Here is a 57671-nt window from a genome sequence, read left to right as displayed (position 1 = left end):
AATTCACCTGTTTTGGAAGCGCGCAACGACCACTTATGCATGGTCTCCGGAGTTTCAAAACCAGCCATTCCGCGCTCAACAATAACTCCCCGTACTTTCCCGGCCTCATCTCGCGCCCAAACGACGGCAATATCACAGATAGGCGAATTTGTAATCCACATCTTTGCTCCATTTAATAAAAAACCAGCTCCTTTTGCCGTCAATTTCGTTTCCATTCCACCCGGATCAGAACCATGATTAGGCTCAGTAAGCCCAAAAGAACCGACCAACTCCCCCGATGCCAACCGCGGTAAATATTTACGACGTTGCTCCTCACTACCAAAGGTATAAATCGGAAACATCACCAAAGAGGATTGCACCGATGCTGCCGAACGAATTGCCGAGTCGCCGGCTTCCAATTCCTGCATAATTAAGCCATAGGAAATCTGATCCAACCCTGCACCACCATATTCGACAGGAATATAAGGTCCCAACGCTCCAATTGCCCCCAATTTAGGCATCAAACCCGCAATAGCACGGTGCTCCTGCGCCGCATCTTCAATGAAAGGCTTTATCTCTGTTTTCACAAAATCACGGACAGACTGCCGTATCAGTTTATGTTCTTCGGACAATAAATCGTCCACCTGGTAATAATCGGTATTAATCTGTTTGATCATGATATAGTCTACATTAGCTTATCTAAGATAACGATTATTTTTCACTGAACAATATTCAGAACAAACTTGTCAACAAAAAATTTATTTCATATATTTAAACTATTCCACGAATAAAATAAACCATTATGATAAAATCAGCGCTTAAAACACTTGGAATATCTTCCCAGAATTTAGGATCATCAACTGGACAGCAATGGTTTTCCGAAGGTAAAGAATTCGAATCCTTTTCACCTGTCGATGGAAAACTCATCGCAAACATAAAAAGTAGCAATCGTAAAGACTATGAAGCAGTCATTAAGCAGGCCGGAGATGCATTTTTACACTGGCGCCTACTGCCTGCTCCAAAAAGAGGAGACATCGTTCGCCAGTTGGGAGACAAGCTACGTGAGCTTAAACCTACTCTCGGAAAATTAGTTTCCTATGAAATGGGAAAATCTTACCAAGAAGGCATGGGTGAAGTCCAAGAGATGATCGATATCTGTGACTTCGCCTTGGGCCTATCCCGTCAATTGTATGGTAATACCATCCATTCGGAACGTCCTGGGCACCGCATGTACGATCAATATCATCCTTTGGGTGTCGTCGGTATTATTACAGCATTTAACTTTCCAGTGGCGGTATGGGCATGGAACGCCGCCCTCGCCTTGGTCTGCGGCAACACTGTCGTCTGGAAACCCAGCGAAAAAACACCGTTATGTGCCATAGCTTGCCAAAAATTACTTGCAGAAATCTTACACAACAACGGGCTGCCCGAGGGAATATCCAACCTCATTATGGGCGACAGGGAAGTTGGCGAGTGGCTTTCGGCAGACAACCGCATCGCCTTGATTTCTGCAACAGGATCTACCCGAATGGGAAAAGAAGTCGCCGTTACCGTAGCACAACGCCTTGGTAAAACACTTTTGGAGCTCGGTGGAAACAATGCGATCATCGTTACTCCAGACGCCGACTTAAAAATGACCATTATCGGTGCTGTATTTGGTGCCGTAGGTACAGCCGGACAACGCTGTACAAGTACCCGAAGACTTATTATCCATGAGGACATTTATGACAACGTCAAAAAACAACTGACAAAAGCTTATGGTCAATTAAAAATTGGTGACCCTTTGGACACGAAAAATCATGTGGGACCATTGATCGACAAAGCCGCCGTAAAATCATACTTAAACGCACTGGACAAAATTAAAACACAAGGGGGAAAAATGCTGATCAAGGGAAAGGTCCTTGAAGGCAAAGGGTATGAAAGTGGCTGTTATGTGCAGCCTGTCATTGCCGAAGTTGAAAATCATTATGAAATCGTACAGCATGAGACCTTTGCCCCTATTCTTTACTTAATCAAATACAAAGGGGATATCAGTGCGGCCATAGCACTTCAAAACAGCGTCGCCCAGGGATTGTCTTCTGCCGTTATGACCAACAACCTACGGGAAGCCGAGCTATTTCTCAGTGCTGCTGGCTCTGATTGTGGTATTGCCAACGTCAATATCGGCACATCGGGCGCCGAAATCGGAGGTGCTTTTGGAGGCGAAAAGGAGACTGGCGGAGGCCGGGAGTCTGGATCAGATGCCTGGAAAGCTTATATGCGCCGCCAGACAAATACCATCAATTATACAACTGACCTTCCCTTGGCACAAGGTATCAAATTTGATTTATAAACCATTTACACACAAAACTATGAGCAGCGTACATGAAAGATTAAGCAAACATATATTAGCCGATGGATTCCCTTTGGTTATGGATATGGAGAAATCCCATGGTTCTTATGTCGTGGATGAAAATGGGAATGAGTACCTCGATATGTTCAGTATGTTTGCCTCCATGGCCGTGGGTTACAATCATCCACATTTGGTCAAACAACGTGACTTCCTGGGTAAAATGGCCGTCAATAAGCCAGCCATGTCAGATATTTACCCCAAAGAGTTTGCTGATTTTGTCGACACTTTTGATCGCGTAGCCATACCGAAAGAACTCCCCTATGCCTTTTTCATCTCGGGGGGAACACTCGCCGTGGAAAATGCATTAAAAGCTGCCTTCGACTGGAAGACAAGGCTTAATTTCGCACAGGGAATACAAAAGGAAGCCAGCCAGGTCATTCACTTTAAACAGGCTTTTCATGGTAGATCGGGCTATACCCTGTCATTAACGAATACACAAGACCCCAGAAAATACCTTTATTTTCCAAAGTTCAACTGGCCACGCATTACCAATCCTAAATTGAGCTATCCCTTAACAAGCGAACATATCGATCAGACGATTGCTTTGGAGGAAAAAGCTGTCTCGGAAATACGTCAGGCGATCACGGCTAACCCCAACGATATTGCCTGCATTATTATTGAACCGATACAGGGTGAAGGTGGCGACAACCATTTTCGAAAGGAATTTTTCGTACAGCTTCGTCAAATATGTGATGCAAATCAGATCCTCTTAATTTTTGATGAAGTACAGACGGGATTGGGTATTACGGGAAAAATGTGGGCTTACCAACATTACAACGTCATTCCCGATATCATTGCCTTCGGCAAAAAAGCACAAGTCTGCGGTATACTGGCGAGCAAGGAAAAATTTGATCAGGTGGAACATCATGTCTTTCAAGAATCCAGTCGTATCAATTCGACATTTGGTGGCGATTTTATGGATATGCTCCGCTTTAAATTAATTCTTGAAGTCATAGAGCAAGAAAACCTGATTCAAAATGCGGCAGAAAAAGGGCGCTATCTACAAGATAAGCTCCAGGAACTGCTATCGAAAAAACCGCAGCTGTCCAATTTACGGGGTGAGGGTTTATTCGTTGCAGTGGATTTCGAATCGGAAGCTGCACGGAATGAATTTATCAAGAAAGCCTACGCCAATAAACTGATTATGTTAGGCTGTGGAGAGAAAAGTATCCGTTTTAGACCGCACCTCAATGTGAGCTATGAGGATATCGATAAAACGATAGCAATTATAGAAAAAAGTATTTCCTAAAAAGATATGCAATGCTAAAAGCTCTAAAATAGCCCATCGCATTGCATATTTTTTATAAACTATCTATCTTTACAGACATTGGGACGGTCGATATCGACCAGCTCGGAAATTCCATATTCATCAAACAAGTCTAAGAGTGCATCTGTGCCCTCTTCCAGTTTGTAATCCATCTCTTCTTTATACACGGGAATCATTGCATAAAAATTGATCAGATTACCATCTTTGGTCTTTAACTCCAAAAATTCCTCATCAAAACTTAACATAGGCGGAAGCAGCAACATACAACCGAAACCTGTATTTGCAATATCTTCGGCTTCCATGCCATTGGGAATGGTATGCCCATAGCCCAGCCAGGTTTTGTACTCATGTGGAAACCGCGCTAATCTTTTCAAAAAGTATACCGGCCAATAATTATTGTCATCCTGAAATTCCTCTTCTCCAATCTTCCAATCAGCGGGCAGCACAACCATTAGCTCTGCGCGCTCATAAGACTCTTTGTTTTCCACTTCATCTGGAACACGCATAGCCAGGTCACTCATGCCCGAAGTAACCAAGATATGATATGGATAGTTTGCACTTGGTTTAATCCAATGCACATCGATATGAACCAATTCGGAGATAATCTCATGGAATACCATATCGGGTTCGGCAATATATTTGGTCAAATGCTCCTCGATTTCATCCAGATAAACACATTGTACCTCCGGAAATAAGTTTTTAGGATCCTTATCATCAGATTGATCTTCATAACGGTAGACCGTAGAACCTCCGGCAGTAATTTCTGTATCTTTTTTATCAGGCGAAGATTCCTCCGCTCCGCTACTCATAATCTTTTTGACTTTATCCCAAAATGACATATTATCTTATAAATGGTGAAAATTTAAGCTATTCTTTTCTTATCAATTTATTCGATCACAGCAACGACAGGTTGCCTGAATCTTGTTTTAACCGGTTTTCCCTTGACCTGACCAGGCATCCATTGTGGCGACCGGCGCATAGCAGACAACACAGCCTTTGCAAACTCGGGGCTTATCTTATCGGGATTCTCGATTTCAATATTGCAGATCGCCCCATCCTCGCAAACAATAAATTTCAGAATTGCCGTTTGCCGAGATCCGTATTTTGCATAGGCCACACTGTCCATTGCCCGGACTGTTCCGGACAGATCCAGATTATTTTGTATAAATTTGGACCAGGCCACCACCCCGCCCTTGAAATAGGGAAAATCATCAACATGCTGTGCGATACTGTCTGCAGGGATATCCCGCTTAGCAATCACTTGTGCACTTGCGGAAGTACACCATACCATAAAAAGTAAAACTGAAAAAAGAGTCTTAAATCCTGTTAAATACATACCCTATCCTATCCATAACCGTACCATTTAACGCTTATATAAGATAATTTATTACTTTAATTCTTTTGGACTAATTGAGCGGCCTAGCAATATCAGTAACAAACTCTCCTGCTTCGTCAACAAGAAAACTAATCGGATGCTCTGGATTTTTAATAATCTCGAACAAGGTCAAACCCCAAGGTTTCCAAAAATTTTCCAAAACTTGGCCATAGGTCTTGTTTTGCCAATGATCAAAGATAGGTTTCATCGACATATCTGCTAATGGCATCGGTTCAACATAGACTTTTTGCGGGGTATTTAAATAGGTATAATCTGGTAAACGATTAAATAAGTAGGCTGAATAAAAATAGCGTGCACACAATTCTTCAAACTGAATGGGATGCAATGTTTTGCCCGCAATAACCTTGAGGATATCTTCGTGATAAATATTGTTTGTGGCATTATCTTGAAGACAGGCGATTACAGCAAAGTCCTTCATGCGGATAGAAAAGATCAAGGTATTGATTTCATCACGATACATAAATGTATCGGGTGCATTCTCAACCGGTACAACAACCAATGAAAATGGGAAGGTATTTTCAAACTCCATCGGTACAACCAGCGACTGCAACATCGCATGGAGATTTGTAAAACGCTGTGCAAGGGCCTGAGAAAAGTTCATATCTTCGCCAGAAGCTTTTTGCTGCCGAATTCCCGCAAGAATTTCATTAAAGACCACCCCATAGATGATTTTTGTCATCCATTGAAACAATAATAAGGGATCCAACTGTTTGACGGCTTCATAACCTTGTTCAAACGACTGTTCTACCACACGTTCCATTTGTTCGATCGCTTCAGCTGCAGTTATGGAACAGGGGAGCTTCAACGATTTATAAGTCACCAGATTCTCATCCAGCATTTTAAAAGGTTTATCTTCCAATTGAAAAGATTTCATCATCCATACAGGAAACACCTGAATGGATTCTTCTTCCGATTGGAGTTTATTTCCTGTTAAAAAACAAATATCTGAATCAAACTGAAATTGTTTGAATGGATTATACAAAGTTGCCGCCATAATGCAGGCAAAGTTAAAACAAATCGAAAAGTCCGCAAGAAAAGCAAATTCTTATTACGATATGGTGACTTGTCTATTTAAACTTATTTTATTTTCAGAAATTTTTGAAAGTTCAAAAACTTTAAATAACTTTAATATAGGCAATCATAAAAAAAGGACGAGAAAGCCGATCGGTTCAATAGTCCGATAAAAACAAATTGAGATATTGGCAAAATAAAAGCACGATGGAATTACAAGAAGCAAAACAGCAATTTATAGACACCTGGGGGGCATTAGGTTCTGAATGGGGAATCAACAAGTCCGTTGCGCAAGTTCATGCCTTACTCCTCTCGGCAAGCAATCCCATGTCTACAGACGAGATTATGGAAAAGTTGGTGATCTCGCGCGGCAATGCCAATATGAGTATCCGACAATTGATCGATTATGGCATCGTCTACAAAAAGCATATTGCCGGCGACAGAAAAGAATATTTTGTTGCCGAGAAAGAAGTCTTAAAATGGGCCATGAAAATTGCGGTAATGCGTAAGCAAAAAGAACTTGACCCCGTTATGGATATTCTAAAGGATATCAGCCGAAATACAGAGAAGGATCAGACTGCAGAAGGTAAGGAATTCCATAAAACGGTCAAGGACATCCAAAATCTGACGGATCAACTCGAAACTATTACCAACAAGATTTTCAATACTAGCGGTGGAGATTTATTAATTAAATTGATCAAATTAATGATGTAGCATCATGAACTGGACTGTAAACACACTTGCCATGCATAAAATAGTCATCGCTGGAGGAACAGGTTTTGTTGGACAATATCTTTCCGAGAGATTTCAAACATTGGGTTACGAGGTTATCGTCATTGGCCGTCGGCAGGGCAATATCCTTTGGACCGATCGATCCGGCATTTCCGATGCACTGGAAAATGCGGAGATGCTAATCAATCTAGCCGGAAAGTCTGTCAACTGTCGATATAACGAAAAAAATAAGGCCGAAATATTTTCTTCAAGAACAAAGACCACAACGATTCTTGGTGAGCTGATCGCAGGCTGTACCAATCCACCAAAATTGTGGCTCAACTCCAGTACAGCAACCATTTATAGGCACGCCGAAGATCGTCCGATGACCGAAAGTTCGGGGGAGATCGGAACAGGTTTTTCTGTTGATGTTGCCAAATTATGGGAAAAGACTTTTTTCGACTTCAAATTGGAAAAGACAAGACAGGTGGCACTTCGGATGGCGATTGTTTTGGGTGCGGATGGAGGTGTTATCCTGCCTTTTAAAAATCTTGTCCGGGCTGGACTAGGGGGCATACAAGGAAATGGCCAGCAATATTTTAGCTGGATCCATATTGAAGATCTTTTTCAAATTATTTTGTTCTTAAAAGATCATGCGGATATGGATGGTGTCGTCAATTGTGCGGCCCCCCATCCGGTTACGAATAAAACTTTTATGGCGACTTTTCGACAGGTAATGAACTGTAAAATTGGTCTACCATCTCCCAAATGGCTGCTGGAAATAGGTGCTGCTTTTATTGGCACGGAGACAGAGCTGCTTTTAAAAAGCCGTTGGGTATTACCTGAAAAGCTGGAGAATAGTGGATTTACGTTCAGGTTTCCATCGATTTCAAGTGCTTTACAGGATATTCTGCAGCGGGAATAAAGTTGAAAAGATAAACGTGGGGTAAACCATTTACCCCACGTTAACCTTAAAATTTTCAAATACAAGCGGCGCAGTGACAATAGCACCCTCATTATTTTTTACCCCTTTAAACTCGGAGGTTTTTCCTTTCTCCAACAGGTTCTTCATCTCTTTTTCGTCGAGAAAGATACCATTCAATGTCCGCCAGATCTTAAAATCACATCCACGGGCATAATGGTCGCATTGGGCTACTTTGTCGTAGAGCAAAATTAATCCCTGCTCACATTTCGGACATTTTATCTTTCCTTTTTGTTGAGGTTTAACTTCCTCTTGCGCGAGAGAAATCCGCAGCGTCAACAGTTCTTTTGTAATTTTGGCCGTATAGTCCTTAATATGTTTCATAAAAACATCATAGGACACTTTATTGGCTCGCATTTCCTCCAGCTTCTGCTCCCATTTACCGGTCAAGGTTACCTTGGCAATGGAACGATCTTTTACAAGATTGTATACCGCAAGTCCTTTTTCCGTTGGGATCAGTTTTTTCTTGTCGCGCTTAATATAATCCCGCTGGAAAAGTGTTTCGATAGTTGCGGCTCGTGTAGCAGGTGTACCAAGTCCACAGTCCTTCATAGCCTGCCGCATTTCATCGTCTTCAATTTCCTTTCCCGAAGTTTCCATGGCCTTCAATAAGGAGGCTTCGGTATGTATGGGTCTTGCTTTGGTAAAACGTTCGGCAAGTTCGAGGGTCAGAATCTGCAATAATTCCTCAGCTAACAGCTTCGGTAACTGCGCATTTTCATTATCCTGATCGTCATTGTTTTTATCTTCATCGGGCGCTTCGATCTGCTCCGCGGAAAGACGCCAGCCGTATTGCTTGATTACAGTACCTTTGGCGATAAGTTCAACCCCCTGCGCGTCAATTGTCACGGTGGTAATATCTTTTATACATACCTCCGAGAAACTTTCCACCATGCGCTTGGCGATCATATTGTAAACATTCTGTTGCTCTTTGAGCATGGGACCCGGCTTTTCATCCGTCACCAATAGGGCGTGGTGATCGGTTACCTTTTTGTCATCGACAGAACGTTTGTTCAATTTTGCACCGATCAGATTTTTTGCGATCGACGCGATGGATTCATCTGCGGTATCCGACAAATGTTGAAAAAGTGCGCCAATTTCTTCAAAAACATCCTCACCGATGTAACGGGAACCCGTACGCGGATAAGTGATGACCTTCTTTTCGTAAAGTGTTTGCGCAATACTCAGTGTCTGATCGGCCGAATAACCATACTTCTTATTTGCATCCTGTTGCAGCGATGTCAAATCAAATAGCAAGGGCGGTTGCTCTTTTGTTTCTTTGGCTTCCACCTTTGCCACGCGGGCATTGGAACCAACGGTCAATCGCGCAATGGTTTGCTCGGCGACATCCTTTTTATCGATCTTATTGGAGGTTGCCTTAAAACTGATATTATCTTTTTCAAAACCGGCCTGAATTTTATAGAATGCCTGGGGTTTAAAGTCTTTATTTTCCAGATAGCGCGAACAGATCATGGCCAAGGTTGGCGTCTGAACGCGGCCCAAAGAAAGTAATCCTTTATTCCCGGCCGCCAAGGTGATGGCCTGCGTCGCATTGATACCGATGAGCCAGTCCGATTCCGAACGTGAACGGGCAGACATGTACAGGCTATCGTATTCCGTACCTGCTTTCAAATTGGCAAATCCTTCTTTAATGGCTTTATCCGTTTGGCTCGATATCCAAAGGCGTTTAAAAGGTACTTTAGAACCTAAAAAATAGTATATATTACGAAAGATCAATTCACCCTCCCGTCCCGCATCGGTAGCCACAATGATTTCTTCGGCCTGTTCCAACAGGGATTTTATGGTGTTGAGTTGCTTAACTGCTCCGGTATCATCCATCTGCTTGCCATCACGCTTCACTTTCTTCGATTCTAGCTTAAATGTTGGTGGAATGATCGGCAAATTAGAAATTGTCCACGAATTGTATCCGTAAGCCTGTGGCGTACAGAGTTGAACCAAATGGCCAAAAGCATACGTAAAAGCATAGCCATTGCCGGCGATATAACCGTCTTTGACTTCCTTCGCCCCCATCACTCGAGCCAGATCACGCGCCACGGAGGGCTTTTCAGCAATTACAACCTTCATTTTAGATATGAGATGTTAGATTTTCGATCCGAGACTTTAGGATAATACCCTCAGGTATTACAGCGAGTCTCAATTTAATATTGATATTTTACCCCTTTACCTGAAACGTCCCTATTCTATGGATGGTATTGTTATTCCCTTGATTTTACGGTACAGCTCTATGGCATAAACGTCAGTCATACCTGAAACAAAATCCAATACACAACGGATTTTGGAATACGAATCTTGTTTATCCGTATAAAATTGTTCAGGAATTAATGCAACGAGCTTTTTATCGTAATTGTTCTTGTTCTTCTTTAGGTATGCCGGAACAAACTCTTTTAATAGGGCATCCATCACCCGGTAACCAGCAATCTCAATTTGCACAACAGTGGGCGCATTATAGATTTTTGCAATGGAAATCTTCGAGATTTTTTTCATTTGTGTAACAATGTCCTCATCTAAAGCATCCATCAATGCTGATCCGAAAGTTCCTGACAGAAATTTGTCCTGCTCACGTACAAAGACATCAACACATCCTTTAATCAAGGTATTGATCGCTTTAGCACGCAACAATGCTACACGGCTTGGGGTATCCAGCAATCCATCGAGCCTGTCGCGAAGATTTTCTTTGCCACAGAGCGGCAATAGTAATTCTTCCACTTCTTGATAGGACAATATCTTAAGATGATGTGCATCTTCCAAATCAATAATATTGTAACAAATATCATCCGCAGCCTCCACGAGATAAACCAAAGGATGTCTTAGGTACCCCTTTGAATTGGAAGGATCTTTTAATAATCCCAATTCATTAGCAACCTTCTCAAATGCTTTTTGTTCTTCCGTAAAAAAGCCATATTTCTTGCGATGATGGCTTTTCTTGAGGTGGCCATCAATTGCCAGACAGGGGTATTTTACAATGGAAGCCAGGGAAGTATAGGTCAATGCAAAACCTTTGGGATCCTTTCCTTGAAAGGCATGTGTCAGAATCCGTAGCGCATTGGCATTTCCTTCAAAGTGGGTCAGATCGGCCCATTCTTCGGCTGTTACCTGCTCTTGGTATTTACGTCCATCGCCATCTGTGAAATATGTGGAAATAGCGGATTCACCCGAGTGACCAAAGGCCGGGTTGCCCAGGTCATGTGACAAACATGCCGCAGAGATAATATTTCCTACTTCTTGCAAAAAAGGGTAATCATTATCCAGGTTTGGATTTTCCTCTTTCAACTGTGCATAAAACATACGTCCCAAAGAGCGTCCTACACTGGCAACTTCTAAACTATGTGTCAACCTATTGTGCACGAATACAGCGCCAGGAAGTGGAAAAACCTGCGTTTTATTCTGTAATCTCCGAAATGGGGATGAAAAGATCAAACGATCATAATCCCGTTGAAATTCCGACCGGGCCACCAGGTAACTATCTACGCTCCGATCTTCGTAACCCCAGCGCTTTGCAGAGAGCAAATCTTTCCAATTCATTTTTTCAGACATAGCGCAAACTTAGATAAATTTGCCTTTAAATACAATTATAATCATAGGAGACCGGCTCAGAAATTCCCCGAATGACTGTGCACATATCCCTATATTTTACTGCTGTTATTTACCTGTTCAGGAGTCATTTTTGCAACAGTATCCTGGATTGCATTTCAAAATGACAAATTTTACAAACAGCTGTTGTCAAAGTCATTTTTATACTGGTTATATTCTGTATCTTTAACCTAAATACCAATAGGGATTCATCATGACGAAATATCAAACACTTATTCCAAAACATTTTGAAGGTACAATTGACGGCAAAAACACGCATTTGCTCTTATTAAAAAACGAAGGGGGCATGCAAGTACTCTTAACGGATTACGGTGCACGTATTGTCAGCATTTTGGTACCTGATAACAAGGGAAATTTGGTGGATGTTGCACTGGGCTTCGATTCCATTCAGGCCTACCTGGATTCTGATGAGAAATACCATGGCTGCACAGCGGGGCGTTTCGCCAATCGCATTGCTGAAGGCGAATTTGAAATAAACGGAAAACACTATACGCTTCCGCAAAACAATGGCAATAATTGTCTTCATGGTGGTATTTCGGGCTTTCATGATAAGGTTTGGGACAGAAGGGTCACTTATCAATCGCACGTCGAATTTTATTATGTTTCCCAAGATGGTGAAGAAGGATTTCCAGGGAATCTAAAAGTTATGGTTTCTTATACCCTAACCAGAAATAACGAGATTATTATCAAATATCATGCGCAATCGGATGCCGATACGCACGTCAACCTGACCAATCATACGTACTTCAATCTGGATGGGGAAGGCAGTGGCGACGTATTGCAGCAGATCCTTCAGATCAATTCAGATAAAGTCTTATTTGTAGACGACAACCAGATACCGAATGCAATAGTACCTGTGGAGGGCACCGCCTTCGACTTCCGCATACCCAAACCTATTGTGCAAGATATTACTGCAAATAACGAACAATTGATCGCTGCCAAAGGATATGATCATTGTTATGTCAACAACCAGCCTATTTCGCAGCCTTGTGCAACAGTCTATTCTAAAAACACGGGCATTCAGCTGGATGTCTTTACAACGGAGCCGGGCGTACAACTCTATACAGCAAACTGGATGACCGGAAATGATTTTGGCAAAAGAGGTTACAAGTATCTTCCTTATGCCGGATTCTGTCTGGAAACTCAGCATTTTCCGGATACACCCAATCAAGCGGAATTTCCTTCAACTTTGTTAAAAGCAGGCGAATCATTCGACTCCGAGACACATTTTAAGTTCTCCATAAAAAAATAAGAACATAAAACGGCCGATAAGCACATGCTTACCGGCCATTTTATGTTGATGTGCTATTTCCTCTGTAGGGCTACAGCATATTTTTTATTTTAAAAGGTCATCCAATGCTGATTCGACTTTTTCAAAACCAAAAGTTACTTTGACCTCGGCGAACATACGTTGGATCTGATCATTGCAGAGATTTCCAATACTTCCCTCGTGGGTATGATTTACCTCTTTTGATGGCTTGAAACGCCCTTCATCAATATCAATACCAATAGTCCTATAGGCCTCCCGGAAAGGAACTCCTTTCAGGACCTCATTGTTCACCACTTCAACAGAGAACAAATAATCGTATTTTGGATCGTCCAGGATATTGTCTTTTACAGTTATATTTTCCAACATAAAGGTTGCGATTTCAAGACATTCATTGAGCGATTTAAACGCTGGGAATAAATTTTCCTTTAACAATTGAAGATCTCTATGGTAACCCGATGGAAGGTTGGTCGTCATCAACGCAATTTCATTTGGCAAGGCCTGTATTTTATTACAGCGTGAACGGATCAGCTCGAAGACATCCGGGTTTTTCTTGTGTGGCATGATGCTCGATCCCGTAGTCAAATGTGCAGGAAAAGAGATAAAGCCAAAATTTTGGTTGATATACAGACATACGTCCATGGCAAACTTGGCCAATGTCGCCGCGATGGAACTCATGCCCTGTGCCAAGATACGTTCAGTCTTCCCTCTTCCCATTTGTGCATAAACCACATTGTAATTGAGGTCTTCAAATCCCAACAATTGTGTCGTCATCGTTCTATTCAATGGAAAGGATGATCCATACCCTGCAGCAGATCCTAAAGGATTCTTATTACAAACCTTCCATGCTGCACGCATCATCTCCAGATCATCCACAAGGCTTTCCGCGTACGCACCAAACCATAATCCAAACGATGAAGGCATGGCAATTTGCAAGTGGGTGTATCCAGGGATCAGAATATGTTTATATCGCTCGCTGAGCTGGATCAATTCATTAAAAAGAGCCTCCGTATTCTGGATGATATGCTGAATCTCTGAGCGAAAGTATAATTTTAGGTCGACCAAAACCTGGTCATTACGGGATCTGCCGGAGTGAATTTTTTTACCAGCCTCTCCAATACGCTGTGTAAGCAACATTTCAACCTGCGAATGCACATCTTCTACCGAGTCTTCTATACGAAAGTCACCGGCTAAAATTTCTTTATAGATATTTTTCAGTTCTTTTTGTACAAGCGCTAGATCCTCATCGGTCATCAGGTTTATGCTATTCAGCATGCGTGTATGGGCCAATGAACCCAAAACATCCGCAGCAGCAAGTTGCAGGTCCATTACGCGGTCATTGCCCACCGTAAACGATTCTACAAAAGAATCGACATCTATATTTTTTTGCCAGATTTTCATTCGTATAATTTCTTTTTGATCCTGTTATCATCAAAAGCCTTTGGTCGGTTTAGTGTTGATTGAAGCTTCTGATAATTCTATCACATACAATTTTTACAAAAATACCAATTGCAAATGGTTATATCAATGCAAAGATTGCATACATTTTGCTCAGAAAATTGGATGAAAAACAAAAAATCAGGTGGAAAAAAAAGACTGTTACAAAAAAAATAAAATGTTAAAAGTTTGTTAAATCGCGATAAACACACATTATAAGTAACCACTCACTTTATTTTTAAAAGTTATTTTGTCAGTTTTTTAAGTATTCCTATGTTTGTAGTGTAAGGGAGATGAAAAAATAGAAGATGGTAAGGTTAGTAAATACTTACCGCTTTAAATACACCGAAATTTCAAACCAAATATGATAGACCCCAAAGTCTTAAAACTTGAAAGAAATTACCTAACCAATTGTGAATCGAAATTTAAAGGCACGTCAAACCAAGATGTGCCTTTTTTCTTATGTCGAGTCAAGTTTCTCTTTTAATTGAAATTTTGGCTATTTTTGTTTAACATAATTGAGAATATTCAACATAAAACGTATACGATGGGAACAGAAAGCAAGAGACAGCAACGTTTTGCTGGGGTGATTCAACAGGATTTAGCAGCATTATTTCAACGCGAAGGTAATTCATGGGCTCCTGGAGCGTTTATCACGGTTACACGGGTTCGTGTTACACCTGATTTGGCAATTGCCCGTGTTTACATAAGCTTTTTGAACACAAAAACGGCACAGGAAAATATGAAGTCCATTCGTTCCAAAACATCTGAAATACGCTACAAACTGGGAGCAAAAATTAAGAACCAGGTAAAGATTGTTCCTCAATTGGAGTTCTTCCTCGATGATACCAACGAATATGTTGAACACATGGACAAACTATTTGACGAGATCGGCAAAGAACCGCGTCAGCCAGAATAATGCTATCTATCGCAGCCTGTTAAACAACCATGGTATTTGAACTGGATACGAACAGACTGGAGTTTCCACACCCAAGTTATGCAGAAGAAGATGGTTTACTCGCCGTAGGTGGAGATCTTTCGCCAGATCGTTTGCTACTGGCCTATAGTAACGGAATTTTCCCCTGGTTCAGTGATGACAGCCCTATACTTTGGTATGCCCCAGACCCCAGATTTGTGATCGATCCCTCCAAGGTCAAGATCAGCAAAAGCATGGCGAGTGTACTCCGGAAAAAAACATTTTCCTTATCGATAGACCGCAGCTTTAAAGAAGTCATTCAGCTTTGCGCGACTATCAATAGAAAAGATCAGGCTGGAACCTGGATAACCCAGGGCATGATCCAAGCATATAGTAAACTTGCGGAGCTAGGTTATGCACATTCGGTGGAAGTATGGCAAGGTGGTATACTCGTTGGCGGGCTTTATGGCGTGTTAATCAATGGTGTCTTTTGTGGAGAAAGCATGTTTTCAAAAGTCCCCAACGCTTCGAAAGCGGCCCTGATTTATCTCGCCCAAGAAATTGAACTACGTTTAATTGATTGCCAATTTCACACGGATCATTTGGAAAGCATGGGCGGTGAATACCTTTCCTTGACAGATTATTTAGCAATACTAACAAAAGACCAAAGACATGAGTAGTCCCTATCGTAAACATTTTGACATCGCTTCAGCCGTAACTTACCTCACGACACCAGGATCCGGCTTACTTTCACGTGAAACAAAGGCTTGGCGCTCCAAAAGAGACCAAGATTTCTTTGACGCGAACAGTACCTTACGCGAACAGCAAGGTGCAACTTTAGATGCCTGTCGGGATACGCTCGGTAAATTCTTTAATTGCCCTTCCCAAAATGTGTTCTTATCAAGTTGTTTTTCCTTTGCCTTCAATGCGCTATTGGCAGGTTTACCGAAACAATCGAAAGTGCTGCTATTGGACAATGATTATCCTTCGGTTAATTTTCCTACAATTATAAGCGGTTTTGAACATCAATTTGTCAGGATGGACGAACAGCTGGAAACGAATTTATTGGACACAATAGCAACATTTAAACCAGATGTCCTTATTCTTTCCATTGTTCAATATATTTCGGGATTAAAAATAGACCTATCTTTCATACAGGAATTGAAGCATCAGCATCCCGACTTGTTGATTGTAGGCGACGGCACCCAGTTCTTGGGAACAGATCTTTTTGATTTTACGCTTTCGGGCTTTGACGCCGTATTATCCAGTGGATACAAATGGCTTATGGCTGGCTTCGGCAATGGTTTTGTTCTCTTAAGTGACAGACTCAAAGCGATACTTTATGCGGATATCCAAAAAAATTACAGCTTCCTCAACAACCAATGGATGAATAAATCTGTGGTACAACTTTGTTTTGAACCAGGGCATCTGGACACCCTGTCGCACGGAACGCTACAGCAGTCCCTTCTTCAATTGGAGGAATGGGGATTTTCCGAAACAGTGGCCTATACCCAAAAGTTAATTGCAGATGCCCGCGCTGAACTTGCCGACCGGAAACTGTTATTGGACAGCATCATCAATAGACGTCCACAGAGCAATATTTTCAATATTCAGATCAACCCCGAAAATTATCAGACTCTCCTGGATGAGGGCATAAAATGCTTTCCCCGAGGATCGGGGATCCGTGTTGGATTTCATTTATACAATGATCACTCGGATCTTGAGAAGCTATTATATATTATCGACACAAAAGTAAAGTAAACATGAAATTTAGAATAGGCGACTTAGTACGGTTTGTCGATGAGCCCATTGAGGGGCATATCACATCCATGCAGCCCAACGATATTGTAGGCGTTACAGATGACACTGGTTTTGAGATTCCGGTGCCAATGGATAAAATCACTCTTGTCTTCGGTAATATGCGTCGAGCAGATGATGAACTTGACCAGCATGCGACACCACTGACACCACATCGATTTATCGAAAAAGGAATACTTTTGGCAATTTCGGGAGACCACAAAGATGGACTTGCCAAATTACATATCATCAATGAAACGAGTTTTGAGCTCCTAGTGTCCGTAGCTGAAGCTACAGCGAATAAAGTAAAAGGTATTTTCAGCAATAAAATACCGCCACACGATTCGATGCAGTTTTATACAGGCAACTTTGCAAATGTTGGGAAATGGCCTACCTTCCGTTTTCAGATCATACGGCATAGTGCTAGTTTGCAGGAACTGACATCACCAATCAACAGAGAACAGCGTGTACGTCCTGTAGATCTAACTAATCCAAAAGTCCTGAACGAAATTTTGGATGAAAAAATATGGTCCTACGAACTGGATAAGATTGAAGAGGATTTAGGACTGGACAAGTTGAAAAATCATTTCATACCACATCGTCCAAATAAAAAATAAGCTAGATGAATTTCATCTAGCTTATTTTTTATATACCAAACGGCTTTATTTTATTCAGCTGTCGCAGAAACCTTCTTGGTGCTCAACAATAATAGTACGATGCCAACCAAATAGACAATCCAGCCCCAGCGCATGTGCAGGGATTTAGAAAGCAATTTATCGGCAAATCCCCAGCCGAAATAATTATTGATCTTAAACCAGACCGCTGTTATACTCAACAGATACCAACAGGCGGCCACTCGGGTCATCCACTGATAAGCTCGAACCGCACGGACAAAAAACAAGAGGGCAGTCACCCCGAGTATAAGTAATGTAATAAAGAACAAGTAGGCATCTACCTGATATAAGTTCCAATTTCCCTTAATAGGCACTTTTAAGAATGGTGTCATGCTGGACAAAAAAGAAATGACTAGTCCAACAATGGCAAAGTATTTTTTGATAATAATCATGGTTCAAATTCCTTTAAAACTGCTACGAATATAAGTTGAATATTGACACATATATAACTTGTATTTCACTTTTTGAAAAATTATTCTATTTTTAAGCGCAATTAACGCTTAGAACAAATAAAAAACAAGACTAATCCAAAGATCATCAATCACTTAAATCTGGTTTTCACTTGTTTAAAAGAGATGAATATAATTTTTAGCATTTAAGCCGAATAATAAACATGAAAAGAGAAGTTGAAGAAATCGCAGCAGAACAACCTGCACAGCCTAATAAAAAGAAAAAGATCTATATCATTATTGGCGTCGTGCTATTGGTTGTCCTAGCGGGTGGCGGATATTACAACTATAGCCATCGACAAGCTATCGACGGCCTGCAGGTGGATAGTACCGCGACAGCTGTTGTAGGGTTTGACAATGCAGATCCCAAAGACCTGGAAGATGCTGATGGTTGGAGTTCACTGGAAGACTATCAACACTGGAACAATGCAATCTTCACGATTCCCGAATACGATAATATCCCGTTACGCTATAGAAGGGGTATTACAAAGATATTCATGGGTAATAACTACCTTGAACCTGTAGATGATAAACCTATATACAAGTTTACACGCATAAAAGATCGTGCTAAATCTGTTTTCTGTTATGGTAACTTTACCGATCGCAACGATTCAGACAGTTGGAATAAAGAAATGGCTTTTTTGGTAGAAAAGAACGACTACCAGAGCAGTGCCATCTGGATCATTTCAGCAAAAGGCGATATTTTATTCTGGAAGGAATATTCAAGCGAACTGCCACTCATCAACAGCTTCAAAAAGGGACAAAAAATTTTTATGGATGAGATGAAGTTAGTACCTGCTCCTGCTGATGGAATTATTGTCAAGAATAAAAATTCCAAGTACGCATTAATTTACAATAAAAGCAGCAAGACCTTCGACAGCTATTACCAATACAGTGATAGTGAAATTCAGGAAGCTACCACTTCTGAAGAGGAGCCTTATGTGGAAGAATTGCAAGATGTCACCATCGACTCTGCAACTACAAATACAGGTATTAAAGAGTAGTTTATCGTATTTTATCGCTTAAAATTTTCGTCACGACAGATCGTGACGAAAATCATTCGATATTGATACGCAAAACAAACACCTGAATTACAGACATATAACCATCAAAATCAGCTATTTAAAATCTTTCTAAATTAATCCCTTTGACAGATTTTTGACACAAGCACAAAGCTTTTAAGCTACATTTGTACCGTTAAATATAAGCGAGGGATTAGAGCTTTGAAAAATCTTAAAGTATTAGCGTTTACTCATAAACATGTCGAACTAAAAGATCTAGGTAATCTAGTGATCTGCAATGAGGATTTAGAAAGTCGCCTCATCAATCTAAAGCATAGCCTAGACATTCCAGAGATCTTTTATATTGGTACTTGTAACCGAGTAGAGTTTGTATTTTATGGTGCTCACGAATTGACCCATGAATTCATTGCTGATTTTATGGGAAAATTGAACTTCTGTGTTCCTCAGGAGAGACTACAATGTTATTTAGGACAGGTCAACAAATACGAGGGTATGGATGCTTTAAACCACCTGCTTCGGATGTCATGTTCACTTGAAAGTCTTGTTGTTGGTGAAAAAGAAATTTTGGCACAGGTACGTCGGGCCTATGATCGTTGTAGAGAAGCTGGTTTTACTGGAGATTTTCTACGTCTGATGATGGATCGTCTCGTAAAAACGGCTAAAGAAGTATACACCTATACTAAAATTTCCAGAAACCCAATTTCCGTTGTCTCGCTTGCCTATCGCAAATTGCGCGAACTAAAACTGGTTGAAAACCCTAGAATCGTCATTATCGGTTCTGGAGAAACCAATCAGAACTTAGCGAAATATTTCCAAAAGAACCAAAAAGCTAAGTTCGTTATTTTCAACCGCACAATAGAGAACGCAAAGGCCTTAGCCGAAGAATTAAATGCTGAAGCTTATCCCCTAGCTGATATTGATCAGTACAAAGAAGGCTTTGATATTTTAATTACTTGCACAGGTGCTCCGACCTCCATTATTGACAACACACTTTATCAATCCTTATTAAACGGAGAAACGGATAAGAAAATAATCATTGACTTAGCCGTTCCGAATGATATTGATGCTGAAGTTCTCCAAAACAATCCGATTCATTATATCGAAGTAAGCAGCTTACAAGCTATTGCGGAGAAAAACATCCAAGAGCGTTATAACGAATTGGAGAGTGCCGAAAAGATTATACAGGACAATATCCAAGAATTTTTACCTTTAATCAAACAGCGACGTGTAGAGGTTGCTATGCGTGAGGTTCCTGAAAAGATTAAAGAAATTAAATCATTTGCGCTAAATGAGGTTTTTGCTCAAGAGGTTCAAGCCCTAACCCCTGAAGCGAGAGAAGTATTGGAAAAAGTCATCAACTACATGGAAAAGAAATACATCAAGGTTCCAATGGTTATGGCGAAAGAAATTTTGGTTAAAACTCCAGAAACGGAAAAAAACTAATACTAAGCTTCCTTTCGAACAGCGTTATATTCTATTACTTTTTGTTGCTTCCCTAGGTTTTGTACCAATGCCTATTAGCGGAATGAATCTGTGCCCGTCACCCGGAGCTATCCTTTGACTGTTTCTTTAAATTTCGGTTTGTCAATTATTTCCTGACATATAATGACAGTAACGTGTCAACATATTCCTTCTATTTATTTATTTTTGCTCTGATTAATGGTATTAAACACATTTTTCCGAAATTGTTTATTTCCGGGGCTCAATTGAATTAAAACACATGCTGTGCTAGTTGAATACGTCGCTACTGGGGGAACATTTTGTGATTGTTTTAATAGGTAAAGTAAAATTAACGTGAATAGAAAACTAATTATTGGTACCCGGGGAAGTGTTCTTGCCATGTGGCAGGCAAATTTTGTAAAAGATCGATTGGCAGAAATCGGAATTGAAGCAGAATTAAAAGTCATTAAAACACAAGGGGATATCATTCAACACCTTCGTTTGGATAAATTAGAAGGCAAAGGATTTTTCACCAAAGAGCTTGAAGAGGAGCTTTTAAGCGGGACCATTGATTTAGCTGTACACTCACACAAAGATTTACCTACGGTCAACCCTCCGGGATTGATCATTGCAGCGGTTTCTGAGCGTGAAGATCCCGCTGAATTATTGATTATCCACAAAGATTGTGTGGATATCAAAAAACGTCTTTCATTAAAACACAATGCGACTGTTGGGACATCATCCAACCGTAGAAAAGCGCAGATCTCGGCGCTACGTCCGGATCTAGAATTTGACGATCTCCGTGGTAATTTACAGACAAGAATCCAGAAGCTACGTGATGAGCAATACGATGCTATCGTACTTGCAAAGGCAGGTATTAGCCGTATTGAAATGGATATTACAGATTTTCATGTGGAAGAGATTCCTCCTGTTGAAATTATCCCGGCACCGGCGCAAGGAGTACTTGCTATTCAGATCCGTGAAGTTGACAAGGAACTTTTTGACGCTTTACAGCCCTTAAACAATGAAGAAGTAGCAAAAACAATCTCCGTAGAACGTTTGGTATTAAATAAATTTGACGCGGGATGTCATGCGCCATTAGGCTGTTATTGCCGTAAAAGCGGTGATGAATACGAAGCTTGGGCCTCTATTGCTGACACAAGCGAAGATTTTCCTGACCGTGTTTACCTTAGAGATACCGATACGACGCGGTTAGCGGAGCGTATTTTCAGCAAATATGCAAAGGATAGAAAATTGCCACAATCTGTATTTATTTCCCGGGAGGTAGACGAAAATTCCTATTTCGCAAGAGCAATGGCCAAGCACAATATTACTATTGAGGGCCGCTCTTTGATCAAAATATTCCCCATCATCAACAAATTGGATCCTTTTATCCTAAAACACGTGGATTGGATTATATTTTCAAGCAAGAATGGTATTGAGCACTTTTTCAATTTAGAGCCACGTTTGAGCAAAAAGACCAAGATTGGTGTCATTGGCCGTGGCTCGGAAGAGATTTTGCGCAAATATGACCGCGTTGCTGATTTCTCTGGCGACAGTGAGGGCATCAATATGGAGGAAATTGCGAAGAAATTTGCTGAATTGGCCAATGGTGGTACCGTGCTTATACCACGTGCGAAGGAATCTTTGGAGACGATCCAAAAAGCATTAAGCCCGGAGACAAAAATTATCAATATACCGGTATATGAAACGGTCTTAGAAGAAAATGTAGATCCATCCAATGCGGAGGTATTGGTCTTTACCAGTCCGAGCAATGTGGAAGCATATTTTGCAGACAACCTACTGGAACCAGGCCAAAAAGTAATCTGTATTGGCCGCTCTACCGGTGCAAAGTTTGATGAGATGAATGTGCCTTATACCCTTCCTTATTCTCCTGATGAGATCGGCCTTTCCGAAGCCGTTTTTGGATTGGAGTATTAGAATCGTATAAAGTAGTTTGTATTTCAAAGTCAGTAAACGATTGCACTGCTATTGCAATAAACAACATAGATCATAAATAATCTTAATATAATGTTACAACGTCCGAGAAGAAATCGTAAATCTGCCGTGATTCGCGACATGATTCAAGAGACACGTTTAGACGCGTCAAATTTGATTTTCCCACTTTTTATCGTCGATGGGCAAAATCAAAAAACTGAGGTTAAATCGATGCCAGGCATCTATCGCTATTCAATAGACAATCTATTGAAGGAAGTGGAAAGTTGCCTGAAGTTGGGCTTACGTTCATTTGATCTTTTCCCTAACATTGAAGAGTCATTAAAAGACAAATATGCTACAGAAAGCTACCGTGATGGAAGTTTATACTTACGTGCAATTGCTGCGGTAAAGAAAAATTTTCCGGAGGCTTGTATCGTAACGGATGTTGCCATGGACCCTTACAGCAGTGACGGGCACGATGGAATTGTCGAAAACGGTGAGATCCTAAACGATGAGACATTAGAGGTATTGGGCAAAATGGCCTTGGCACATGCACAATCAGGTGCAGATATCATTGCACCATCAGATATGATGGATGGCCGCATCGGTTACATCCGTGAGCTATTGGACCATAATGGTTTTACTAACGTTTCTTTGATGTCGTATACGGCAAAATATGCTTCGGCCTATTATGGTCCTTTTAGAGATGCCTTAGGCTCGGCACCCAAGCATGGCGATAAAAAGACCTACCAGATGAATCCTGCCAATGCAAAAGAGGCGCTTATTGAAGCACAGCTCGACGCACAGGAAGGAGCGGATTTTCTGATGGTGAAACCAGGACTTCCCTACTTAGATATCGTTAAACTTCTTGCAGACAACTTCGATCTACCAATTGCAGTATATAATGTCAGTGGAGAATATGCGATGTTAAAGGCGGCAATTCAAAACGGCTGGTTAGACGAACGTGTCATCCTAGAAACGTTATTGAGCTTCAGACGTGCTGGCGCTACAGCAATCTTATCCTACCACTCCAAAGAAGTATTGGAGAAAGGTTTTATTTAACACCTTCCAGATTATCTTCGATAATCGGAATTTAACTAACAGAAGCTCGGGAATTCATTTTCGAGCTTCTGTTTTTTTAAAATATTATTTAAACCTTTTTACGACATTGCGGTCAAACAGAAAATTATAATGCGCCTTATTATGTTAAAAAGTATCATAATCAGCAGTTTCCTTTTATCGGCTCCCTCCATACATGAAACTACCTTTTACTTCTTTTTGGAAGGCAATTGGATTGCGGACAACGCTAAGCTGAAATCAATCACATTTAATAAGAATGGTGACGCCTTATTTACCTTTTCAAATTCAAACCCTCAGGGTCCCCAGACCTCAATTCATCAGAAAGTAGATAGCATTGCTATATTAAATCGCAGAAAATTTAGTGGCTACTTTTTTAGTCCAAATCTTTTTGGAAAATATAGTGATAACAAGACGGCTTTTGAGATTGAAATTAAGTCAGCAAATGAGATTATCCTGTTTGTCAATAAACAGGAAATAAAATTGCTAAAAAAAGAAGCTGTTACTCAATTTAAATAGCTAATATCAGGCTATTATGGATTCCTTACGTTTCTATGAGACTTATCTTCTTAAAAAAAGATAACTTCGCATTCAAATACATAGACTATGCAAGCACCTGATATTTCAAGAGCAAAATCTGCTGAGCTATTTGAAAAAGCAAAACAATATTTCCCTGGAGGCGTAAACTCTCCTGTTAGGGCTTTCAAATCCGTATATGGTACCCCATTATTTATTGAGCGTGGCGATAAAGCACACCTGTGGGATGCGGACGGAAATGAATTCATCGACTTTTGTTGTTCATGGGGCCCCTTAATTTTAGGGCACAATAATGATCAAGTTCGTGAAGCTGTAGCGGCACAACTCGGGAAAGGCTTAAGTTTTGGCGCTCCTACTGCTTTGGAGAACCAACTGGCTGAGTTGATTATCGAAAACAATAGGTTTATTGAGAAAATTCGCTTTGTCAGTTCCGGAACTGAGGCCGTAATGTCTGCAATCCGTTTGGCTAGAGGCTACACGAAACGTGATAAGATCATCAAATTTGATGGCTGTTATCATGGCCACTCCGATTCTCTTTTGGTTAAAGCGGGTTCTGGTTTGGTCACTTTTGGTGAGACATCATCGGCTGGTGTACCTAAAGCATTTGCAGACGAAACCATTGTTATCGAATTAAACGATAAGCGAGCTTTAGAAGCTGCTTTTGCAGAATTTAAAGATCAGATTGCCGCAGTTATCATTGAGGGTATACCTGCAAACAATGGCTTATTGTTGCAATCTAAGGAATATGTTCACTTCTTACGTAATATCACCAAAGAACATGGTGCAATGTTGATTATGGATGAAGTGATCACGGGATTCCGTATTGGTTTTGAAGGTGCTTCGGCTTACTATGACGTACAACCAGATATTATTACCTACGGCAAAATTATTGGTGGCGGAATGCCTGTTGGTGCCTATGGAGCCTCAAAAGAATTGATGGCCTGTATATCTCCTGATGGTGCAGTTTACCAAGCCGGAACTTTATCCGGAAATCCAGTTGCTATGGCTGCCGGCATTGCCGCATTAGATATCTTGGCACAAAAGGATTTCTACACAAATTTAAATGCCAAAACAGAAGCTTTCGTCAATGATATGCGTACTTATATTGCGGAGAAAGGATATAAAGTTCAACTTTTCCATGTGGCTTCTATTTTTTGGTTTGCCTTCACAGAACAGCACGAAATTAAAAAAGCGAGTGAAATCGATCCTAAATCGATGGAATCTTATAAAATTATGCACCGCGAATTGTTAAATCGTGGCGTATATTTTGGTCCTTCAGGCTATGAAGTAGGCTTTGTTTCTGATGCACATACAGCAGCGGATCTTGACCAGGCAAAAAAACATATTTTCGATGCTTTAGACATTGTCTTTAGTGCATAAAATCAAACTACTATAAAAAAGCCCTCCAGTATATTACTAGAGGGCTTTTTTTATAGGTTAGTGGAAGTATAGGCTCGAATCAACGTGCTTATTAGAGTTTGTTTGCCAGCTTCTTATCTTTAGATTTCATCTTATTTAGTCCGGCAATAAGTTCATCCAATGAAAACTTACCTTTGATATCCATAAAAACACTTTCATCTTCGTTATCATGAACGAGTAGAGAAACCCGCTGAATAACATTATTCTTATCAATACGCGCATTCAGCGAAATCTCCTGTCCATCCGTGTTAATAACCAGTAATTCCTCAAATTTGTTCTTCTTCAAAAACTTATGGTAATCGTCCAAAATCCGTGCATTCTTCGTTTTGTCATTATTTGAAAGTGTCAGCATTCTGAACTTCTTTAATTTCTTTACAATTTCAGCCATTGCACGAGACTCTTCATCATTATCGTCCTTTAAGGCTTTTTTCATAAAGGGTTTTGTTAACCACATCGGTAAATTAATGGCAACAATCTCAGCGTCGTCCGATACATTAGACCGGCTGACGAAATCCATATTGGAGGCTTTTTTTATCATGCATGACTGCATGGAGAAAAGAACGCCAACTAGGCACAACAAGGTTAGTAATCTTTTCATAATCTTCTACTTTTTGTTGTTATCACCTTTATTCTTACTCACTTTATTGTTCCCTTCGTTGACCAAGCTAGTCACGTCTTTCAACGGTATAGCCCCGTCAAGGATCATAAATAGATTTTGCCCATCTCCGTTGATCGTTAGTAACAGATTGTTTAAGATGTCGGCATTTGCAGACATATTTTCGACCATGAACCGGATATCCTGACCTTCATTATTGAGCGACATGAGTTCTTCATACTTTAAATTTGAAACTGCCCCTTGAATAATACCTGTTAAGGCTTTATCCTCCCCATCTTCAACAATCAGCATCCGCAACGATTTAACATTCTTAAGTAGTGGTGTAATTGTCTGCATATCCTCATCGTCTATTTTCAAATTACCCAATAGCTTGAACATCGGCGCCCCGATTTTGAGTGTTGTCACACCTTTCTTTCCTTGATATTGTTCAAAAAGTTTATCCAATTTTGAAATTTGTGCATTTGCCATACTTGCTACAAGTAGAAGGCAAGCTATTAAAAAACCTTTCATTTTATTTTAGTTAATCGTTATTGACATTTGTTTTATATTCATTGCTTTATCTACACCATTTTCCAGATTATTTGCCAGTAAGCCTAAAGATTTTAGGGTCAGTTCAACAGCTTCCTGTTCGTTCGCGACAGGTTTCCCATTCAAAACAACATAATCTGCCTGATAGGGTTCACTTTCGACTGATTGCAGACTTTCAGCAACTATTTTCTTCTTTTCAGTCCATGCCTTCGCTCGTTTTTTAACTTTAGAATGTTTGAGCGTTTCTGCGATCTGTAACGTCTTACCGCTTTCCACCGAAGGGGTCCCATCATTAGCATTGGAAACTACCGTTTCTTCATTTTGTTGTTCGATCAGCTTCTTGTCCGCGGATTTTAGCTCTTTCATTTCCTTTTCGGCAAGTACAGGTACTCGCGTTGTTGGTTCCTGATTTAGGAATAGTGCAATTCCAATAGCCATTAACAACATGGCTGCTGCTGCATATTTTATCCAGCTATTATTCCACCAGATAATACGTTTCTTATCATCATTGATCTCACTTTGGAAGTCCTCAAAGGACCAATCCATTGTCCTATTCTTTTCCTGATTCAATGATTGAAAAAAAGCATCATCCGAGCTTTTCAATGCTCTTTCTTCCTCTAATGACGACTGGCCATTAAAGTACTTCTCTTCCAATTCTTTTAATTTCTTATCTTTCATCACTGTTCATCTTATTTTCAAAGACGATGAAACAATCGGGTTTATTTCTTATCAGAATAAATCCTCATGGTTTCATAATCGAATAATTTTGTCAATTGTTCTTTTACCTTCTGTCTAGCACGCATCAGATTAACTCTTACCGCAGACTCGCCCATCTCCAATACTTCACCGATTTCATCGATGTCATAATCCTCAACATCGCGCAGATGCATAACAAGCCGTTGTTTTTCGGGAAGGGAATTGATCATTTCAAGGATAATTTCTTTCGTATTCCCAACAGTATGTTCCGTCATGGTAACAACCTGATGCTGCTCAACAAAGTCTGCCCTGACCTTATCTTTTTTTAGACGATTGAGCGCTTCATTTTTAACACTCTGCATGCAGAAGGCTTCCATATTTTTATATTGAAGCAGCTGATCTTTTAATTGCCACAACCGCATCATCACATTTTGTACCGCATCAAAAGCCTCATCATCATCAACCAAGATCCGTTTCGCAAAGCGAAATAGCTTATCCTTATGGATGAAAACGGTATTTTTAAATTGCTCTTGGTTCATGTTATCGTCAATATTGAGACTTACGCTATTTTAATCTTCTAATCGGCTTTTGCCCCATCTCCGTATCACCTGTGCCTTTTATATTATCAAGACATTTCAGCTTATCGATTTATTACATCTAATATGACTATTTTTTTAAAAATATTTAATTCACTGTGTATTAAACTTCAATGAGTAGCCCAAACGGCCTATTTTTAACCTTATTACAAACAAAATAGGAACATAGACTGTTACTTAAGATGCTGAATGATTAAAAAATTAAACAAAAAAATTATGAAGTATTACAGAATTATCGGTATTACTGCTGCAGTAGCGCTCATGGTAGGCGCTATCGGGTGTAACAACTCATCTACGAAAAGTACAGGTGGAGCTGACTCAAGCAGCAGTATGGACACAAATACTGCACAGAAAATGGACTCAATCACCGTTAGTCCTATTGCAGACTCGAAAGAATTTCCTGGAGCTGATCTGCAGATCGCCTCGATCACTGCAGAAAAGGTAGGAACAGACTCCGCAAAAGTAACTGTAAAATATGCGATTAAGAATTTCAAATTAACGGAGATGACCGATGATGCCCATGCTGCCCATATGGCAAATTCGCATGATGGGCAACATATTCATTTTATTTTAGACAATAAACCTTACACGGCTCTCTACAAGCCCGAGAACTCTGTAACAGTACCGTTAAATTCGGAACATTACCTGCTCTCATTTTTATCAAGATCCTATCATGAATCCATAAAAACCACTGAAGCTTCTAAATTGGTAAAATTTAAGATTGATGCAACGGGTAAATTGACGACGGATGCAACACCAAAGGAATCATCACTTTTCTATTCTCGACCTAAAGGTGAGTATAAAGGAGATGAAACAAAAAATCTCCTGTTAGATTTTTACGTAATCAATACCAAACTTGCTCCAGATGGCAACAAGGTAATTGCAGATATCAATGGCCAGACATTTACATTGGACAAATGGGGCCCATATGAGATAAAAGGCCTGCCAATGGGCAACAATAAAGTAAAATTGACTCTAGTAGATAAGGATGGTAATGCTGTTACCGGAGATAATGTTTCGGTAGAACGTGATATCAAACTGTCTGAAAAATAAATCCAGAGCTGTACAAAACAAAAAAGAGTCGCATTTCAATGCGACTCTTTTTTGTTTAGGATAAACTTTGAGCAACAATAAGGCATCGTCTTTATTCCTTTTTGATTAAGGTAGTTTGTCAAAATCAATTTCTGGTGCATTATTTTTATTCCGGAATTCAAACTTACTTCCTGGCTTAACAACGTCACTAAAGAAACCACCATTTCTAAGAAAGTATCCGTTTTTGTTGATGCCGCCGATTGCATCAATGCGCTGATTTGCACGATAGGTATTATCCACACTGAAAGAAGCCGCTTGTACAGCTTTCCATTGCCCATCATAGACCCATTGATTGCCAAACTCAACCTTTCTACCCAGGTAGCCTTGATTCGGACTAAAGTTCTCCAAGAAACTATGGAATCGTTTCAGGTAGGTGTTTGTCTGCGGACGTTTGAAGCTTGCGATCACATTCCATGCATTCTCTTCAGGTACAAAAAACCAGGCGGTATAGTCGGTATTTCCTCTTCCATCGGGCACACCTTTCAAGAGAAACTTATAGGTTATACCTGCTTTCCAAAAGTACTTGCGGTAACTCTGCCCGCCTGACCCTTCATTTCCAAACTCGCCCGAATGCACATCCTTTCCTTTTTTTAGTAGATGGATTTTTTGCTCATCTGGAATACTTTTCGGATCATCTGTATGGAATGGACTCCATACGGAAAATAAGATACGTCGCTCGGTTTCTGAATTAACCTGTATACCAAAGTAGCCTTCGCCAAAACCATTCGCCATAAAATAGGAACCAACTTTATCTTCGCCTTGAGGGACGGTAACTTCATTATAATAGTAACTCACGTTGCCCTCCGTAGGAACGGTATAATTAAGATGACAGGAAGGTCCTCTTCGGGACCAGTAGTAATAGTCGGGGTTATCAGAATAGATAAGTCCTTCTGACGCGGCTTCACCGCTAACAAGTAGTTCTGTCACGTTAGCAAAATTACTGCCCGATTTACTGACTCCTTTTAGGTCGACCCGAACATAACCGGGAGCCTTTATTTCAATGGACAGCGGAGCTGTTTCGGCAAGTTCATTTCCTTCAACATCTACAACGGCTTTTTTCCCTAGTGCGTCAATTTCTATTTTAGATTTCCCAGCATCATTTTTCGCTTTCAGCTTTAATGTCAATTTCCCTGCTTTCTGAGCCCGAAAATAAACCGATGCCACTTCCTGATTGCTTGACCATTTTACGAGGCCATTACGACCGGAAATTTCCGCATCACCGGCTTGCCCTGCGGTGATGAAAGCGTTCCCGGCTAGAGGAACGGCATACGTCTTCCCTGCTGTCTGTGCGATACCGCTTATCGAAAGACAGGATAAAGCTCCCAGAAAGAGATACTGGATAAAGTGTTTTCTTTTCATACTTTATTTTTTTTATCAATTTATATATCAACCTTAAGCTAGTTATACTACCTGCGGTTATTCATATTCGTCATAAACTCGAGATGCTATTACATTCTAATACTTCGCGAAACCGACTACTTTATTAGTTCCGAAATTCAATTTATCAGCTACCTTTATGCTGCACTTTACTATTGAATAAAGATGGTATCGGTTTGTGAAACTGGATTATTTGATGAAGATAAGGCTTAGATTTACAGAAAAAGAAAGGAAATGTATATCAATCGATTGTGTAAAAAAACGGCAATAATTGACCATCACTCCTTTCCCATTAAATGATCTATTATAAAATGAGATGTATATTTTAACATTTTAAAAATACGATCTAATCTTTTTGTGTATTTTTAGGATCAGAGTCCCCTTTTATAAAAGCTAAAATAGCAAGCTCCATGGACAAATCTGCTTATAGCACATCAAAACGTATCTTAGGACAAAAACAAATCTCCATATTGATCCATGGACTCGCCTGGCTTATTTTCTTATCCTTTCCAGTACTATTTTTTAACAACGGTCAATTGGAAATTAAGGAAATACTTTTTGCACCGGCATTTTGGATTTTCACAGGCTGTTTTTTAATCCTATTTTATGTCAATGCCTATGTACTGATTCCATACAGCATAAAGCATCGAAAATTTATCAGTTACGGAATCTCCATTATTTTGACAGGTTTGTTACTAGCTTGCTATCTTCAGCCCTTTGACCGGCTGATGCGTATTGGACGTCAACAATTACCGACCCCTGGGGACAGAGAATTTTCACCTAGGCATCATCCTGATTTTCCACCGCCACCATCTGCTAGGCATTTCCCATACCGAGGTCCAGGGCAATCCCCGGGACAACGGCCACAACCTATCGATATCGCTTCTGTGTATATTTTCCTGTTAACTATTAGCCTTGCCGCGCTCTATAGAATCGTAACCTATTGGATGGAAACGCAGCAAAAAATGCAATTGGTCGAACAAGACCGTATGAAGGCCGAACTTTCCTTTTTAAAAGCGCAAGTCCACCCCCACTTCTTGTTTAATACCTTAAATAATATTTACGCATTGGCACTGACCAATGATGATGCCGTCGCAAGTAGTATTCATCGTCTTTCGCAATTAATGCGTTATTACATGGACGAACGGCACAGTGATACGATTGACATCAAGATCGAAATCCAGGCTATACAAGATTTTATCAATCTCCAAAAGCTACGCATTGGCCCGAATTGTTCGATCAGTGAACACTATACGGGGCTCGAACACCCTAAAACGATACACGCATTTGTGCTGCTTCCTTTTGTTGAAAATGCGTTCAAATATGGATTAAGCACCATAGAGCCCTGCCAATTAAGTTTTGAGGTCATTCTAACGCCAACATCCTGCACATTAAATGTAAAGAATAGCATTGCTACACAGTCAACCGAACAACACCGCTCAGGAACAGGCCTTAAAAATGTTCAACGTCTATTGGAACATTTTTATGCCGACAGGCACCGCCTGACGATCCAACAGGAGGATCATTCTTTTTTTGTTCAGCTTATCCTCTATATTTCTCCATAAATTGTTTTTATATTAGGCTATACGATTATGTATACATAAAGCAGTCTATCTTAATTTAATCGATGTTAACTTGCATAGCTCTTGACGATGAACCATTGGCTCTTCGTGTTATTTCTACGTTCACAGGAAAGCATCCCGCTATACAGCTTGCTGGAACCTTCAATAACCCCCATGAAGCGAAGTTGTATCTCGCCAATAACAGTGTTGATTTGATTTTTTTGGATATTGATATGCTCGAAATCAACGGTATTGATTTTGCAAAAAACTTAAATCCAAGACCCTTATTGATTTTCACTACGGCACATAAAGAATATGCGATAGATGGATTTGAACTTGATTCAGTAGACTATCTTCTCAAACCATTTGACTTCACTCGTTTTGAACGGGCTATCGATAAGGCAATGACACGTTCAGCTTCACAGAGCCATCGCCCTTTCTTAATCGTTAATGTGGAATATCAACGCATCAAAATCTACCTTGATGAAATTGAGTGTTTGGAAAGCATGCAAGATTATATCAAAATTCATCTTATACAAGGAAAAACAATATTGACTTTGTCGACGATGAAAGCCATGTTGGATCGTTTACCGCCAAATCAGTTTATCCGCATTCATCGCAGTTTTGTTATCGCGGTCAAACACATCATTACGTTTTCACAACGTAAAATACAATTACCCAACTTCACATTGAAAGTCGGCGATGGGTACTATAATGAAGTGATCAAATGTTTACGTGATTCGTCGATGCAATAAGCCTCTTTATCGACACTTAACATTATTTTACATCTCCGTCCACTACCTTGCTTCCATTCATAAAAAAGAAGAGATATGGAACGCAAAAATTTTATAAAGACCTTATCATTGCTGGCATTTACAGGTCCAATGGTCTGGGCAGCCTGCAAGAAAGACGATACCGCATCAACCACGGATGAGGGCACTGACGTCAATGTCGATTCAAGCTGTAGTGTAACACCATCTGAAACCGAGGGGCCCTTTCCGACAAAAACACCTTCAAGTTATGTCCGCTCAGATATACGCAAAGGTGATGGTATTGGGGCTAATATGCTCGGTTTAATTACTATTGTCAATACAAATAATAACTGTGCGGCGCTAGAAGGTGCCTTAGTGGATATATGGCATTGTGATGTGGAAGGTAATTACTCGCAATATGGTGGAACACAAATGCAATCCAGCAACTATCAGTCTGTCAATTGGTATCGTGGTAGACAAGTTACCAATGCCAATGGACTTGTTTCTTTCCAAACCATCTTTCCGGGCTGGTATCAAGGCCGAGCAACACATATTCACGTCCATGTATATGATGCTACCGGTAAATCGCTATTAGTGACACAAATCGCTTTTCAAGATAGCCTATGTCTTGAAGTCAATAATACAGGTTCATCTTATGGTTACAAAAAAGGTGTTTCAGGTTATACCTATAATGCCAATGACAACGTATTCAGCGACGGTGTTACCAAGGAAGTGTCTACGGTCACAGGATCCTTATCTGAAGGTTTCCAAATGAAAATGACAATTCATGTTAATGCTTAACAACCTGATCATGCAGGATATTAGAATCTATATCGCGGAACAGCGTGGGGAAACATCAATCGGAACACATGTAGTCAGAAGCACACTCAATTATGGTTCTTTTGCTTCTCCTCACCGGGAGTCTATTGGTCGACTTCAACAGGTCAATAACTGGGAAGTTGCGCCTCAAGGCACTTTGGATCTCCCGACCAATAAAGGTACGGTCTCGCTTTTGATTCCTTTGATTGGGGATCTACTTGTAACAATGAATGGCCAAACCTACACGGTACCCGTTGGGACAATCTTAATATGCAATCCTGGAAATAGTACGGCAATTCATATAAGAGCAACGTCCGAAACTGAAGGCCCAGTGACCTTTCAAGAATTTGGACTTAATTCGACAATACACACTCCTACACTACCTCATATCGTGGATCTTCCATTTACATCTTCATTTGAGAAAAACAAGATGTATCCTGTAGGCACCGATTTAGCTACTGATTTTCAGTTCTACTTCGGTGCATTTGCTGGAAAACATGATTTTGAATTACAAACTGGCCCAGACCACAAAAACGTATTTGCATTTACGTTAGATGGTAATTTTGAAATTGAAGAACGCATCCTTTATCCATTTGATGGTCTTTATCTACCATATTCAAACAATTTGGACATCGAATGTTTATCAGCAACTGGCCTTTTGGTAGTTTTGAGTTTCTAAAAATAATATCCATCATCAAAGTCCAACCTATCAATTCACTCTGATTCAATAGGCTGTCGACATAAGAGTCCGTTTTTTAGAAAAACGACATGTCATTGTTCATAACTGGATAATGTACGTTTCGAAAGACCTATTCATAAAAAAAAGTGAAGGGGCTACCCTTCACTTTTCCACACGATATTAATAAAATGTTGAAAACCTTATTTCGCTTTCAGGACGCCCCCCCAAGTTATTCACAACTTGTTAATATTGCTGTTTAATATCCTAAAAAGGGTTAAAAACCAACGCTTTTCAAGTTTAATCCTGTACGCTCGTCTAAACCGAACATTAAGTTCATATTTTGTACAGCTTGACCGGATGCTCCTTTAAGCAAATTATCAGTCGCATTTAAAATAAGGAGCTTATTTCCGTGCTTTTCGAGGTGGATAATACTTTTATTTGTATTGACAACCTGCTTAAGGTCGATATTTTTTTTGCTGATATGCGTAAAAGGGTGAGCGGCATAATAGCTCTCATACAATGCGTAGGCCTGCTCTTCAGACAAATCGGTGTCTACATAAATAGCCGAGAAAATTCCCCGGGCAAAATCTCCACGTTGTGGGACAAAATTAATTTTTGCTGCAGCACGTTCCAACAACGATCCTGCTGACACCGGTAAAAATCCCGCTTGCAGCTGATCCAAAGACTCTGAAATTTCCTGTAAATGCTGGTGTTCAAAAGATTTGTAAGCAGAAAGATTATTGTTACGCCAGGAAAAATGCGTGGTTGCACCCGGTTTTTGCCCCGCTCCTGTTGATCCAGTCGTTGCATTAACATGGATTTGATCCGGTAATAAACCTTTACTCGCTAATGGCAATAAAGCCAATTGTATGTTTGTAGCAAAGCATCCTGGGTTTGCAATATACTGCGCTGTTTTGATTGCTTCTTTGTTTAGTTCTGGAAGCCCATACACAAATTGGTGCCCTTGGAAAGCTGTATTCGCACGAAGACGATAATCTTGTGAAAGATCAATAATCTTAACGGATGCATCGATCGGATTTGCATCTAAAAATTTGCGTGCATCTCCATGGCCCACACATAAAAACAAGACATCAATCGCGGAGTGATAGTCGGAAGAGAAGGTCAATTCAGTATCGCCAAATAAATCATTGTGAACTTCATATAACTTATTTCCTGCATTGGAAGCACTATTAGCAAATACGATTTCCACCTCAGGATGATAAATCAATACACGTAATAATTCACCACCAGTATATCCTGCCGAACCAATTATTCCTACTCTTATCATTTTTTTGAATTTAGAATTTAGGGATGTGTTGTCCCCCATTATGCCCTGTATTTTTTCTTATCAATTTTACGTTAAGAAAAAATACAGGGCACAAAACACGGTTTATTTTTTATTCACTTTGTGCCAAATGATGGTTTGATTTCCAAAAATTTTGGAGAAACCTTTTACATCGTCACCTGTATAGCCCTTATTCATCTCACCATAGCTACCGAATTTATTGGACATCAAATCGTGTTCAGACTCGACACCAATGACGACAAAACGGTATGGGTGAAGTTCAACAATCACTCGGCCAGTCACTGTTTCTTGTGAAGATTGCAAGAATGCTTCAATATCACGCATAACGGGATCGTGCATTTGGCCTTCGTGCATATAATTTCCATAGAAAGCAGCGATTTGGTCTTTCCAAGACAATTGCCATTTGGTCAAGGTATGTTTTTCTAAGGCATGGTGTGCCTTAATTAAAATGACAGAAGCAGCAGCTTCAAAACCCACACGACCTTTGATACCAATGATGGTATCACCCACGTGGATATCACGGCCAATACCGTATGGTTGAGCGATTGCCTGTAATTCTTGAATCACTTTAACAGAAGCCATTTTCTCACCATTTAAGGCCACAGGCTCTCCTTTTTCAAAATCGATTGTAATTTGTTGCGGCTCTGAAGAAGTCACTGGAGTTGGCCATGCCGATTCAGGCAAATATTGGTTGGATGTCAATGTTTCTGCTCCACCAACAGAAGTACCCCAAAGTCCTTTATTGATGGAGTATTTTGCTTTTTCAGCAGAATACTCTACACCATGCTTATTCAAATACGCAATTTCGGCTTCACGCGACAATTGCAGATCACGGATTGGGGTGATAATTTCCACTCCTGGAATCAGGGTCTGGAAAATCATATCGAAACGTACTTGGTCGTTTCCTGCACCTGTAGATCCATGAGCAACACATTCAGCACCAATTTTCTTTGCGTAGTTTGCAATTGCGGTTGCTTGGCATACACGCTCAGCAGATACTGACAATGGATAAGTCGCATTTTTTAACACATTGCCAAAAATCAAAAATTTAATAGTTTCGCGGTAATAGTCTGCCGTTTCGTCTATAGCTGTATGTGATTTCACACCTAAAGCATAAGCACGTTCTTCAATATTTTTTAATTCTTCATCCGAAAAACCACCTGTATTTACAACTACGGAATGAACTTCTAAACCTAAATCTTGTGTAAGATAAATACAACAGAATGAAGTATCTAATCCGCCACTAAATGCTAAAACTACTTTTTTCATTAGAATGTTATTTTATGAGTGTTTGTTTTCAACGGCTGACTTAAGCTCGTTTCACTCGGTTTTTTATTATTATGTTGAGAGAACCTTGAACTGATCTTGTTATTATGAACGTCTTCAGTTACCTGTTACATCTATTTTCAATATAATCGCTCAGCTTTAGCTTAATATCCTTTTGCGACTTTGTTATGCTTCGGAAAATTGACGGCAATAAATTTATTGGCCGATTTCCAAAACTTCGCCTGTATACGCTTTAGCAGAGACTGTTTTTGTGTAATTCTTTCCAAGCGTTCTTTCGCTTCATGCTTGCGCTGGATCTTCTCTCGCAATTCACGTTCTTTCTCTTCGGGGTCCCAAAGCATGGCTGTACACATACAGTTTTTACGGTCTTTGCTCATCAGAATTTCATAATTCACGCAACTTTGACAACCCTTCCAAAATTCATCATCAGAGGTCAATTCGGAATATGGAACCGGTTCATAGCCTAGTTCTGAGTTGATTTTCATCACGGCAAACCCGGTTGTCAAACCAAAGATCTTCGCTTTAGGGTATTTCTCACGGGAAAGTTCGAAGACTCTTTTTTTGATCGCTTTTGCCAAACCGACTTTTCTGAATTCGGGATTGACAATCAGACCTGAGTTCGCAACATAATCACCATGCCCCCAAGTTTCTATATAACAAAAACCTGCCCATCGGCCATCTCTATGTAAAGCAATCACTGCTTTACCTTCATTCATCTTGTTGGCAACGTATTCTGGTTTACGACGCGCAATACCAGTACCACGAGCCTTTGCAGACTCGAACATTTCGTCGCAAATAACCTCTGCATAATGTGCATGCTCAGGTTTAGCCGGGATAATTAAAAAATCTGATATAGTCATTGACTTACGACCCTAATAATAAAACAACAACTACTGTCGTGTTTTGTTACTAAATAAATTAAAATAATGGATTCAAAACCATCGGACAATCATGGTCTTGCTTGGAAAGATTCACTACCTCAAATCAAGCCCGAGGTAGTATAGGTCGTCGGAGGCGTAAAACAGGTATTTCTACAAAAATGAAAGCACAGAAGACCTTCCTCATAAACTTCTCAAAAGCTTGAGTATAAGAATAATCGTTCTTTTTGTTCTGTTTCATTTTTTAATGCGCTGTCAATTGTTTCTGACGATGCAAATGTATAAAAATATTTTTTTCTTTTCCACAATATTCTAATTGATTTTTTGCAAAAATCAAAAATTTACAATCTACCATCAAAACCGCGTTGTAAGCTTCATTTTCAAGCAATTAATCCGCAATAAGCTGGCAATAGACCGCGCACATTAGCGATATTAATTTGACAACAAAACGTATAAAGGTTTAAGGCTTTATCAATTGAAATTGTTGTTTTTCCTATCGGTTCGTTATTTTTAGTCAAAAACAATACTTTTGTAGGGATCATTTAATGGAGAATAGTATGTCACCGAGTTTAATTTTCTATCTTATTTTTGCTGTCCCTTACATTATCTTTATGTATTGGCTCGTCAAACAGGACAAACATAAATATGCCTGGGGAATAGCAATCATTACTATTGTTGCCCTATTAGCGATTTACGTATCGCAGAAAGCCAGTAAAGTGGCCATGGACAATTATCAACAGCATCAGATCGACTCGAGAGAGATCGAGCGGGAAGAGCGTTTACAAAAACAACAGGATAGCATTAATCATGCTCAACAATAAAAAAGCGGCGAATGCCGCTTTTTTATTGTTCGTTTGTATAATTTCAAATAAGACCTTCTAATTTAAAGAGAAAAGCATATTCCAATGCAATTTCCTTTAAGTAGTCAAATCGACCAGATGCCCCACCGTGGCCATAATCCATATCTGTCTTTAAAAGTAAAACCGTATCTCCGGTTTTAGTTGCCCTAAGTTTAGCCACCCATTTTGCTGGTTCAAAATACTGCACCTGACTGTCGTGAAGCCCAGTTGTGACCAATAAATTGGGGTATTCTTTTGCTTCAATGTTTTCATATGGAGAATAGGCCTTCATATAACTATAAGCTTCCTTTTCATTGGGATTGCCCCATTCATCATATTCATTTGTAGTCAACGGTATAGTATCGTCCAACATGGTATTCACAACATCCACAAACGGTACCTGAGCTATTATGCCATGATATAGCTCGGGCGCAATATTAGCGACTACGCCCATCAGCAAACCTCCTGCACTTCCCCCCTGTGCATAAAGATGTTCGGGTGTACAATAATGTCGATCAATCAGGTATTTACCACAATCCACAAAATCATAAAAGGTATTCATCTTATGCATCATTTTCCCATCTTCATACCACTGCCGCCCCATTTCCTCTCCACCTCTGATATGTGCCAAAGCGTAGATAAATCCACGATCCAACAAACTCAGTCGATTGCTCGAAAAAGTGGGGTCCATCGATGCCCCGTAAGATCCATAGGCATATTGCAACAATGGAGCTGAACCATCAAGTTTGGTTCCTTTTTTATAAACAATAGAGATCGGCACCTGAATACCATCTCTTGCCGTTGCAAAAACACGCTCGCTGATATATGCAGCTTGGTCATATCCACCCAAAATCTCCTGTTGCTTTAACAATACTTTCTCCTGCTTAGCCATGTCATATTCATAGACTGAGCTTGGTGTCACTAAAGAAGTATAGCCATATCGCAACTTATCGCTGTTGTATTCAACATTAATAGCCGGATATACCGTGTAGGTAACTTCTCCAAAATCCAAATAGTGCTGTTGCTGACTATTTAAATTATAAATTGCCAATTGAGTCAATCCGTTTTTTCGTTCAGCAATAGCTAGAAAACCCTTAAACTCTTCAATATCGCTGACCAATACATCCGGTCGATGATCGATGAATGTCTGCCAGTTACCGCGCTCTGTACGATCTAAGGGACATTGCATGATTTGAAAATTGATGGCCTCATCATTGGTCAGAATTAAAAAGCGATCGTCCAATGCAATGACCGAATAGAGAACATTGTGTATCCTTGGCTGAAAAACGCGAAATTCCGACTGCGGTAAATCAGCATTCAATATCCAAATTTCTGAAGACAATGTCCCTTCAGAATTGATGATGATATATTTTCCATTTTTGGATTTCCCGACAGCAATATAATTTGTATTATCTTTCTCTTCATACACGGCCACATCCGCTTTTGTATCGCTGCCCAATGTATGTCGCATAATCCTCTCGCTAAGTAAAGTCACAGAGTTTTTAGCCGTATAAAACAACGTCAGGTTATCATTTCCCCATATCGCTGCCCCCTCTGTATTCTTTATCTGGTCGGGATAAATTTCTCCGGTCTCAATATTTTTGATAAATATGGTATATTCCCTCCGGGATACGGTATCCACACTAAAGGCAAGCAAACGATTATCCGGACTAACCGAAAATCCCTTTGCCGTATAATATGCATGCCCTTGGGCAAGCTGATCTACATCCAATAGCACTTCTTCTTCGCCCTCAAGCGTACCCTTTTTCCGACAGAATTTAAAATACTGTTTCCCCTCTTCCGTACGGCTATAATAGTAGTAGCCATTTTTGAAATAAGGTACCGACTCGTCTTTTTCCTTAATACGGGACTTCAATTCGTGAAAAAGATCCTCCTGTAGGTCTACTGTATCCTGAAGCATCAAACCGGTGTAATCGTTTTCCTTTTCCAGATAGTCAATAACTTCTTGAGCTTTTTCTCCTTTTTTAAAGTAATCAATCATCCAATAATAATCATCTCGCACAGCATCATCATGTATGTTTCTTACATGAGGGTAAACTGCTGCCATTGGGGCCATTACATTAGGCCAAACTATTTTTTTATTTTGTTGCATTCCCTTTCTTATTCGCTATTTAATATAAACGCTTTCTCATTCTGCCGTCCGGACCATCCCATAAAACAGGAGCCTCCTAGAAAGATTTGAATTTAAGATATTTCGTCAACAGTTTAATAAGAGATATGGATTATAAATACTTTTAATAAAAATTAACAGTTCAGAAGAAGCATTAGCATTATCTTTGCTATTCTGCTATAGTTAGGAATAAATGAGCAGGCACGCTCTTGAAAAAAAATTAAAACACACAGGAGAGAATAACCAGGTGGAATGCGTTCATGGCAATCATTGAAAGCAGACACTTCATTAAGAATTATTTACATATGAATTTAAAAAAATCACTATATCTAATTGCTTTAGGCTCATTGCCACTTATCTCTTTCGGACAATCGGATACCATTCCAGCAAATTGGTTTAATTTGGACTATAAAACGGATGGGGTGATGGGAATCAGTACCGAAAAAACGTATAAAACTTTATTGAAAGGGAGAAAATCCACTCCAGTCATCGTTGGCGTATTGGATGGAGGTGTGGATGTTTATCACGAGGACCTCAAAGATGTCGTGTGGATCAATGTGAAGGATAGTCTTGCAAATGGTATAGATAATGATGGCAATGGCTATATCAATGATAAATATGGCTGGAACTTTATTGGAAACGCCAATGGAGAAGATGTTCAGTTTGACAACCTTGAACTGACAAGACAGCTTAGGATACTGGACGAAAAGTTTGCAAACATCACAGCGGCAACAGAACTCAATGAAGCTGGTCGAAAAGCTTTCGCTAGTTATCAAAAAATGCTTGCCAAATATAAAAACAAGCTAGAAGAAGCTAAAATGGGTCAATTTTCGTACGATGCGCTCAAACGCAACATAGACGCTGTGGTACGTGAAATAGGTAAAAAGCCCGAGGATATCACACAGGAGGACATAGACAATTTCAAAGCGACCACAAATACGCAACGCATCGCACTGGGCTATGCAAAGGATGAAATCCACAACGGCGGCTTTGCCAAATTTTTTGATGATATCACCGAAGGTGCAAAATATTTCAACAATCAAGTTGATTATCATTTAAACAAAGCATACGATTCTCGACCTATTGTTGGCGATAATTATGAAGATGCTTCAGAGCGCCATTATGGCAACGCGGACGTAAAGGGACCAGATGCATTACATGGCAGCCATGTCGCAGGAATTATCGGTGCAAAACGCAATAATAATATCGGTATCAATGGAGTAGCGGATAACGTTAAAATACTCACGGTTAGACTCGTCCCTGATGGTGATGAGCGTGACAAAGACGTCGCAAATGCTATTCGCTACGCTGCAGACAACGGAGCCAAAGTACTGAACATGAGCTTTGGGAAAAGTTATGCCCATAATAAGCAGGCCGTAGACGATGCCATCAGATATGCTGAATCCAAAGATGTATTGATGGTTCATGCCGCAGGAAATGACAGTGAAGATAACGATATAGAACCTAATTTTCCAATGAAGTATTATACGGATGGAAAAGGTGATACCACCGGAGTTGCCAATGCATGGATCACCGTAGGCGCAACCGGTCTTCATTTGGACAATGAACTATTAGCCGATTTTTCCAATTATGGCAAAAAAACGGTCGACGTTTTTGCTCCTGGCGTCCACATCAACTCAACGGTACCAGATTCCAAGTATAAAGAAGAACAGGGCACGAGTATGGCTGCGCCCGTTGTCGCTGGTCTGGCGGCAATGATTCGATCTTATTATCCCAATTTGAGCGCGGTGGAAACCAAACAGATTATTATGGAATCGGTGGAAAAGCCGAACCAACTGGTACAGATAAAGGTTGGTGAAGATGCCACCAAAACGGTTCGATTAGCGGACATCTCGGTCACCGGAGGAATCGTCAATGCTTATAACGCCATTATAAAAGCAGAAGAATATACCAACAAAAAGAAAAAATAAATATTTTCTCGTTTTTTATACCAAAACTATCTTTTGTCCGTTTAATTATTTAACTTACAGAGACAAAACAACAGATGCTTATGGTAGAAAACTTTACCCAATCAGAAAACGAAGTTCAAAATTTGCTAACCCAAAACGAGAAGGTAATGACAGACGAGGACATAGAAAATGAATTGAAACTTCAATTACCAAAAATGTTGCTTCATCCAAGCAAAAGAAGTGTAGAGAATATCCTGGCATATTCGAAACAACTGGAAAAAAGAAAGGCCTAATCTGGGAGATTAGGCCTTATTTTTTAACCTTAATATCGTCTTGATTTATCTATGATCCAAAACAGTTGAGACTTCCCTTCCGTTTTGCACATTAAAATCAGAGTATTCACCATGTAGTAGGTTTCAAAATTTCTTTTTTGATGGAAATTTTGGCTAGTTTTGAACCGATGTTAAAACAAGAACGATACAAGGCTTTCGTAGATTATTTCTCCAAAAATAGTCCTGACGCACAGACAGAACTCAACTATAGTAATCCGTTTGAATTACTGGTCGCTGTTATTTTATCTGCACAGTGTACAGATAAAAGGATCAACCAAGTCACGCCCAAATTGTTTGAACGCTACCCTGATGCACACAGTTTGGCAGCTTCTAGTGTAGACGAGGTGTTTAGCTATATACGATCCGTAAGCTATCCAAATAACAAGGCCAAACACCTTGTTGGAATGGCTCAACTACTGATTGAAAAGTTCAACAACATTGTACCCGAAAAAATTGAGGATCTTGTGAAACTTCCGGGTGTAGGTCGAAAAACTGCTAATGTCATTTCATCTGTTGTTTATCATAATCCGGCTATGGCCGTAGATACCCATGTTTTTCGTGTTGCAAATCGTCTTGGGCTAACCTATCGTGCGACAACGCCATTGGCTGTAGAAAAACAGTTGGTAAAAAATCTACCCAAAGATACAATTGCCATTGCTCATCATTGGCTGATCTTACACGGACGTTACATATGTCTGGCCCGAAAACCAATGTGTGAGAAATGCCCTATTACTTATATGTGCAAATACTTTGAAAAAAATCACCATATAAAAAGTGTTTCAGCTATATCAGAAACAAAAAGCTAATTTTTTTAGTGAAAATATTTGGTTTATGATTTTTAATTTTTAATTTTGAGAAATATATACTAAAAATATGAGCAACACAGATAAACTAAAGGCTTTACAGCTGACGTTAGATAAATTGGAGAAGAACTTTGGAAAAGGTTCAATTATGAAGTTAGGGGATACTGCTGTTGAGCCGATCGAAGCTATTTCTACAGGATCTCTAGGCTTGGATATCGCCTTAGGCATTGGCGGTGTACCAAAAGGCCGTATCATTGAAATATACGGACCTGAATCTTCGGGTAAAACTACCTTAGCAACTCACATTGTTGCAGAGGCACAAAAAAAAGGCGGTATTGCAGCAATCATTGATGCTGAACATGCTTTTGATAAATATTACGCTCAAAAATTAGGCGTAGATGTAGAAAATTTATTGATTTCTCAACCGGATAATGGTGAGCAAGGTTTAGAAATTGCTGATAACCTAATCCGTTCTGGTGCAATCGACGTTATTGTCATTGACTCCGTTGCGGCTTTGGTACCAAAAGGCGAGATCGAAGGCGAAATGGGCGATTCTAAAATGGGGCTTCAAGCTCGTTTGATGTCTCAGGCTTTACGTAAGTTAACAGGTACAATTTCAAAAACAAACTGTTGTTGTATTTTCATCAACCAATTGCGTGAAAAAATTGGTGTCATGTTTGGTAACCCAGAAACAACAACTGGTGGTAATGCCTTAAAATTTTACGCTTCTGTACGTTTAGATATCCGTCGTACATCACAAATCAAAGATTCTGATGAAGTATCGGGTAACCGCGTAAAAGTGAAGATTGTAAAAAATAAAGTAGCCCCTCCGTTCCGCATAGCGGAATTTGATATCATCTTTGGTGAAGGTATCTCTAAAGTAGGTGAAATCATTGATCTAGGTGTTGAATATGGTATTATTAAAAAAGCAGGCTCCTGGTTTAGCTATGGTGAGACCAAATTAGGACAAGGTCGAGACGCTGTTAAAGCCTTATTATTCGACAATCCAGATTTAATGGACGAACTTGAAGCTAAAATCCGCGCTGAAGTGACAGGAGAAGATCCAATGCTTAACACCGAGGAAAACGAAGACTAGTTCCTGTAAAAATTAGTATAATGTAGGTAGCCATCCTGTTTAGGATGGCTATTTTTTTGCGAAAGTTCAAGTGCTTAGATGATTATTTTGTTACATGTCCAAAGTTTTCAATTTGTACTCATAGATTTTATTAATTTTAGAAAGGCGAATTAAAAACGCCTGACATCCAAATGCTAAACTTAATATAAACAATGAATCGTAAACTAATTCTATTCCTTCTAATACTGCTAAGCTCAGTATTCCATCTACATGCACAAACAATACGCGTACTCTCGTTCAATATCCATCATGGAAACCCACCCACTGAAAAAGAATCTATTATCAATCTTGACACGGTTGCCAAGATTATTAAAAATTCCAAAGCTGACATTGTAGGTCTTCAGGAAATCGATGTTAATCTCGGTAGATCATATTTTGAAAATCAAGCCAAGAAATTAGCCGAATTAACAGGCATGCACTATATATTTTCCAAAGGAATAGACTTGGATAAAGGTGAATATGGCACCGCCATATTGTCAAAAAATCCGATTGAACGTGTAGAAAAACACCTTCTACCCTCACCTGTGGAAAGCGAAACACGTAGTTTATCTGTAATCGAAGTCACTATTCACAAAAAGAAACTCTTATTTGCGAATACACACCTTGACCTGAAAGACAAAAACAAAATCGAACAGGCAAAATTCATCACCAATCGCTTCAAAAACGAAAAGTTACCCACCATCCTTGTCGGTGATTTGAACTCCGAGCCCAATGATCCAGCGATTATTGAACTTAGCAAAATATTCACAAAAAGCAGTATTGCCAATGGATTTACGTTTCCTCAAGATAAACCCACTACTGAAATTGATTATATCATGATCAATAAAACAGTTGCCGCAAGGTTTTCTAACCATCGAATTTTGGACGAGAAATACGCTAGTGATCATCGTCCATTATATGTCGAGATAAATATTAAATAACCACTTGTGACCTTTAAATATGAATTTTAACAGAAGAAGATTTTTAGAAGTCCTGGCGCTGGCTGGGATTACATTACCGAATATAAGCGTCGCGCAAGAAAAAGAAGCAAATGAGGCAGAAGGCGAGTTCAGTTTTCTCGTACCTGCCTATCTACAGAATCAAACGGAAACAGGCGTCAGTATTTTTACAATTTTGAGCAAAGAGGCTTTTGCTTGGCTCGAGATTCTCGATAACGCAGGAAATGTCCATAAAAAAATCTACCAATCCGAAGATGGGATGATCAACGCCAATACTGACTTTTTTCATTTTACAATTGAGGACGCGCCGCGCTCATTTCGCTATCGCATCAAGGCGAAGGAAGTCCAAAAATTCGATCCTTATAAAATTGTATATGGCCAAGAAATAGAAACACCTATTTTTGAGGCTAAATTAGCCAAAAGCGATCAAGAGCAGATTCGCTGTCTTGTATATAACGATGTACATGAGGAAAAGAGCAGTTATCATGACCTTATCCCAAATCAGGATATCGCGCCTTACGATTTCTTTGTGATGAATGGAGACTCATTTCATTATGTCACCAATCAGCAAGATATCACAGAGAAATTGCTAAAGCCAATTGAATTTTTTGCGACAAGCAAACCATTCATCATGAATCGAGGAAACCATGAGACAAGGGGATCTTTCGCACGTAATTTCAAACGATATTTTGGTTATCCGGACAACAAGTATTACCAAGCCTTTAAAAGAGGGCCTATTTTTTGGATCATGCTAGACAGTGGCGAAGACAAGCCTGACAATCATGAGGTATACGCCGGAACAGTCGATTACGATAACTACAGAAAAGAACAGGCTCAATGGCTGGAACAGGTCCTCCAATCCAAAGAAAGAAAGCGTGCTCAACATACTGTTGTCATTAGCCATATTCCAATTTTTCATTCGGACGACTGGCATGGCACCCTGGATAACAGAGCATGTTTCCATCCCTTGTTTCAGAAATATAAAATTGATGCCATGATCTCGGGCCACACCCATCAATATGGATACTATTCAGCAGATAAAGACCACAATTACCCTGTCTTTATAGGTGGTGGTCCAAAAGCGGGGAAAAGAACCATCATCGATGTGGCCGGGAACAACAAGTCATTGAATATTCGGATGACTAGAGACGACGGAACAGAATTGGGATTATTTAAAAAATAGAAAAAGGCGCTTTATAAGCGCCTTTTTCTATTTTAACAAAGCTGTTTGCTAGCTTCTTTATTCTCCCTTTTCCAAGAAAGGATATCTATAATCTGTATCTGGATTAAACGTCTCTTTAATTGTACGAGGAGATACCCAACGAAGCAAATTGATCATTGATCCTGCTTTGTCGTTTGTACCCGAACCTCTAGCACCACCAAACGGTTGTTGACCTACGACAGCACCTGTACACTTATCATTCACATAGAAGTTACCCGCAGCATGTCTCAATTTATCTGTTGCTAAATTAATGGCATAACGATCTTGCGCAATGATTGATCCTGTCAAGGCATAAATAGATGTTGTATCAACAATAGCTAACGTTTCTTCAAACTCAGCATCCTCGTAAACATATACCGTCAGCACAGGTCCGAACAATTCCTCAACCATGGTCTCGTAATCTGGTTTTGAAGCCTCAATGATTGTTGGATGGATGAAATATCCTTTAGATTTATCGTATGTACCACCAACTACAATTTCTGCTTCATTAGATTCTTTAGCTCTGTCGATATACTTCGCTAATTTATCAAACGACTTCTCATCAATGACAGCATTGAAAAAGTTCGTGAAATCCTCTGTTCCGCCGATTGTAAAAGATTTTACGTCATTCGTCATAGATTCTTTCAATGCTGGCCACAATGATTTAGGAATATATGCACGTGAGGCAGCAGAACATTTCTGGCCTTGGTATTCAAAAGCACCACGAACTAAAGCTGTATTCGCAACCTTCAAATCAGCCGAAGGGTGTACAACGATAAAATCCTTACCACCAGTCTCACCAACAATACGTGGATATGTTTTATAACGGTGGATATTGTTACCGATCGTTTTCCAAATGTCTTGGAATACTCCTGTTGAGCCAGTGAAATGGATACCTGCGAAATCTGGGTGTTGGAAAATCACATCACCTGCATCAGGACCTGAAACATACACCAAGTTGATTACACCATCCGGAAGACCAGCTTCACGGAAAATTTTCATCAATACATTTGCTGAATAGATTTGGGTATTGGATGGTTTCCATACAACAACATTACCCATCATTGCAACACACGACGGTAAATTACCCGCAATAGCTGTAAAATTAAATGGAGTCAATGCAAATACAAAACCTTCAAGAGGACGTTGTTCTACACGGTTCCAAACACCTTTACCTGATATAGGAGGTTGTTGCTTATAGATTTCGCTCATGTACTGTACATTGAAACGCAAGAAATCCACAATCTCACATGCCGAATCAATTTCTGCCTGATAGGGGTTCTTCGATTGCCCCAACATTGTAGCAGCATTCAACTCATAACGGTATTTTCCCGAAATTAATTCAGCAGCTTTTAAAAAGATTGCAGCACGATCCTCCCAAGTAAGATTTTCCCAATCCTTTTTTGCCGCCAAAGCAGCATTGATTGCATCTGTTACGTGAGATTTATCGCCTTGATTGTATTGACCTAAAATATGTTGGTGGTCATGTGGAGGAGCTAGGTTTACTTTTTTAGAAGTAGTGATTTCTTTACCACCAATATACATTGGGATATCGATTTGTTTCGAACGTGCCTCATCAATTGCTGCTTTCAACAATTTACGTTCTTTCGTTCCGACAGCGTAAGTATACACCGGTTCATTGGTAGGAACAGGAACTGTAAAAAATCCTTTAGACATATTACAATTATTAATTATTCATCCAAAAAATGCTATCAATGAATCATGAAGCTATCAAGTTTGTTCGTTCCATTATTTGCATGAGAAACCATGGTTTCAACTTGTTAGCATGATACTAAATAGCGTTAATAGAAGTAAAATTACCTCAAATTTTATGAATACCCAAAGTTACTGTCCCTCTTTGAGCACCTTGGAAAAGATACGTTTAAATTTTTCCAATTTCGGTTTAATCACCAATTGGCAGTATGGTTCTTTCCCATTTAATCTGTAATAATCTTGATGATAGTCTTCTGCAGGATAAAAGACTGTTGCCGGAACTACTTCGGTTACAATAGGTTTATTGAAAACATGCTCTTTTTCTAACGCCGAAAGATAATACTGCGTCTTGTCAAGCTGCTCTTTATCGTGCACAAAAATAGCCGAGCGATATTGGGTGCCGATATCATTCCCCTGGCGATTGAGCTCTGTTGGATCATGTGCGACAAAGAAGGCCTCCAATAGTTTGTCGTAGCTGATCACTTTTGGATCAAAAATAATATTGGTTGCTTCCGCATGCCCTGTGCTCCCTGTACAAACCTGCGTATAACTTGGATTTGCTACCCATCCGCCAGTATATCCTGAAACAACATGTACAACCCCCTTTAACTCTTTGAATTGTGCCTCAGTACACCAAAAACAACCTGCCGCAAATGTCGCTGTATCCAAACTTGCCGTATTTTTTGCCGGTAACTTCGAGAAATCAGTTTTTTTTGCCTGCTGTCCCTGGCAGGAGCCTAAAATAAAAAGTGCTGCTAATAGCATTAAAATATTTTTCATCAGTAGCGGGTATGATCGTGGAGTAAACTATTATACTGTAGTGTTCTACTATGGTCTTATAAACAAATACAACTGAGGTTTTGTTTATAAAATAGAAAAGCGACAATAAATTAGTATTGTCGCTTTTCTATGGTTCTATCAAATGTTCAATTATTTTGCTGCAGCATAGTTTTGTGCTACGGCATCCCAATTGATAACATTAAAAATTTCTTCTAAATACGCCGGACGCTTATTTTGGAATTTCAAGTAATAAGCGTGCTCCCAAACATCGATACCTAAAATAGGATTTCCTTTTACTTCAGCAACATCCATCAAAGGATTGTCTTGGTTTGGTGTAGAAGTTACGGCTAATTTACCATCAGCACCAACGATTAACCACGCCCATCCTGAACCAAAACGAGTTGCACCAGCTGCTTGAAGTTGCTTTTTCAACTCATCAAATGAACCAAATGTTGCATTGATTGCTTCGGCTAATTCACCTGTTGGAGCTCCACCAGCATTTGGGCCTAAAACTTTCCAAAACAAAGAGTGATTGTAATGACCACCACCGTTGTTACGTACTGCTGCAGAATATTTACTTACATTTTTAATGATCTCCAATAACGATAAGTTCTCAGCGTCTGTACCTGCGATTGCTTTATTTAAGTTATCCACATATGCCTGATGGTGTCTGTCATGGTGGATTTCCATTGTAGTTTTGTCAATATGTGGTTCCAATGCGTCGGCTGCGTATGGTAACGCTTCTAATTCAAATGCCATATCTATTTTAATTTAAATGTTTATTACTTCGTTTATACATACAAATATAACACAATATACACGGTTATGTTTTTATGTGTTACAATAAATCCATTATTTCCTTACCGTTTTTGACGAAAAAATGATTTTACCAAATCAGCACATTCTTCCTGCAAAATACCATGTGTAATGACTGTTTTGGGATGTAATATTTTATCGTGAAAATGAGAATAGCCACGCTTTTCATCTTTGGCGCCATAGACTATTTTACCAATATGTGTCCAATAGGCCGCTCCGGCACACATAATACAAGGTTCTATGGTAACGTATAATGTACATTCATCCAGGTATTTGCCTCCAAGGTAATTAGCAGCTGCTGTAAAAGCCTGCATTTCAGCATGAGCTGTCACATCATTCAATCGCTGCGTCAAATTATGACCTTTCCCTATAACACGTCCTCGATGAACAATAACTGCTCCAATAGGTACCTCCCCCTCTTCGTATGCAACCTTAGCTTCGTTCAATGCCATACGCATGAACGACTCGTCACTATCGATGAGTTGTGTTCCTTCAAAATCTATAAATGTCATGGTACAAACTTAACTAAGTTTAGATCCATTTGGTAATTTTTTGTCGACGGATGTCAAAATAATATCGCCATTTTCGTCGGCAAATCCGGTCACGAGACACTCCGAAAAGAAATTAGCGATCTGCTTTTTGGGAAAGTTCACAACTGCGACCACTTGCTTTCCAATCAACTCTTCTTTGTTATAGTGTACTGTAATCTGGGCACTACTTTGTAAAATACCAATTTCATCTCCAAAATCAAGTTTCAATTGATAGGCTGGCTTTTTAGCTTTCGGAAAGTCCTTTACTTCTAAAATAGTTCCTACCCGTAAATCCACTTTCTCAAAATCGGTCCAACTAATGGCATCACTCATAATCGGTTGCTACTAATATCCTGGATCTCTTTACCTATCGTAAATAAAACATAGGAAGGTTTACGGCCCAAACGAGAAGACAATCGATCAATCAGTTTATCCTCCTCTCCAGCTTTAAAAGCTAAATCTTCATCACTTAAGTGGTTGTACTTGCGACGGAGTTTTTCTTTGGCTACTTGCCACTGTTCTTCGTTAATTTTCAGCATAACTCAGATTTAGGTATAAAATTTGTATATCTTTACTGAACTGTAAAAGTTTGTTTAAAGATACAATATATACATAAATAAAAGATTATGAAAAAGATTTTACCAGCATTACTTTTGATTTGTGGTAGCGTAGCAACGGCACAGGCGCAGCTTTTGCCGGGTTTTGAGGTGGGTGTAAAAGGAGGTTTGAACTTCTCCAAACTTAAAAGCGATGGCAAATATTTCAATTCCGACACGAAAGCAGGCTACCAAGCTGGTCTTTATGGACGTGTTGGTGTTTTGGGATTCCATATTCAACCTGAGGTGTACTTAACAGGTAAAAACACAACAGTGAAAGCTGAAAATGGGGAATCTACAGATGTTAAATTTACAACAGTTGATGTTCCAGTATTATTGGGCAAACGTTTTGGCTTAGGGCCGATTGGCGCGAGAATTCAAACTGGCCCAATATTTTCGTTTAAAGTAGATGATAAGCAAGATAAAGTCATCGACCAATTGAATCCCAATAACTACAAAAAAAGTGGTACAGCTTGGGCATTTGGAGTAGGAGCTGACATTTCAAGTTTACGTGTCGATGTTAGATACGAAATGGGCTTAAACAAAGTAAATAACGAGAGTCAGGCAAATCCAAAAATCAATATGTGGAGTATCGGGTTAGGCTATAGATTATTCAGTATTCTATAGTTCGTCCAGCCTTGTTTATATGCAATTGAAAAGTCCGTTTTTATTCAAAACGGACTTTTTAATTGTATAAACTTTAGAACCGTTCTAAATTATTGCTTTTTCTTGTCAAAATGGTATCATATTTAATAGCAAATAGTAGATTTGCCTAATTCAAATTAAATTACAAGGATAATGAGTAAATCAAAGCCAGTTTTCAGTTCTTCGATTGGGAAGAAGCTAATCATGAGCTTAACAGGAATCTTCCTATGTTTATTCCTAGTTGTTCACTTGGTTGGTAACTTGCAATTATTTAAAGATGATGCGGGTCTAGCGTTCAACAAGTACGCCTATTTTATGACTCACTTTACACCAATCAAAGTTGTTTCTTACTTATTGTATGCTTCGGTCATTGTTCACGTCATCTACGCTATTACATTGTCGATGAAAAACAAGGCCGCTCGTCCTATTGGTTATGCCAAATATGATGGTCAAGCAAACAGCAAGTGGAATTCACGCAACATGGGTATCTTAGGTACTGTCATTTTAGTATTCTTAGCTACGCACATGTCTAATTTTTGGTGGAAGTTTCACAATGATGAAGTGCCGTACATCGAATACCGTACTGATTTGGCAACTGGACAAACCACAGCGAGAGAACTTCAAGCTTCTGAATTCCACGACTACCAAGAAACGGTAGAAAACAATGTTCAAATCTTAAAAGCGAGAGATTTGTACAAGCAAGTTGACTTTGCATTCCAAAATATTGCATTGGTCGCATTGTATGTTATTGCGATGGCAGCATTGGCATTCCACTTAATTCATGGTTTCCAATCTGCATTCCAAACTTTAGGTTTTAACCACAGAAGATATATTGGAATCATCAGAGTAATAGGTGTTTGGGTATTTGGAGTTTTAATCCCAATTGGCTTTGTATTAATGCCATTGTTTTTCTTCTTTAAATAATTCAGAATCTTTTAAGATAGAGCAGCAGCTCTATTCATTAATATAAAATTAAGAGATATGTTAGATTCAAAAGTACCAGCGGGCCCATTAGCCCAAAAGTGGTCAAATCATAAATTTAATCTTAAGTTGGTTAACCCTGCTAACAAACGTAAATTTACCGTTATTGTTGTTGGTACAGGTCTTGCTGGTGCATCTGCAGCAGCGTCTTTAGCTGAATTAGGATATAATGTAATTACATTCTGTTATCAAGATTCACCTCGTCGTGCGCACTCTATCGCAGCACAAGGTGGTATCAATGCAGCAAAGAGCTACCAAAATGACGGTGACTCTGTTTTCCGTTTATTCTACGATACAATCAAAGGTGGTGACTACCGCTCACGTGAGGCAAACGTTTACCGTTTGGCTGAGGTATCTGTCAACATCATTGACCAATGTGTTGCTCAAGGTGTTCCTTTTGCGCGTGAATACGGAGGTCTATTAGACAACCGTTCTTTCGGTGGTGCGCAAGTTAGCCGTACGTTCTATGCACGTGGTCAAACGGGACAACAATTGTTGTTGGGCGCTTATTCAGCGTTAAACCGTCAAATCAAAAAAGGGAAAGTAAAATCGTATACGCGTCATGAGATGTTAGACTTAGTTATGATCGATGGTCATGCTAAAGGTATCGTCACTCGTGACTTGGTTTCAGGTAAAATCGAAACGCATGCTGCACATGCAGTATTGATGTGTACTGGTGGTTACGGTAACGTATTCTTCTTGTCGACAAATGCAATGGGATGTAACGTTACAGCAGCTTGGAGAGCGCACAAACGTGGTGCTTACTTTGCAAACCCTTGTTATACGCAAATTCACCCAACTTGTATCCCGGTAACAGGTGATCACCAATCTAAATTGACATTGATGTCAGAGTCTCTACGTAATGACGGCCGTGTATGGGTTCCTAAAACTCAAGAAATGGCTGAAAGATTGCGTAAAGGTGAGATCAAAGCCAATGACATCAAAGAAGACGACAGAGATTATTTCTTGGAGCGTAAATATCCTTCATTCGGTAACTTGGTACCACGTGACGTGGCATCTCGTAATGCAAAAGAAGCTGTTGATGATGGTCGTGGTGTTGGTAAAACTGGTTTTGCGGTATTCTTGGATTTTAAAGAAGCTATCGGTCGTCTAGGCGAAGATGCTGTACGTGCTAAATATGGTAACTTATTTGACATGTACTACCAAATCACGGACGAGAACCCTTACAAACAACCAATGCGTATCTATCCAGCTGTTCACTATACAATGGGTGGCGTATGGGTTGATTACAACTTGATGACTACAATCCCAGGTTTGTATGCATTGGGTGAGTGTAACTTCTCTGACCACGGCGCAAACCGCTTAGGTGCTTCGGCATTGATGCAAGGTCTTGCCGATGGTTATTTCGTAATTCCTTACACTGTGGGTGATTACTTAGCTAAATTAGGTTCATTCGCACCAGTAGATCACAACCATCCGGCATTCGAATCTACACGTAAGGAAGTTGAAGACAAAATCAACAAATTGTTGTCTTTAAACGGTACTGAAACGGTTGATGATATCCACAAAAAACTAGGTCTCATCATGTGGGAATACTGTGGTATGGCTCGTACTGCTGAAGGCTTACAGAAAGCACAAGGTTTGATCCAAGAGTTGAAAAAAGAATTCTGGACAAACGTTAGAGTCCTTGGAGAGAATGAAGAATTAAATCTTTCTTTAGAAAAAGCTGGTCGCGTAGCTGACTTCTTAGAATTAGGTGAGTTAATGGTAGTCGATGCATTGCAACGCGCGGAGTCTTGTGGTGGTCACTTCCGTTTAGAAAGCCAAACTGAAGAAGGTGAAGCAAAACGTAACGATGATGAATTCGCCTATGTATCTGCTTGGGAATACAAAGGAGACAATGTACCTGAGGAATTACACAAGGAAGACTTGGTATTCGAGAACGTTCAGTTAACACAAAGAAGTTATAAATAAGAAGGAAAATTATCATGGCACAACATATGAATTTAACGCTGAAAGTTTGGCGTCAAAAAAATGATAAAGATAAAGGTCAATTTGTAACTTATCAGGCAAACGATATCGCTGATGATATGTCTTTCTTAGAGATGCTTGATATTGTCAATGAAGAATTGACTCGTAAAGGAGAAGATCCTATATATTTCGATCACGACTGTCGTGAAGGTATCTGCGGGATGTGTTCATTAGTCATCAACGGTCGCCCTCACGGTCCTAAAGAAGGTACAACAACATGTCAATTGCACATGCGTAGCTTCCACGATGGACAGACTATCGTGATTGAACCTTGGAGAGCTGCTGCATTCCCTGTATTGAAAGACCTTGCAACAGACCGTACAGCTTTTGACCGCATTCAACAAGCTGGTGGATATGTAAATGTTAATACAGGTGGTGTTCCTGATGCCAATGTTATTCCGATTCCTAAACGTATCGCTGACGAAGCATTTGAATCGGCTACATGTATCGGTTGTGGTGCTTGTGTTGCAGCATGTAAAAATGCTTCTGCAATGTTATTTGTGTCTGCAAAAGTATCTCAATTTGCCTTATTACCTCAAGGCCAAACTGAGCGTTACGAACGTGCACAGGCAATGGTAGATCAAATGGATGCTGAAGGTTTCGGTAACTGTACCAATACAGGTGCTTGCGAAGCAGAATGTCCTGTAGGAATCAAATTAACAAACATTGCTCGCTTAAACCGTGAGTACTTGACTGCTAAAATCTTCAGACAAGAAGAACCGCACGCTTAATAAGCAATTAAAATCCTTCGTGTTTTCGATAGCGTTAACAAAGCTTAAGAAACCGATTGAAGATTCTTTCTAGCCAATTAAAATAGGCTATTCAGAAAATAATATAAAAGTCCTTGCCCTAAGAAAGCAAGGACTTTTTTTTATATTTACAATAATGTAAATTGACGAACGTGAATTCTGGTATAAAAATTCGATTACTCCTACTTATCTTGACTTTATGCTTTATAGGAACAGCTATCACCATTAAAGAATCTGTTACCAATAAGGAAATACTGGACATTGATACAAAATCACTCAATGATTATATCGCTCAACAAGAGAAAAAAGTCGACCGAATTTTTAATGATTCACTCCTGCTCAAAACATTTAAAAACTACGATCAGTACCCAATAGCAGTTTATCAGGCATTTGAAAAGTTCAAAACCAATGAGAAGGTTTATTTATTTCTCTTTAAGGACCATGAACCGAAGATGTGGAGCACGCATTTATTTGTGCCAATTACAGATCAGGGATTTCCGGAAAAATCCAATTTTATTCAGGATGATAACCGTTCTTACGTTGTTCGAAAAAAAACAATTGGCAATATCAGTATACTCGCCTATATTATTGTAAAAGGCTATACAAATAACAACAACCCCTATTTAAATAGCTCATTGCGGAGGAACTTCTTCGACTCTCGAAATATCGACATTGCCTCCTATACAGACACGGTCACCATTAAAAATATCTATAGCAATGAAGGGTCTTATCTATTCTCTGTTAAGCTAAAAGACGGAGAGCATGAAAATGCCTATACGATTTTGCAATTCTTCTGTTGGCTACTTGCCTGGATCGCATTACTGATCTTCTTCAATAGTCTCTGCCTACATATGGCCAAGACAGGAAGGGCCTGGTGGTCTGCATTACTGCTATTATCGGTATTTAGCCTCGTCAAATTTGCCGATCTTAAATGGAATCTGCTGTCCGAAAACGCGACATTTTCAATTTTCGATTCGCGCAATTACGCTTACAATCGCTTCTTCCCCAATATATGGTCCGTGATGTCCACCACCATATTGGTGTTATGGTTGATTCTATTTATCTATTCAATTCGCAAAGAGCTCAATTTCGACAAGATAAAGAACATCCGACTCTTCAGAATTCCTATCGCAATCGGATTTATTCTAAGTATATACCTGTCGTTCGGTCTATTGTATGACATCGCTGGTACCCTGATTACGCACTCCAACAACATCTATTTTGATTTCACAAAACTTGTCGATTTACATTTCCTAAGTTGGGTAGATTTAGGCATTGTTGGCATGGGTATTTTGGCCTTGAGCATCTACATTGATCTTGTCCTATTTTTTCTTAAAAAATTAGAGTTAAAACCGACGCAGCTACTCAACATTCAACTGGCATGTGTCATTTTTGTCATCCTGATCATTTCCTTTTATATTGAGAAAAATAGCCTGGTCAATTTGTTACTTGCACTGATCATCCTGATTAAATCATTTGGCGAGAAGTATTTCGACCGACATATATTAACAAATTATATCGCCGTACTGATACTTTGGGCAATCATAAGTGCAATCACGCACGCTCGTTTCTATCAGGAACGGAACTTAATTGACATGAAGATCTTATTGAGTAACCTACAATCAGAAGATGATGTCAATGCTGTTTCATTGTTCTCCGATATTGAAAGTAGCCTAGCAAACGATCAAGAATTAAAACACCTATTTAATATCAGTCTCCCCTATACCAATACTGAGGGGATCAACGATTTCATCAAGAAAAAGTACTTTAGTGGCTATCTTTCCAAATATGAGTTCAAAGCATATTATTATGATCAGAATAATATTCCGCTCAATCCAGCCAGTCAGAATAAGATCAATGAATATCGAGAAAAAGTAATCAACAAGTCGATAAAAGTCACGCAGAACTTTTACCGTTCCAGTGCGGAATTAGGTACGCATGAATACTTCTCCATCATCCCTGTCACCATTGACCAAAATAGAATTGTCAATGTTATCGTCAATCTTTCCAATAAAGATTTTAGCTATACGGTTCCCTATCCCGAAATCCTTACCGATATGCGGATTAAC

Annotated in this window: 55 protein-coding genes (2 of these 55 only partly in view); 32 read left to right on the top strand and 23 right to left on the bottom strand. The window is 39.7% G+C overall.

The window, feature by feature from the left end; genetic code table 11:
• Window positions 1-656 carry the 5' portion of an acyl-CoA dehydrogenase family protein gene (locus tag BGP15_RS20880; protein ID WP_286754845.1) on the bottom strand. It extends 517 nt beyond the left edge of the window, so the window shows 656 of its 1173 coding nt (coding positions 1-656); its start codon is at window positions 654-656; its stop codon lies off the left edge, out of view.
• Window positions 657-781: 125 nt separating this feature from the next.
• On the opposite strand from BGP15_RS20880, the gene amaB reads away from it, so the two are divergent.
• Complete coding sequence (gene amaB / locus BGP15_RS20875) at window positions 782-2311, top strand: L-piperidine-6-carboxylate dehydrogenase (protein WP_286770669.1); 1530 nt, start codon at window positions 782-784, stop codon at window positions 2309-2311.
• A 19-nt stretch (window positions 2312-2330) separates the two neighbouring features.
• Window positions 2331-3620, top strand: a complete 1290-nt coding sequence (lat, locus tag BGP15_RS20870; protein WP_286770668.1) for an L-lysine 6-transaminase — start codon at window positions 2331-2333, stop codon at window positions 3618-3620.
• A gap of 59 nt (window positions 3621-3679) precedes the next feature.
• Here lat and BGP15_RS20865 read toward each other — a convergent pair whose 3' ends face one another.
• The 3 genes from BGP15_RS20865 to BGP15_RS20855 all read right to left on the bottom strand — a co-directional run bounded on the left by BGP15_RS20865 (window position 3680) and on the right by BGP15_RS20855 (window position 6028).
• Window positions 3680-4447 (bottom strand): suppressor of fused domain protein, encoded by a 768-nt coding sequence (locus BGP15_RS20865; protein ID WP_286770667.1) that lies wholly within the window; start codon window positions 4445-4447, stop codon window positions 3680-3682.
• A 77-nt stretch (window positions 4448-4524) separates the two neighbouring features.
• Entirely contained in the window at window positions 4525-4974 is a 450-nt protein-coding gene (locus BGP15_RS20860) for an energy transducer TonB (protein ID WP_083295803.1), read from the bottom strand.
• A gap of 70 nt (window positions 4975-5044) precedes the next feature.
• Window positions 5045-6028, bottom strand: coding sequence for a hypothetical protein (locus BGP15_RS20855; protein ID WP_286770666.1), 984 nt, complete (start codon window positions 6026-6028; stop codon window positions 5045-5047).
• A 224-nt stretch (window positions 6029-6252) separates the two neighbouring features.
• On the opposite strand from BGP15_RS20855, the gene BGP15_RS20850 reads away from it, so the two are divergent.
• Window positions 6253-6759, top strand: coding sequence for a GbsR/MarR family transcriptional regulator (locus BGP15_RS20850; protein WP_286770665.1), 507 nt, complete (start codon window positions 6253-6255; stop codon window positions 6757-6759).
• Between the two features lie 4 nt (window positions 6760-6763).
• Window positions 6764-7681: a TIGR01777 family oxidoreductase gene (locus tag BGP15_RS20845; RefSeq protein ID WP_286770664.1), complete on the top strand. Its 918-nt coding sequence runs from the start codon at window positions 6764-6766 to the stop codon at window positions 7679-7681.
• Window positions 7682-7711: 30 nt separating this feature from the next.
• Here BGP15_RS20845 and BGP15_RS20840 read toward each other — a convergent pair whose 3' ends face one another.
• Complete coding sequence (locus tag BGP15_RS20840; protein WP_286770663.1) at window positions 7712-9823, bottom strand: type IA DNA topoisomerase; 2112 nt, start codon at window positions 9821-9823, stop codon at window positions 7712-7714.
• Window positions 9824-9934: 111 nt separating this feature from the next.
• Window positions 9935-11293, bottom strand: a complete 1359-nt coding sequence (locus tag BGP15_RS20835; protein ID WP_286727371.1) for a deoxyguanosinetriphosphate triphosphohydrolase — start codon at window positions 11291-11293, stop codon at window positions 9935-9937.
• 250 nt (window positions 11294-11543) lie between these two features.
• On the opposite strand from BGP15_RS20835, the gene BGP15_RS20830 reads away from it, so the two are divergent.
• A complete protein-coding gene (locus BGP15_RS20830) occupies window positions 11544-12602 on the top strand; it encodes an aldose epimerase family protein (RefSeq protein WP_286770662.1) in 1059 nt (352 codons plus the stop codon).
• A gap of 84 nt (window positions 12603-12686) precedes the next feature.
• On the opposite strand, the gene argH is transcribed toward BGP15_RS20830, so the two are convergent.
• The gene (gene argH, locus BGP15_RS20825; RefSeq protein ID WP_286754839.1) at window positions 12687-14018 is read right to left on the bottom strand and encodes an argininosuccinate lyase; all 1332 of its coding nucleotides are present in this window, start codon (window positions 14016-14018) and stop codon (window positions 12687-12689) included.
• Window positions 14019-14601: 583 nt separating this feature from the next.
• Between argH and rbfA the strand changes: the two genes are divergently transcribed.
• The 4 genes from rbfA to BGP15_RS20805 are packed head-to-tail and all read left to right on the top strand — an operon-like array spanning window position 14602 to window position 17384.
• Window positions 14602-14973: a 30S ribosome-binding factor RbfA gene (rbfA, locus tag BGP15_RS20820; protein WP_070562015.1), complete on the top strand. Its 372-nt coding sequence runs from the start codon at window positions 14602-14604 to the stop codon at window positions 14971-14973.
• A 29-nt stretch (window positions 14974-15002) separates the two neighbouring features.
• Window positions 15003-15650, top strand: coding sequence for a leucyl/phenylalanyl-tRNA--protein transferase (gene aat / locus BGP15_RS20815; RefSeq protein WP_286727370.1), 648 nt, complete (start codon window positions 15003-15005; stop codon window positions 15648-15650).
• The gene (locus BGP15_RS20810) at window positions 15643-16731 is read left to right on the top strand and encodes an aminotransferase class V-fold PLP-dependent enzyme (RefSeq protein WP_286767313.1); all 1089 of its coding nucleotides are present in this window, start codon (window positions 15643-15645) and stop codon (window positions 16729-16731) included. Before aat ends, BGP15_RS20810 begins: the two co-directional genes overlap by 8 nt.
• Window positions 16732-16733: 2 nt before the next feature.
• The gene (locus BGP15_RS20805) at window positions 16734-17384 is read left to right on the top strand and encodes a DUF8465 domain-containing protein (RefSeq protein ID WP_070562009.1); all 651 of its coding nucleotides are present in this window, start codon (window positions 16734-16736) and stop codon (window positions 17382-17384) included.
• Between the two features lie 50 nt (window positions 17385-17434).
• Here the strand turns inward: BGP15_RS20805 and BGP15_RS20800 are convergent, their stop codons facing one another.
• Window positions 17435-17833: a hypothetical protein gene (locus BGP15_RS20800; protein ID WP_070562007.1), complete on the bottom strand. Its 399-nt coding sequence runs from the start codon at window positions 17831-17833 to the stop codon at window positions 17435-17437.
• Window positions 17834-18054: 221 nt separating this feature from the next.
• Between BGP15_RS20800 and BGP15_RS20795 the strand changes: the two genes are divergently transcribed.
• The 6 genes from BGP15_RS20795 (at window position 18055) to hemL (ending at window position 25284) form a co-directional block, all read left to right on the top strand.
• Window positions 18055-18894, top strand: a complete 840-nt coding sequence (locus BGP15_RS20795) for a hypothetical protein (RefSeq protein WP_286767314.1) — start codon at window positions 18055-18057, stop codon at window positions 18892-18894.
• A gap of 219 nt (window positions 18895-19113) precedes the next feature.
• Window positions 19114-20355: a glutamyl-tRNA reductase gene (hemA, locus tag BGP15_RS20790; RefSeq protein WP_070562003.1), complete on the top strand. Its 1242-nt coding sequence runs from the start codon at window positions 19114-19116 to the stop codon at window positions 20353-20355.
• Window positions 20356-20706: 351 nt separating this feature from the next.
• The gene (hemC, locus tag BGP15_RS20785; protein WP_286770661.1) at window positions 20707-22293 is read left to right on the top strand and encodes a hydroxymethylbilane synthase; all 1587 of its coding nucleotides are present in this window, start codon (window positions 20707-20709) and stop codon (window positions 22291-22293) included.
• Between the two features lie 90 nt (window positions 22294-22383).
• Entirely contained in the window at window positions 22384-23352 is a 969-nt protein-coding gene (hemB, locus tag BGP15_RS20780; protein ID WP_070561999.1) for a porphobilinogen synthase, read from the top strand.
• Between the two features lie 141 nt (window positions 23353-23493).
• Window positions 23494-23886, top strand: coding sequence for a hypothetical protein (locus tag BGP15_RS20775; protein WP_286770660.1), 393 nt, complete (start codon window positions 23494-23496; stop codon window positions 23884-23886).
• Between the two features lie 87 nt (window positions 23887-23973).
• The gene (gene hemL, locus BGP15_RS20770) at window positions 23974-25284 is read left to right on the top strand and encodes a glutamate-1-semialdehyde 2,1-aminomutase (RefSeq protein WP_286770659.1); all 1311 of its coding nucleotides are present in this window, start codon (window positions 23974-23976) and stop codon (window positions 25282-25284) included.
• Window positions 25285-25375: 91 nt separating this feature from the next.
• Here the strand turns inward: hemL and BGP15_RS20765 are convergent, their stop codons facing one another.
• Genes BGP15_RS20765 through BGP15_RS20750 form a run of 4 tightly spaced genes read right to left on the bottom strand, consistent with a single transcriptional unit; the run spans window position 25376 to window position 27702 of the window.
• The gene (locus tag BGP15_RS20765) at window positions 25376-25921 is read right to left on the bottom strand and encodes a DUF4252 domain-containing protein (RefSeq protein ID WP_083295802.1); all 546 of its coding nucleotides are present in this window, start codon (window positions 25919-25921) and stop codon (window positions 25376-25378) included.
• Window positions 25922-25927: 6 nt separating this feature from the next.
• Window positions 25928-26449, bottom strand: a complete 522-nt coding sequence (locus BGP15_RS20760) for a DUF4252 domain-containing protein (RefSeq protein ID WP_046674926.1) — start codon at window positions 26447-26449, stop codon at window positions 25928-25930.
• A 6-nt stretch (window positions 26450-26455) separates the two neighbouring features.
• Entirely contained in the window at window positions 26456-27145 is a 690-nt protein-coding gene (locus tag BGP15_RS20755) for a hypothetical protein (protein ID WP_286710086.1), read from the bottom strand.
• A gap of 41 nt (window positions 27146-27186) precedes the next feature.
• Window positions 27187-27702 carry a GFO_1088 family ECF-type sigma factor gene (locus BGP15_RS20750; protein ID WP_286710087.1) on the bottom strand — a complete coding sequence of 172 codons (516 nt, stop codon included), beginning with the start codon at window positions 27700-27702 and terminating at the stop codon, window positions 27187-27189.
• Between the two features lie 273 nt (window positions 27703-27975).
• Here BGP15_RS20750 and BGP15_RS20745 point away from each other — a divergent pair, with 273 nt between their 5' ends.
• Window positions 27976-28812, top strand: a complete 837-nt coding sequence (locus tag BGP15_RS20745; protein ID WP_286710088.1) for a hypothetical protein — start codon at window positions 27976-27978, stop codon at window positions 28810-28812.
• A 105-nt stretch (window positions 28813-28917) separates the two neighbouring features.
• Here the strand turns inward: BGP15_RS20745 and BGP15_RS20740 are convergent, their stop codons facing one another.
• Window positions 28918-30210 carry a DUF3472 domain-containing protein gene (locus BGP15_RS20740; protein WP_286770658.1) on the bottom strand — a complete coding sequence of 431 codons (1293 nt, stop codon included), beginning with the start codon at window positions 30208-30210 and terminating at the stop codon, window positions 28918-28920.
• 428 nt (window positions 30211-30638) lie between these two features.
• Between BGP15_RS20740 and BGP15_RS20735 the strand changes: the two genes are divergently transcribed.
• The 4 genes from BGP15_RS20735 (at window position 30639) to BGP15_RS20720 (ending at window position 34040) form a co-directional block, all read left to right on the top strand.
• Window positions 30639-31793, top strand: coding sequence for a sensor histidine kinase (locus BGP15_RS20735; RefSeq protein ID WP_286770657.1), 1155 nt, complete (start codon window positions 30639-30641; stop codon window positions 31791-31793).
• 62 nt (window positions 31794-31855) lie between these two features.
• Complete coding sequence (locus tag BGP15_RS20730) at window positions 31856-32545, top strand: LytR/AlgR family response regulator transcription factor (RefSeq protein WP_286770656.1); 690 nt, start codon at window positions 31856-31858, stop codon at window positions 32543-32545.
• A gap of 75 nt (window positions 32546-32620) precedes the next feature.
• Window positions 32621-33343, top strand: coding sequence for a dioxygenase family protein (locus BGP15_RS20725; RefSeq protein WP_286770655.1), 723 nt, complete (start codon window positions 32621-32623; stop codon window positions 33341-33343).
• A gap of 10 nt (window positions 33344-33353) precedes the next feature.
• A complete protein-coding gene (locus BGP15_RS20720; RefSeq protein ID WP_286770654.1) occupies window positions 33354-34040 on the top strand; it encodes a hypothetical protein in 687 nt (228 codons plus the stop codon).
• A 274-nt stretch (window positions 34041-34314) separates the two neighbouring features.
• On the opposite strand, the gene argC is transcribed toward BGP15_RS20720, so the two are convergent.
• The 3 genes from argC to BGP15_RS20705 all read right to left on the bottom strand — a co-directional run bounded on the left by argC (window position 34315) and on the right by BGP15_RS20705 (window position 37493).
• A complete protein-coding gene (gene argC / locus BGP15_RS20715; protein ID WP_139144907.1) occupies window positions 34315-35328 on the bottom strand; it encodes an N-acetyl-gamma-glutamyl-phosphate reductase in 1014 nt (337 codons plus the stop codon).
• 102 nt (window positions 35329-35430) lie between these two features.
• Window positions 35431-36615, bottom strand: coding sequence for an argininosuccinate synthase (gene argG / locus BGP15_RS20710; RefSeq protein WP_286770653.1), 1185 nt, complete (start codon window positions 36613-36615; stop codon window positions 35431-35433).
• 161 nt (window positions 36616-36776) lie between these two features.
• Window positions 36777-37493, bottom strand: a complete 717-nt coding sequence (locus BGP15_RS20705; RefSeq protein ID WP_070561978.1) for a GNAT family N-acetyltransferase — start codon at window positions 37491-37493, stop codon at window positions 36777-36779.
• Window positions 37494-38068: 575 nt separating this feature from the next.
• Between BGP15_RS20705 and BGP15_RS20700 the strand changes: the two genes are divergently transcribed.
• Window positions 38069-38332: a hypothetical protein gene (locus tag BGP15_RS20700; RefSeq protein ID WP_046674987.1), complete on the top strand. Its 264-nt coding sequence runs from the start codon at window positions 38069-38071 to the stop codon at window positions 38330-38332.
• 43 nt (window positions 38333-38375) lie between these two features.
• Here BGP15_RS20700 and BGP15_RS20695 read toward each other — a convergent pair whose 3' ends face one another.
• Complete coding sequence (locus tag BGP15_RS20695; protein WP_286770652.1) at window positions 38376-40418, bottom strand: S9 family peptidase; 2043 nt, start codon at window positions 40416-40418, stop codon at window positions 38376-38378.
• A gap of 368 nt (window positions 40419-40786) precedes the next feature.
• Between BGP15_RS20695 and BGP15_RS20690 the strand changes: the two genes are divergently transcribed.
• The 6 genes from BGP15_RS20690 to BGP15_RS20665 all read left to right on the top strand — a co-directional run bounded on the left by BGP15_RS20690 (window position 40787) and on the right by BGP15_RS20665 (window position 46782).
• Complete coding sequence (locus BGP15_RS20690) at window positions 40787-42412, top strand: S8 family serine peptidase (RefSeq protein ID WP_286754825.1); 1626 nt, start codon at window positions 40787-40789, stop codon at window positions 42410-42412.
• A gap of 80 nt (window positions 42413-42492) precedes the next feature.
• Entirely contained in the window at window positions 42493-42684 is a 192-nt protein-coding gene (locus BGP15_RS20685) for a hypothetical protein (RefSeq protein WP_139144906.1), read from the top strand.
• 167 nt (window positions 42685-42851) lie between these two features.
• Window positions 42852-43529: an endonuclease III gene (gene nth / locus BGP15_RS20680; RefSeq protein ID WP_070562044.1), complete on the top strand. Its 678-nt coding sequence runs from the start codon at window positions 42852-42854 to the stop codon at window positions 43527-43529.
• A 67-nt stretch (window positions 43530-43596) separates the two neighbouring features.
• On the top strand, window positions 43597-44622 hold the full coding sequence (recA, locus tag BGP15_RS20675; RefSeq protein WP_070561972.1) for a recombinase RecA: 1026 nt from the start codon (window positions 43597-43599) through the stop codon (window positions 44620-44622).
• A 191-nt stretch (window positions 44623-44813) separates the two neighbouring features.
• Complete coding sequence (locus tag BGP15_RS20670) at window positions 44814-45581, top strand: endonuclease/exonuclease/phosphatase family protein (RefSeq protein WP_286710089.1); 768 nt, start codon at window positions 44814-44816, stop codon at window positions 45579-45581.
• A 19-nt stretch (window positions 45582-45600) separates the two neighbouring features.
• Window positions 45601-46782, top strand: a complete 1182-nt coding sequence (locus BGP15_RS20665) for a metallophosphoesterase family protein (RefSeq protein WP_286770651.1) — start codon at window positions 45601-45603, stop codon at window positions 46780-46782.
• A 57-nt stretch (window positions 46783-46839) separates the two neighbouring features.
• On the opposite strand, the gene pruA is transcribed toward BGP15_RS20665, so the two are convergent.
• The 6 genes from pruA to BGP15_RS20635 all read right to left on the bottom strand — a co-directional run bounded on the left by pruA (window position 46840) and on the right by BGP15_RS20635 (window position 51178).
• On the bottom strand, window positions 46840-48477 hold the full coding sequence (gene pruA, locus BGP15_RS20660; protein ID WP_046674916.1) for an L-glutamate gamma-semialdehyde dehydrogenase: 1638 nt from the start codon (window positions 48475-48477) through the stop codon (window positions 46840-46842).
• Window positions 48478-48645: 168 nt separating this feature from the next.
• Window positions 48646-49293: a peptide-methionine (S)-S-oxide reductase MsrA gene (msrA, locus tag BGP15_RS20655; protein ID WP_070561964.1), complete on the bottom strand. Its 648-nt coding sequence runs from the start codon at window positions 49291-49293 to the stop codon at window positions 48646-48648.
• 150 nt (window positions 49294-49443) lie between these two features.
• The gene (locus BGP15_RS20650; protein WP_286770650.1) at window positions 49444-50052 is read right to left on the bottom strand and encodes a superoxide dismutase; all 609 of its coding nucleotides are present in this window, start codon (window positions 50050-50052) and stop codon (window positions 49444-49446) included.
• Window positions 50053-50153: 101 nt separating this feature from the next.
• A complete protein-coding gene (locus tag BGP15_RS20645; protein ID WP_286754821.1) occupies window positions 50154-50621 on the bottom strand; it encodes a nucleoside deaminase in 468 nt (155 codons plus the stop codon).
• Window positions 50622-50630: 9 nt separating this feature from the next.
• Window positions 50631-50972 (bottom strand): tRNA-binding protein, encoded by a 342-nt coding sequence (locus BGP15_RS20640; RefSeq protein WP_112373905.1) that lies wholly within the window; start codon window positions 50970-50972, stop codon window positions 50631-50633.
• On the bottom strand, window positions 50969-51178 hold the full coding sequence (locus BGP15_RS20635) for a hypothetical protein (RefSeq protein WP_112373906.1): 210 nt from the start codon (window positions 51176-51178) through the stop codon (window positions 50969-50971). The genes BGP15_RS20640 and BGP15_RS20635 overlap by 4 nt, the downstream gene beginning before the upstream one ends.
• 87 nt (window positions 51179-51265) lie before the next feature.
• Between BGP15_RS20635 and BGP15_RS20630 the strand changes: the two genes are divergently transcribed.
• The 5 genes from BGP15_RS20630 to BGP15_RS20610 all read left to right on the top strand — a co-directional run.
• Window positions 51266-51862, top strand: a complete 597-nt coding sequence (locus BGP15_RS20630) for a porin family protein (RefSeq protein WP_046674910.1) — start codon at window positions 51266-51268, stop codon at window positions 51860-51862.
• A 171-nt stretch (window positions 51863-52033) separates the two neighbouring features.
• Window positions 52034-52804, top strand: coding sequence for a succinate dehydrogenase cytochrome b subunit (locus BGP15_RS20625; protein ID WP_112373907.1), 771 nt, complete (start codon window positions 52034-52036; stop codon window positions 52802-52804).
• 57 nt (window positions 52805-52861) lie between these two features.
• A complete protein-coding gene (locus tag BGP15_RS20620) occupies window positions 52862-54796 on the top strand; it encodes a fumarate reductase/succinate dehydrogenase flavoprotein subunit (RefSeq protein WP_070561950.1) in 1935 nt (644 codons plus the stop codon).
• Between the two features lie 14 nt (window positions 54797-54810).
• On the top strand, window positions 54811-55584 hold the full coding sequence (locus BGP15_RS20615) for a succinate dehydrogenase/fumarate reductase iron-sulfur subunit (RefSeq protein WP_175441957.1): 774 nt from the start codon (window positions 54811-54813) through the stop codon (window positions 55582-55584).
• A gap of 170 nt (window positions 55585-55754) precedes the next feature.
• Window positions 55755-57671, top strand: partial view of a HAMP domain-containing sensor histidine kinase gene (locus BGP15_RS20610; RefSeq protein WP_083295801.1) — the 5' portion only. 1830 nt of this gene lie beyond the right edge of the window; only the first 1917 of its 3747 coding nucleotides appear in the window; it begins with the start codon at window positions 55755-55757; the stop codon falls past the right edge of the window.

Origin of the sequence: Sphingobacterium sp. 40-24 (assembly GCF_001899705.1) — a bacterium.
GTDB classification, from domain to species: Bacteria; Bacteroidota; Bacteroidia; order Sphingobacteriales; family Sphingobacteriaceae; genus Sphingobacterium; species Sphingobacterium multivorum.
Note: the sequence above shows the minus strand (reverse complement) of the source record. Positions and strands in the feature narration are given on the sequence as shown.

Coding starts and splice junctions, on each gene's coding strand:
- BGP15_RS20855 (WP_286770666.1), bottom strand. CDS start 6,028: ATGGCGGCAACTTTGTATAATCCATTCAAACAATTTCAGTTTGATTCA.
- BGP15_RS20735 (WP_286770657.1), top strand. CDS start 30,639: ATGGACAAATCTGCTTATAGCACATCAAAACGTATCTTAGGACAAAAA.
- BGP15_RS20795 (WP_286767314.1), top strand. CDS start 18,055: ATGAAAAGAGAAGTTGAAGAAATCGCAGCAGAACAACCTGCACAGCCT.
- BGP15_RS20810 (WP_286767313.1), top strand. CDS start 15,643: ATGAGTAGTCCCTATCGTAAACATTTTGACATCGCTTCAGCCGTAACT.
- BGP15_RS20850 (WP_286770665.1), top strand. CDS start 6,253: ATGGAATTACAAGAAGCAAAACAGCAATTTATAGACACCTGGGGGGCA.
- BGP15_RS20755 (WP_286710086.1), bottom strand. CDS start 27,145: ATGAAAGATAAGAAATTAAAAGAATTGGAAGAGAAGTACTTTAATGGC.
- BGP15_RS20690 (WP_286754825.1), top strand. CDS start 40,787: ATGAATTTAAAAAAATCACTATATCTAATTGCTTTAGGCTCATTGCCA.
- argC (WP_139144907.1), bottom strand. CDS start 35,328: ATGATAAGAGTAGGAATAATTGGTTCGGCAGGATATACTGGTGGTGAA.
- BGP15_RS20630 (WP_046674910.1), top strand. CDS start 51,266: ATGAAAAAGATTTTACCAGCATTACTTTTGATTTGTGGTAGCGTAGCA.
- BGP15_RS20670 (WP_286710089.1), top strand. CDS start 44,814: ATGAATCGTAAACTAATTCTATTCCTTCTAATACTGCTAAGCTCAGTA.
- rbfA (WP_070562015.1), top strand. CDS start 14,602: ATGGGAACAGAAAGCAAGAGACAGCAACGTTTTGCTGGGGTGATTCAA.
- BGP15_RS20640 (WP_112373905.1), bottom strand. CDS start 50,972: ATGAGTGATGCCATTAGTTGGACCGATTTTGAGAAAGTGGATTTACGG.
- BGP15_RS20625 (WP_112373907.1), top strand. CDS start 52,034: ATGAGTAAATCAAAGCCAGTTTTCAGTTCTTCGATTGGGAAGAAGCTA.
- BGP15_RS20665 (WP_286770651.1), top strand. CDS start 45,601: ATGAATTTTAACAGAAGAAGATTTTTAGAAGTCCTGGCGCTGGCTGGG.
- BGP15_RS20775 (WP_286770660.1), top strand. CDS start 23,494: ATGTTAAAAAGTATCATAATCAGCAGTTTCCTTTTATCGGCTCCCTCC.
- BGP15_RS20705 (WP_070561978.1), bottom strand. CDS start 37,493: ATGACTATATCAGATTTTTTAATTATCCCGGCTAAACCTGAGCATGCA.
- pruA (WP_046674916.1), bottom strand. CDS start 48,477: ATGTCTAAAGGATTTTTTACAGTTCCTGTTCCTACCAATGAACCGGTG.
- BGP15_RS20805 (WP_070562009.1), top strand. CDS start 16,734: ATGAAATTTAGAATAGGCGACTTAGTACGGTTTGTCGATGAGCCCATT.
- amaB (WP_286770669.1), top strand. CDS start 782: ATGATAAAATCAGCGCTTAAAACACTTGGAATATCTTCCCAGAATTTA.
- BGP15_RS20750 (WP_286710087.1), bottom strand. CDS start 27,702: ATGAACCAAGAGCAATTTAAAAATACCGTTTTCATCCATAAGGATAAG.
- hemL (WP_286770659.1), top strand. CDS start 23,974: ATGCAAGCACCTGATATTTCAAGAGCAAAATCTGCTGAGCTATTTGAA.
- BGP15_RS20685 (WP_139144906.1), top strand. CDS start 42,493: ATGGTAGAAAACTTTACCCAATCAGAAAACGAAGTTCAAAATTTGCTA.
- BGP15_RS20700 (WP_046674987.1), top strand. CDS start 38,069: ATGTCACCGAGTTTAATTTTCTATCTTATTTTTGCTGTCCCTTACATT.
- argG (WP_286770653.1), bottom strand. CDS start 36,615: ATGAAAAAAGTAGTTTTAGCATTTAGTGGCGGATTAGATACTTCATTC.
- BGP15_RS20725 (WP_286770655.1), top strand. CDS start 32,621: ATGGAACGCAAAAATTTTATAAAGACCTTATCATTGCTGGCATTTACA.
- BGP15_RS20845 (WP_286770664.1), top strand. CDS start 6,764: ATGAACTGGACTGTAAACACACTTGCCATGCATAAAATAGTCATCGCT.
- msrA (WP_070561964.1), bottom strand. CDS start 49,293: ATGAAAAATATTTTAATGCTATTAGCAGCACTTTTTATTTTAGGCTCC.
- BGP15_RS20720 (WP_286770654.1), top strand. CDS start 33,354: ATGCAGGATATTAGAATCTATATCGCGGAACAGCGTGGGGAAACATCA.
- BGP15_RS20765 (WP_083295802.1), bottom strand. CDS start 25,921: ATGAAAAGATTACTAACCTTGTTGTGCCTAGTTGGCGTTCTTTTCTCC.
- argH (WP_286754839.1), bottom strand. CDS start 14,018: ATGAAAATCTGGCAAAAAAATATAGATGTCGATTCTTTTGTAGAATCG.
- BGP15_RS20840 (WP_286770663.1), bottom strand. CDS start 9,823: ATGAAGGTTGTAATTGCTGAAAAGCCCTCCGTGGCGCGTGATCTGGCT.
- BGP15_RS20730 (WP_286770656.1), top strand. CDS start 31,856: ATGTTAACTTGCATAGCTCTTGACGATGAACCATTGGCTCTTCGTGTT.
- BGP15_RS20860 (WP_083295803.1), bottom strand. CDS start 4,974: ATGTATTTAACAGGATTTAAGACTCTTTTTTCAGTTTTACTTTTTATG.
- BGP15_RS20835 (WP_286727371.1), bottom strand. CDS start 11,293: ATGTCTGAAAAAATGAATTGGAAAGATTTGCTCTCTGCAAAGCGCTGG.
- BGP15_RS20695 (WP_286770652.1), bottom strand. CDS start 40,418: ATGGCAGCAGTTTACCCTCATGTAAGAAACATACATGATGATGCTGTG.
- lat (WP_286770668.1), top strand. CDS start 2,331: ATGAGCAGCGTACATGAAAGATTAAGCAAACATATATTAGCCGATGGA.
- BGP15_RS20650 (WP_286770650.1), bottom strand. CDS start 50,052: ATGGCATTTGAATTAGAAGCGTTACCATACGCAGCCGACGCATTGGAA.
- nth (WP_070562044.1), top strand. CDS start 42,852: ATGTTAAAACAAGAACGATACAAGGCTTTCGTAGATTATTTCTCCAAA.
- BGP15_RS20740 (WP_286770658.1), bottom strand. CDS start 30,210: ATGAAAAGAAAACACTTTATCCAGTATCTCTTTCTGGGAGCTTTATCC.
- BGP15_RS20760 (WP_046674926.1), bottom strand. CDS start 26,449: ATGAAAGGTTTTTTAATAGCTTGCCTTCTACTTGTAGCAAGTATGGCA.
- BGP15_RS20800 (WP_070562007.1), bottom strand. CDS start 17,833: ATGATTATTATCAAAAAATACTTTGCCATTGTTGGACTAGTCATTTCT.
- BGP15_RS20745 (WP_286710088.1), top strand. CDS start 27,976: ATGAAGTATTACAGAATTATCGGTATTACTGCTGCAGTAGCGCTCATG.
- BGP15_RS20635 (WP_112373906.1), bottom strand. CDS start 51,178: ATGCTGAAAATTAACGAAGAACAGTGGCAAGTAGCCAAAGAAAAACTC.
- aat (WP_286727370.1), top strand. CDS start 15,003: ATGGTATTTGAACTGGATACGAACAGACTGGAGTTTCCACACCCAAGT.
- BGP15_RS20620 (WP_070561950.1), top strand. CDS start 52,862: ATGTTAGATTCAAAAGTACCAGCGGGCCCATTAGCCCAAAAGTGGTCA.
- BGP15_RS20830 (WP_286770662.1), top strand. CDS start 11,544: ATGACGAAATATCAAACACTTATTCCAAAACATTTTGAAGGTACAATT.
- recA (WP_070561972.1), top strand. CDS start 43,597: ATGAGCAACACAGATAAACTAAAGGCTTTACAGCTGACGTTAGATAAA.
- hemB (WP_070561999.1), top strand. CDS start 22,384: ATGTTACAACGTCCGAGAAGAAATCGTAAATCTGCCGTGATTCGCGAC.
- BGP15_RS20865 (WP_286770667.1), bottom strand. CDS start 4,447: ATGAGTAGCGGAGCGGAGGAATCTTCGCCTGATAAAAAAGATACAGAA.
- BGP15_RS20615 (WP_175441957.1), top strand. CDS start 54,811: ATGGCACAACATATGAATTTAACGCTGAAAGTTTGGCGTCAAAAAAAT.
- BGP15_RS20645 (WP_286754821.1), bottom strand. CDS start 50,621: ATGACATTTATAGATTTTGAAGGAACACAACTCATCGATAGTGACGAG.